This window comes from Streptosporangium fragile (assembly GCF_039534445.1).
Classification (GTDB): domain Bacteria; phylum Actinomycetota; class Actinomycetes; order Streptosporangiales; family Streptosporangiaceae; genus Streptosporangium; species Streptosporangium fragile.
The window spans coordinates 1-54632 of the sequence record NZ_BAAAVI010000028.1 but is presented as its reverse complement, the minus strand read 5'-3'; the positions used below and the strand labels follow the sequence as shown (position 1 = coordinate 54632).

Genomic DNA, 54632 nt, shown 5'->3' with positions numbered 1-54632 from the left:
TCGGGACCGTGACGCTGTCGTCGGCGCCGGGCCGGCGGATCGAGGGCGCGGGCGGCGACGACGTGCGGCGGGCCCTGCTCGCCGGTGCGGGGCTGCTCGCCTCCGAGCAGCTCGGCGTCGCCGAGTGGTGCTTCGACACGACGCTCGCCTACATCAGGGAGCGCCACCAGTTCGCCCGGCCGGTCGGATCCTTCCAGGCGATCAAGCACCGGATGGCCGACCTCTGGCTGGACGTGGTGCGCGCCCGTGCCGCCGCGAGGAACGCCGCGAACCTGCTGGCCGAGGCCGCGGACCCGGCCGCCGCCGGTGAGCGGGACGACCGGGGCGACGAACTGGCCGTGGCGGTGGCCAAGTCCTGGTGCTCGGAGGTGGCGCTGCACGTCGCCGAGGAGAGCGTCCAGCTCCACGGCGGCATCGGGATGACCTGGGAGCACCCGGTGCACCTGTATCTCAAGCGGGCCAAGGCCGGCCAGATCGCGCTCGGCACCCCCGGGGCCCATCGGGACGCCGTGGCGGTCCTGGCCGACCTGCCCGGGCCGGTCGCCTGACCGGTCCGGGCGTCTGCCCGGTGGCCGGGCGCGCTTCGCCGGGCGGGTGGGCCTGTCCGGTGCGGGCGCCCGGTCTGTCCGGCTGCCGGGCGCGCGGGGCGCGGGGTCCGGGGCGCCCGCACCGGGCGGCGTGGGCCCCTCTTCCGGCCGCGCGGGCGCCTACTCCGGGCGGAGGGAGGCGAGGAGCAGGTCGGCGAAGTGCGTGCCGAGTTCGGCACCGGAGAGCGCGCCCTCCGAGTTGTACCAGGTGCCCAGATGGTGGACCGAGCCGAAGAAGAAGTCGACGACGATGTCGGCGGGGACGTCGGTTCTGAAGGTGCCGTCGCGTTGCCCCTCGGCGACCAGGTCGCGGAAGCGCTCGTGGTAGCGGCGCCGCTCGGCGCGGACGCTCTTGCGGGTGTCGGGTGCGAGCAGGTGCATCGAGCGGAAGAAGATCTTGGAGTCGTCCAGGTTGTCCACCGTGGTCGTCACGACGTCGGCGGCGGCGGAGTGCAGGCGCTCGGACACCGTTCCCGGGCCGTCGGCGAAGCGGTTGAGGCGCTCCATCTGCATGCGCAGCACGCGCCCGTAGATCTCGTGAAGCAGGTCGTCCTTCGAGTCGAAGTAGTGGTACATGGCGCCCTTGGTGACGCCGGCGGCCGAGACCACCTCCTGCACCGACGTGCTCTCGAAGCCCCGCTCGGCGAACAGGCGCGTGGCCTCGCTGAGCAGACGCTGGCGTACCGGCTCCCGGTCCTGAGTCATCCGTCCCCCATGGTGTCGTGGGGAAAGCATACCGACTGGTCGGTTAAATCATTGACACGCCTGGGTTAAACGCTCGGCGGCTGACGGATGTGTGTTACTTGCGTCACCTTCACCCGGAGGGGATACCTGGAGTCCCCAATTGGGTATTTCATAGTCTAAGGATCTTCAGCGTGGCAGGTCCCGCTCCTTCTTCGACCGTCCGAGCCTCTGGGGGTGCGCTGTGCCAGGCGGATCCATCTACGTGACGCCGGAAGACCAGGTCCACGGCCTGTCGCCGCAGGTCATGTACGAGCAGTTCTGGCGCAAGGAAGCCGGCGAGCGCAGGAAGATGCGTGCCGTCAAGGCCGTGGGCGGCCTGGCCGTGGGCGTCGCGCTGGCCTACCGCTTCGGACTGTCCGTGCCGATCACGGGGATCGTCTGTGCCGCGCTCGTCGCCGCCGGGGACGCGTTCTGGGCCTGGTGGTCGTACGAGGCCACCGCGGTCTGGCGCGGCCGGCGCCGCGGCGAGACCATCACCGGCAGGCTGCTCCGCCGCAGGCTCGGCAGACGCGGCTACCGGATCCTCGACGGCCGGGCCGTCCCGGGCAAGGCCTCGGTGGACCACCTCGTCATCGGCCCCGGCGGCGTGTGGGTGGTCGACAACGAGGCGTGGGACCCGGAGACCGAGATCGCCCGGTACGGCGACCGGCTGTTCCTGGGGGAGAAGTACGGCTCGAAGGTGGCCAAGGCGCTCGTCGACGTCTCCGAGTCGCTGGCCGAGGTGCTCTCCCGGGAGTCGGGCATCCCCGTCACCATCGAGCCGTTGCTGGCCGTGCACGGCGGCGAGCTCAGGCGGTCGGTCACCGCCGAGGGGATCACCCTCCTCAAGCCCCGCCTGGTGGCGCGCTGGATCCTGAACGGACCGCGGGCCGAGTACGACGACTCCCAGGTGGAGGTGCTGGCCAGGACCGCCGCCCGGGTGCTGCGCCGGATGAGCTGACCTCACCCGTTCCCGCCGGTCGGGAACGGGGCCGGGTCAGGCGAGCTTCTCGATGAAGGCGGCCAGCTGGGTGACGTTGCGGCACTCGTGCATCGGGACGACCCCGCCGTACGCCGTCGCCAGCGAGTCGCCGGTGTCCCACTGGGCGACCGGCTCCGGGTTGAGCCAGTACGCGTGCCGGGCGGCCCCGCTCAGGCGTTTCAGCGTCTCCAGCGCGGGCGGCTGGTAGTTGGACCGCGCGTCGCCCAGAATCAGCAGGGACGTCTTCGGACCGACCGCCTCGCCGTACCGCTCGGCGAACCGCTCCAGCGCGTAACCGTAGTTGGTCCGCCCGAACCGGACCATGTCGGCCTCCTTCGTGAGCCGTGTCATGGCCTCCACCACGTCGGCGCCCGGGACGAAGAACCGGGTGATCTCGTCCACGGTGTCCACGAACCCGAACGCGCGGACCTTGGTGAACTGCTCGCGCAGCGCGTAGGTCAGCAGCAGGGTGAAGTGGGCGAAGGAGGCGACCGAGTCGCTGACGTCGCAGAGCACCACGAGTTCGGGCTTGTGCGGCCGGCGCGGCCGGTTGAAGGTGGTCAGCGGCACCCCGCCGCTGGACAGCGAGGCCCGTACGGTCCGGCGGAAGTCCAGGCGGCCGCGGTGGCCGAGGCGGTGCTTGACGGTCAGCCGGGCGGCCAGGCGGCGGGCGAGCGGGTGCACCTCCCTGCGCAGCCTCGCCAGGTCGGCCTTGGTGACCCGCAGGAAGTCGAGCTGCTCCAGCGGCGGCCGTACGGAGGAGCGGGCGATCCGCTCGATCCCCGCGTCCTCGGCGATCCGGCGGCGCACGTCGGTGGCGACCGCGTCCTCGAACCGCCTGGTGTTCTCGCCGATCCGCTGCCGGGCGACCTTCTCGGCGAGCCCGCCGCGCTCCCGGCCGCCCAGGACCTCCGCGAGCAGCCGCGCCATGAGCGTCTCCGGGGAGAGCGCCCGCATCACCGGGTAGGAGAACCAGTTCTGCCGGCCGGGGCCCGCGGGCAGGCGCCCGAAGCGCTCCACCATCGCCCGCGCGAACTCGTTCATCCCCTCGGCGCCCAGCAGCAGCTCCGCCAGCCGGTCGCGCAGTTCGGGGAGCTCGGCGGTCGCCGGGTCCGTCTCGTCCGCCCGCGCGGCCTCGCGGGTGGCCTCCAGGCCGGTCGTCGTGGCCGGGAACCACAGGTCGAAGAGCGTGTCGAAGCCCGGCCGGTGCGAGGGCCGCTTGACCAGCGTGGCGGCGTACGCGGCCCGCAGCGACTCCCGCTCGGTCAGGTCGATCACCCGCAGCGCCCTGGCCGCGTCCAGCCCCTCGGCCAGCGACACCGGCAGTCCCGCCTCGCGCAGCGCGTGGACGAACCCCACGTGCCGGTCGATCAGGCTCACCGTCCGCCTCCCGTCCTCCGGGCCGCGGTGCCCGCGGCCCGGATCGCGCTTTCCGCGGCCCGTGGTGCGCCGTGGGGCCTCCCGCATGCGGCCCGCCGGGTGGTGTCCCCGGCGGCCGGGCCGGTCACAGCCCCAGCTCCTTGCGGGCCCGGGTCTGGTCGGAGGCGTGCTTGAGCACGACCCCGAGGGTGGACCCGATCGCCGCCTCGTCGAGTTCGGTCCGGCCCAGTGCGATCAGCGTGTTGGCCCAGTCGATCGTCTCCGCGATGGAGGGCGCCTTCTTCAGCTCCAGGGAGCGCATCGTGGCGACCGCCCGGGCGAGCTGCTCGGCCAGGCCCGCCTCGATCCCGGGCACCTGGGCCAGCACGATGTCGCGCTCGCGCTCCGGCGCCGGATACTCCAGGTGCAGGTAGAGGCAGCGCCGTTTCAGCGCCTCGGACAGCTCGCGGGTCGCGTTGGAGGTCAGTACCACGTACGGCCTGCGGACGGCGGTGATCGTGCCGAGCTCGGGGATCGTCACCTGGTAGTCCGACAGGATCTCCAGCAGCAGTCCTTCCACCTCGACGTCGGCCTTGTCGGTCTCGTCGATGAGCAGGACCACCGGCGTCTCCGACCGGATGGCCGCCAGCAACGGCCGTTCCAGCAGGAACTCCTCGGTGAAGATGTCGTCGTGGGTGGCGTCCCAGTTCTCACCCTGCCCGGCCTGGATGCGCAGGAGCTGCTTCTTGTAGTTCCACTCGTACAGCGCCCTGGCCTCGTCCAGCCCCTCGTAGCACTGCAGCCTGACCAGCCGCGCCCCGGTCGCCGCCGCCACGGCCTTGGCCAGCTGGGTCTTGCCCACCCCCGCGGGCCCCTCGGCCAGCAGCGGCTTGCCGAGCGCCCCCGCGAGGAAGACCGAGGTCGCGATGGAGTCGTCGGAGAGGTAGTCGACGGCGCTGAGGCGCTCGCGGACGTCAGCGGGCGAGGCGAACCACATGTGTGCTCCCAGTCGTGACCGAATGTTGTTCTAGCTTAGCGGCTGATCGTCCGGCGATTCGAAGTAGCACCCGATGTGCGCTATTCTTCAAGGGCTTCAGGCGCCGCTAGCTCAGTTGGTTAGAGCAGCTGACTCTTAATCAGCGGGTCCGGGGTTCGAGTCCCTGGCGGCGCACCTCACTGATTCTGGGCATCCTCCGCACTGCGGAGGATGCCCAGAGTCGTTTCTCGCCCGAGTGCGCTCGCACGTGGCCATTGACACCGTGATCACCGGAGATCGGTCGTCCTGACGGCCGGCCTCGCCCCCGCCCTCTGTTCTCCGCCTCCGTTCGACGGTGGCGGCACCGCGGCGGCGCATCTCCGTGCCTCACACCTGCACGCCCTGCACCTCCGGCCTCGTGCCCCGCACCTCCATGACGACGCGTGGTGGCCGCGGCCCCGCCGGTCTCCGGGAGCGCGGTGAACCCGGTGAATGCGACAGGCAACGGGAAGTTTTGTAGTGGCGCTAGCCAGTTTGTTTCGAGGATGCTAACGTCCCAGCAGAAAATCGTTTCAAGACGACTCCTTCGATCAAATTCGTGTAGTGAAGCTACGAAACTTGCCCTGTCAGGCGGCACCTGCCGGTGAACCGTCAAGGGGCGACGAGGAGCGCAGGATGGGGAACACACTCAGGCGCACGGCGTCCGTACTGCTGGCATCGCTGCCGCTGCTGCTGGCCGGATGCACCGCCGGCACCGCCGGCGGTGGCGCCGCGGACGCGAAGCAGACACTCAGCTTCGTGATGTGGGGTGACGGCGCGGACTCCGCGAAGGCCTACCAGGATCTGATCAACGACTTCCAGCAGCGCAACCCCGGGGTCAAGGTCAACCTGGAGACCTTCAGCACCACCAACTACGACACGGTGCTCAAGAGCCGCCTCGCCGGCGGGGCGGGCCCGGACGTCTACGGCTTCGACCAGAAGAACCTGACCGAATTCATCAAGGCCGGTTACACCACCGACCTGGTCAGGGAGAAATGGTTCAGCGAGCTGACCCCGGACGCGCAGCGCGAGGCCGGCCGTTTCGCGCCCGCCGGCCAGGCGCACTACGTGCCGATCTCCCAGTCCGGCAACGGCATCGTCTACAACAAGGCGCTGTTCGCGCGGGCCGGCGTCACCGACGAGCCCCGGACCTACGACGAGCTGCTCGACGTGGCCGCCACGCTGAAGAAGGCGAAGATCACGCCGTTCGCCATGTCCGCGCAGGAGAGCTGGTGGCCCCAGTTCATCATCTACTACCCCGTCGCCCAGCACGTCTACGGTGAGAACCCGGACTTCAACGAGGACGTGATGGCCGGGAAGGACAGCATCGCCACCAACGCCGGGTGGAAGAGAAGCCTGGAGATCTACCGCGAGCTCGTCCCCTACTTCATGGACAACCCGCTGGGCACCAACCAGACGGCCGCCCAGTCCGCCTTCCTCCGCGGCAAGGCGGCCATGTTCCCCGCGCCGTGGATCCTGTCCGAGGCACGGCAGGCCAAGCTCGACGTCGGCTACTTCAACTTCCCCACCACCGCGTCCGCCGACACCAAGGCGATGTGGGGCAGCTACCTGGTGTCGCTGGGGATCAACCCGAAGAACGGCAAGAAGGACCTGGCCAGCCGGTTCATCGACTTCCTGTTCTCCGCCGACGAGTACAAGAAGTTCCTGGGCACCGCGAAGGCCTTCCCGGTCAAGGACGGGATCGACCTCGGCTCCCTCGACCCGCTCTTCCCGGACATGCAGCGGGCCTGGCAGGGGCGCACCTTCATGACCCTGCTCCTGCCTCCCGTCCCGGGGCTCCAGGACGTCCTGCTCACCGAGTTGCAGAACCTCACCGGCGGTCGCGCCGATGTCGCGACGGTGCTCGGAAAACTCGACGACGCCGTCCAGGAGGAACGCGCGCAGGGCGACTGACGGCGATCGGCGGCGACCGGCCGCCACCGCGGCCGGGCCGGGCCACGCGCCCGCCCGGCCGTAGCCGGGCGGCTCGGCCCGCCCGCGGACGTTCAGCCCGGTGCCACCCGGACGACTGCGAAATGAGGACATCCCCGTGAAGAAGCAACTGGTGATCAGGGACGACCGCGCCGAAGTCACGTTCGACGCCGTCTCCGGGGGGATCACGGGCGTCCGTGACATCGAACTCGGCGCCTGGATCGGCGGTGACTCCCGGCCGTCGCTCTTCGTGTTCGAGATTCCCCGGCACGGGGACCGCACCGTGGTCGCGACCACCGACGCCCAGACCCTCGCCTCCGCCTCGGCGCACGAAGACGGGCGATCGATCTCCCTTGCGTGGGACGGGCTCGTGACGAGCACCGGCGAGTACCTGGAGGGGCGCGTCGAGGTCGGGGCCGCGTTGGACGGCGCCGGGCACCTCGAACTCACCCTCGACGCCGTGCCGGGCGAGGTGACGGTCGAGGCGGTACGCTTCCCCTCTCTCCGGGGGATCAGACCGGCGGCCGGCGACTCCCTCGACCTGGTGAAATCGGACTACACCCAGGGGAGCAGGGTGGAGCTGCTCCCGTCGTTCGACAGCAACGCCCCCTACTGGGGCACGATGGTCCCCGACCACGCCAGCGGTAACCTCCGCCCGGAGGTGGTGTGCAACCCCACGGCGCCGTTTGTCGTCCTGGCGGGCGAGACCGGAGGGATCACGGTCATGCCGTCGTCGCCGACCCTGGAGTTCGTCGGGTGGCGTTTCTCCCTCGAACCCGGCTACCTGGACAGTCTCACGAAGCTCACGGAAGGGCCCGACGGCGGTTCCTCGATCACGCTGGACGCGATCCAGATGCCGGTGAGGACGGGGGAGAGGCTGCGGACCCTGCCGATCACGGTGGCGCTCTACCGGGGTGCCTGGGAGCAGGGCCTGGTCCCGTACCGGGCGACCCAGCGGGAGAGCCGGATCCCGGCCGCCGGGTGGCTGCGGGAGCCGCGAACGTGGCTGCAGGTCCAGCTCATGTCGACCGAGAACGAGCCCCGTTACGACTTCGACGAGCTGGTCTCGATCATCGAGGAGTGCGCGGCGAGAGGCATCGGAGCCATCCAGATCGTGGGCTGGAACGAAGGGGGACAGGACGGTCTCGTGCCGGTGCACCGACCGGCCGGGAAACTGGGGGGCGAGCCCGGGCTCCGGCGGGCGCTTGAGCGCGCCCGCGAACTCGACGTCAAGGCGGTGCTGTACGTCAAGTACCAGTGGGTCGAGCGCCCCGGCCGATACTGGGACGACTTCGCCGCCGACGTCTGCCTCGACGAGAACGGTCAGCCGTACGCCCAGCCCGGACCGGTGTACCACACCGCGCGGAAGAGATACGGCATGAGCACGCCGTGGTACGTCCCCCTGTGCTTCGCCTCCGAGGCCCTGCGCGGCACGTTCGCCCGGGAGGTGGCGGAGATGGCGGGCTGGGGCGCGGCGGGAGTGCTCGCGGACGAGTCCCTGTACCACGGCCGCGCGCTGCTGTGCTTCGCGCCCGGCCACGGCCACCCGCCGGGGGCGTCGGCCTATCTCTGGGACGGCGCGTTCGTCGAGGACCTCCGCGGAGCGGCCGGAGCCGTGGCGGAGGATTTCGTCATCGCCGGGGAGGGCTGCTATGACGGGCAGTTCGAGCACTACGACCTCTCGTACTTCCGCAGTTCCTCCGAACGGCACATCCCGCTCGGCCGCCGCCTGCGCTCGGACGTCCGGATGGTGACCGCGCTGGTCGGTTTCGACGACCGCAACATGGCGAACCAGTGCCTGCTGTACGGCTACGCCATGAGCCTCGAACCGTTCAATTTCAAGGGGCGCCCGTCCGACATGCCGAAGACGGTCGCGTACGCCAACGCCGTCGACGACCTCCGGCGCCGGCTCGCCCCCTGGCTGTGGAACGGCACCTTCCTCGGCTCGGAAGGGGTCACGGTCGCGGGCGAGGATCCCGGGGCACGCCCGCCCCAGGTCGCCGTCTGGGAGAGCGGAACGCGTCCCGGCAGCAGATGCGTGGTCGTGGCCAACTACGACGACGACGCCCGGACCTTCCGCGTCACGTTCGACGCCCCGTGGCGTCCCGTGGTCCTCGGCGTCGGCGCCGAATCACCGAGCCCGCTCGCGGAAGGCCGCCTTGAGCTCGCACCACGGAGCGCCGCGGTCCTGATCGACGCGGACGATCTCTGAGGGCGGAGCCGTCCTTCGAAGGTGGAGGGAGCGGTCGCAGCCGGTGTCGGTACGATCACCGGTGTGATGAGAAAAATGATCGCTTTGGGCGTTATGGCGGGAACCGTCGTGCTGGCGGCTCAGGTGCCCGCCTCCGCCTCCTCGGGGTCCGCGACGGTCTCGGGGCCCGCTGCGTCGCAGGGGTCCTCCGCCGGGTCCGCCACCACGCTGCTGCGCCTGCGTCACGGGCTGACCCTGGAGATCCCGAGCTCGTGGCGGGTGTACGGGACCGCGGACCAGGTCCGGGTGGTGACCGGTTCCTGCGCGCGGCCGAAGGGTCCCTACGCCGAGCCCAGGTGCGACAGCTTCTGGGTGATGGGGCCGAAGGCCCTCAAGACCGGGGGTGAGGGCTTCACGCCCTACAACCCGAACCGAGGTCCGTTCTACCCGGCGGTCGACGTGATGCCGTGCGCGACGAATCCCAAGTACGGTCAGGTGATCGGCAAGGCGATCGCGGTGGGCCGCCGCGACATCGGCGTGGCGCACCGGGCGCACTACCGGGTGTGGCCCGGCCGGTGCGTCACGTACGACGACGCCACGCAGAAGTCGACGTTCAAGCAGCGCGAGTGGTACCTGCCGCAGCAGAGGATCCTCATCGTCGACCAGTGGGCCACGCCGGGACTGGACCGGATCCTGAAGAACGCCGTCTGGGACAACTGACCGCGGATCCGCCCGAGGCCGGCGTGGCCGGCGAGGCCGGCGTCGGCGGCCTCGGGGGGGCGCCGGGGGCGGCGGGCTCCGCGGGGTCCGACGCCGCGCTGCTCTCCGGTGCCGCGCCGCTTCCCGGCGCCCGCAGCCCGGCCGGTGCCGCGCCGCTTCCCGGCGCCCGCAGCCCGGCCGGTGCCGCCGGGCCGCTGTGACGCGTCGGCCGAGGTGCCCGGGTGACGGCCGGCGTCGCCGACGGCTGACGTCACCCGTCCGCGGCGTCCTCGGCCTCCCAGCGCAGCAGGTCTCCGGGCTGGCACTCGAGCGCCTCGCAGAGCGCGGCGAGCGTCGTGAAGCGCACCGCCTTGGCGCGGCCGTTCTTGAGCACCGCCAGGTTGGCGGGCGTGATCCCGACGCGGTCCGCGAGCTCGCCCACGGACATCTTCCGCTTGGCCATCATCACGTCGATGTCGACGACGATCGGCATCAGATCACCTCGTCCAGCTCGGCCTGCATCTGCGCCGCCTCGACGTCGCGCGCGACGGCCTGGGCGAGCAGCATCCGCAGCACGAGCACGACGAGCGCGACTCCCAGGACCGCCAGGGAGGCCCCGCATATCAGCAGGACGATGCCCGGGGCGACGGGGTCGCCCGGCGCCAGGACGACCGCGAGCGCGAACACCAGGAGGGCGGCCGTGACGAGCGCGCCGATCACGATGTGCACGTACCGGAAGGCGGCGTGGGAGAACACGGTTCCGCGTCGCACCATCGTCACCAGTCGCCACACACAGCCCAGGATGACCTGGACCGTCACGACGCCCAGAAAAATGATCACGAGGAGCGGGGTGCGCAGGTACGCGTAGTCCGTGTTGAGTCCCTCCAGGTCGGCGGCCAGCAGCGGCACCATCACTGCCTGTACGAACACCGAGCCGGCGAGCAGCGCCACGAGCACGGCGCGCAGCGCGAGCACTGTCAGCTTTCCCATCGTCTCTCCCTCGATCGAACTACGATAGAAATCTATCGAAATTCGATATGCGCGGCAAGGGGTGAGGATGGCCGGGCGCAGGCCGGACAGATGGAGGAGACGGTGTGCTCCGGGCAGGTGAGCAGGTCGCGGCGCGGCGGATCTGCTCGGCCGTCATCGCCGGGGCCGGTCGAGGCGTCGGCCGCGCATCCGGGCGGCGTCCAGGCTCTCGCGGGTGCCTTCGACGATGAGCTCGCGGATGAATCCGGCCAACGCGGCGGCTCGCCGTAGCGGCTGAAACCTGAGGGCTCCCCGCGCCCCCGCGGGCTCCGCCGTCAGGCAAGGAGGTATTTGGCCTGCGGGTTTGGGCAGGTGAAGCTGGGAGGGGCAGCAGCCGGTGGTGGCTCGGCTCGCGAGCGGACACCGATGACCACCGGGCAGACGGGGGGCGAGCGATGTCCTGCTCATGTGGGGTCCGGCGGATGCTGGCCGGACTGATAGAAGCCAGCCATCTGGCCACATTGGAGGAACTGCCGGCCCTGGTCGATGAGCACGCCACCCGCGCGGGCCTGCACGAGGCGCTGATCTATGTGGTCGACCTGCAGCAGAACGTGCTGCGTCTGCTCACCGGCCACGGTGAAAGCGCAGGCGAGAACACCGGGGAGCATCCCGCGCGGCTGCGCGTCGATGCCACGCTGGCCGGGCGAGCCTTCCAGGAGGTGCGCCTGCTGCCCACGACCGGTACCGACGGGCAGGCCGATCACTGGTGGGTGCCCCTGCTGAACGGCACCGAACGGCTGGGGGTGTTGCGCGTGCGCGCCGCCGAGGACGACGACCATGCGGCCGAGGACAAGATGTGGACCTTGGCCTCGGTGGTGGCGTCGCTGATGGTCAGCATGCGCTTCTACAGCGACTCCTACGCCCGGCTGACCCGCGCCCGGCCGATGAACGTGGCCGCGGAGATGCAGTGGAACCTGATGCCGCCGCTGAGTTTCGCCAACCAGAAGGTGACGGTCAGCGCGGCCATGGAGCCGGCCTACGAGGTCGGTGGGGACGCCTTCGACTACGCCATCGCCGGTGATGTCCTGCACCTGGCCGTCTTCGACGCGATGGGGGCTTCCCCCTCGAACGAGGACACCGATTTCAGGCGGCAGGCTTCAGGTTATCCGCCGTCTTCTCATAGTCGATCGGGCTGAGCTGGCCGAGCCGGGAGTGCCGTCGGACCGTGTTGTAGCGGGTGATCCAGCGGAAGACGGCCAGGCGGGCGGTGGCCGCCTGCCGCAACCACCGCCGCCAGGGCATGCCCCTGGCCGACAACAGCGAGGCGATCGAGCGCGTGCTGATCGGCGAGTTCGGCCGGGCGACCCGCTTCGTCACCGCGATCATGGCTGACCTGGACATGACCAGTGGTCTGTTCAGCTGGGTCAACCGCGGCCACCACGCGCCGGTGGTGATCCGCGGCGGCCGCTGGAGCACCACGTTGGACTGCCCGCCGGCCCATCCGATGGGTCTGAACGTGGGCCTGCCGGTCACCGTGTGCCAGGAGCGGTTCGAGCCCGGTGACCGGCTGCTGCTGTACACCGACGGCATCACCGAGGCCCGCGGCCGGGGCACGCAGGAGTTCGGGCTGGCACGGTTCATCGACTTCATCATCCGCCACCAGGCCTCCGACCTGCCGGTCCCCGAGACCTTGCGCCGCCTGATCCGCGCCGTGCCGGACTACCACCACGGCCGGCTCCAGGACGACGCCACCGTCTTGATGGTCGAATGGCGCGGCCCCGCTCACCACATCCCGGGCGTGCGAGCCGCGCTGATCGGCGACACCGCGGACGTGAAGAGCCGATCATGACAGCACCCGGGCACTCTCTGCCGTTCTTCACCGTCTCCTCCGCCGGCACGGCGCGGTGACGGTCGTCTCCGTCGCCGGCGACCTCGACCTGGCCACCGCGCCGGGGTTGCGTGAGCACCTGCGCGCAGCCGCCCGGCCACCCGCCGCGAGCGTGCTGATCGTGGACGTGGCGCAGGTCGCCTTCTGCACCTCATCTAACAAATTGTAATCATCTGGTTGCTAAATGCTACTTTCTACACTTTCGTCAACATGTGCCATCTCCTGGCCGGGAAGCGCCTAGGTGGGCGGGCAAGCCGTCCGGGGCTCCTGTAGGGGGTGGCGATGTTTCTGCGTGTCGTGTTCGTCGGCGCCGCCGCGGTCGCCGCGGTGGTCCTGATGGGCGGGCCGCCGGTGTCGGCGAAGGTCGAAGTCGAGGTCTCGGAGCAGGATAGGCAGTTCCTGAGGCAAGCCCACCGGGGCAACCTCACCGAGATCGCCGCCGGCAAGGTCGCTCAGGCCAAGGGAGAGGCCGAAGTCGTCCGCTCGATCGGAGCCATTCTCGTCACCGACCACACCAGGCTCGACGCCGCGCTGAAACAGACCGCGCGCCGCCTGCGGGTGTCACTGCCCTCTCAGCCCGCCCCGCAGGAGAAGGCCGTGCTGGAGCGCGTGGCCGCGCTGTCCGGCTCCGCCTTCGACCAGGCCTGGATCGCCGCGATGATCGAAGGCCACCGCATGGCCCTGAAGCTGGGCGAGCAGGAACTTCAGGCGGGGACCTCGCCGGAGGTCAAGGAGCTTGCCACGTCCAGCGCGCCGGTCATCCAGGGCCACCTGGACCAGCTGCTCAAAGCGCAGGAAACCATCGGAACGCCACGCGCCGTTCCCGCCGGAGACGGCGGGCGGGCCTGGAGCCAGGCCGCGAAGCAGTGGCACGGTCTCGGCTCCTGGGCACTCGCCGCCGGTCTTGTCCTCCTCCTGGCCGGTGCCCTGATGTGGGCGCGGCCCGGACCGTGGCGGCGCTGAAGACCGCGGGCGTAGTCAGTACGCTGCTCGGCGCCGCGCTGACCTGCTGGGGCGGGGTCGTCCTGACCGGGCGCGCCCTGCCCCCTCCAGCCGCTCCGGTGAACGTCGGCGCCGTCCCGCCCGCAGTCCCCCCGGCGATGCCGCACACCGCCGACGGCGGAGTCCAGCCCACAGGCCTGGGCATTCCGGCGCTGCGCATCAGTGCCCGGATACGCTCGGTGGGCGTGGACGCACGCGGCGCGCTGCGCGTGCCGTCCGCCCCGCATGAACTCGGCTGGTGGAGCGGCGGCGCGCGCCCCGGATCCGCAGCGGGAAGGGTGGTGGTCGCCGGGCACGTGGACACCGCCCGGCACGGGCCGGGGGCTCTCTTCCGGCTGGCCGACGCGCTGCCGGGAGACGAGGTGCACGTGCGCACCGCCGACGGCGGCTTGCACACCTACCGGGTCGTGGCCCGCCGTCTCTACCCCAAGAACCGGCTCCCCGCGCAGGTGTTCGCGCGCACCGGCCCTCCATGCCTGGTGCTCATCACCTGCGCCGGGCCATTCGACCCGCGAACCCGTCACTACCGGGATAACCTCGTGGTCTACGCGCTGCCGGCTTGAGCGTGACCCTCCTGACCGTGTTCGACGCAGAGCTCAACGGCTTCCGGAGCGCGGCAGGGAGCGCGAGCGCAGGCCTCTGCCTGGTGGGTTTTTGCCGTAAGCGCGATGGCACGGAACCGTGCGTGCCGCTCCTCCGCCGAAGATGCTCCTCTCATCCGGAAGATGACGGGGAGGGTGGCCAGGTCTTCCCGGTCGTCGCACGGCCACAGGGCGTAGAACGAGCCGGAGTCGGAGGCCCGCGTGAAGGGGACCGACCGCTTCTTCACCATCCTCGGCGGGCCAAGCTCGGTCGCGCCCGCCGCGGCGTTGACGGCGGGTGGCCTCGCGCCGCCCGCCGTCCGGCCCTGACGGGTCTGCCGCTCCCGGCCCGCCGTGTGTTCTTCAGGACGGACGCGGCCCTGCCAAGAGCTCGCCGACCTGGACGACCGCGAACTCGACCTGGCCCTGCCCCTCCTCCCAGTTGGCGATCAGCGTGCAGCCCTCGTCGGCGAGCAGGGCGCCGCCCGACCGCTCGGTCCGCAGGTACATCAGCCCCTCCTCGCCTCCGGTGCAGAAGAAACTCAGGTGGGCGAACAGCTCGGGCGGCGTGAGGCCGGCCAGCGCCTCCCGCCACTCCTCGGCCGCCTCCGCCTCGAGGGGAAGGAGGCTTTCGGGGCCCGTGCCGAGCGCGGTGGCGACCCGCATCGCGTCGAAGAGCGTGCCGTCCGAGACCAGCCGCGGGTGGCAGACGGTCCAGGTGTCGCGCAGATCGGACGCGGCGAGGTCGTACCGCGCCAGCAGGGGAGCCAGATCGCCGCCCAGGACGCACCGGCCCGCGAAGCACGCCGCCGCGAGATCCGCCTCGAACTCCGGTGGCAGCCCGGCCTTGTCGAACTCGAAGACCGACCGGCTCGCGTCGAACTCCAGCAGCGGCTCGTCCAGGTCGAAGATCGGGCAGTCCCAGACGACCGGCTCGGCGCCGCGGAGGGCGGCCGGGTTCACCCATGCGGTGTCCCGCGCGAAGCCGAGCTCGTTGATGAGGTTGCCGCCGAAGAACGTCGCATAGACGGCGTCGGTGTCGAAACTCGCCAGCGGACGGCCGAGCAGGATCTCAAAGGCGCCGGTCAGCTGTTCTAGCCACGGGCCCGGAATGTTGGCAGAAGCGGGGTTCATGCCGGGACCATATAGGTCGGGCCCGTCATTCCGGACCGGGTTCGTCGGAGGCGGATCAGCGCGTCGGCCCCTGAGACGGGGCCTACGCCGTCGCACCGATGATTTCGGGAGTTTCGGGGGACCTCACCCAGCACGCCGAGCGTGATGTGCAGGTCCGGCTGGACACGGACCATTTCCGCCGTATTCGTGCATCCTGAAGGTAAAGGAGAATTCGACGTAGGCGAATGATCTGGAGCGATGCTGCTCGGACGACGAAGGTGTTGGCCCTTCGGAGCCGCCCTGCGGAGGGGGCTTCAAACCGCCTCATGCCGCGTTGGCTGAAGACCGTCGTGGTGAGCGATGAGGAAAAGACGCCCGTGAGGCGTCAGGTGGGGACCGAGAAGGCGAACGCAAGTGAACCGCTGACTTTCGGGCCATGTGACCGAGTCGGCGCTCCGCTTCACCGGGAAAAGGGTGACGGTCCAGGAGCGGCCGGTGGTGCCGGCGCCTCGCTTCGCGGGGAAAACGGTCGCGGCCGGGGACCCGCACCCGCCCGCGCGGCTCCGGGGCACGGCTCCCGGCGTCCGATCAGGCGGCCGGTCCGGTGTCATCGCGGATTTCGGAGCCGTGCCGTGCCTCGGTCGGGGAAAGTTGCGTTGAGGACATGTGACGCCCCCGTCGCCTTCGAAGGAGCCCGCCCGATGAGCACGAACCCGACCGTCGAGGAGGCCGGCCGCGCGGTGGCCGACCCGGCCGCCTACGCCGACGAGGCACGGTTACACGAGGCCCTGACGCTGTTACGCCGCGAGGATCCGGTGCACTGGGTCGAGGCGCCCGGCTACAACCCCTTCTGGGCGATCACCCGGCACGCCGACGTCATGGAGGTCGAACGGAACAACACGCTGTTCGTCAACGCGCCCCGCCCCCTGCTCTCGACCGCGGAGCTCGACGCGCTACGGGCGGCGCAGCGGGCGCGCGGGCCGGAACTGCGCACCCTCATCCACATGGACGACCCGCAGCACCGGGTGGTGCGGGCGATCGGCGCGGACTGGTTCCGGCCCAGGGCGATGCGCGCTCTGGAGCCACGGGTGCGGGAGCTGGCCAAACGGTACGTCGACCGGATGGTCGAGTACGGTGGCGCGTGCGACTTCGTCACCCAGGTCGCGGTGCACTACCCGCTGTACGTGATCCTGTCGCTGCTCGGGCTGCCCGAGTCCGACTTCCCCCGCATGCTGAAGCTCACCCAGGAGCTGTTCGGCAGCTCCGACGAGGAGATGCGCCGGGGTGAGAGCGCGAGTGAGCAGATGGCCGCGCTCCTGGACTTCTTCGCCTACTTCCGCGCGCTGACCGAGTCGCGCCGGGCCGCCCCGACCGACGACCTGGCCTCGGCCATCGCCAACGCCCGCGTCGACGGCGAGCCGCTCTCGGACGTCGACACCGCCTCCTACTACGTGATCATCGCCACCGCCGGGCACGACACCACCAGCGCCACCATCGCGGGCGGGCTGCACGCCCTGATCGGCCACCCCGGCCAGCTCGACCGGCTGCGGGACGACCCCGGCCTGCTGCCGACCGCGGTGGAGGAGATGATCCGCTGGGTCACCCCGGTCAAGGAGTTCATGCGCACCGCCACCGCCGACACCCGGATCGGCGGCGTGCCCATCGCGGAGGGCGAGGCCGTGCTGCTGTCGTACCCGTCGGCCAACCGCGACGAGGACGTCTTCGACGACCCGTTCCGCTTCGACGTCGGCCGCGACCCCAACCGGCACCTCGCCTTCGGGTTCGGCGTCCACTTCTGCCTCGGCGCCGCGCTGGCCCGGATGGAGACCCGCGCCTTCTTCGCCGAACTCCTGCCCCGGCTGGGCTCGATCGAGCTCGCCGGGGCTCCCGAGCTGACCGCCACGACCTTCGTCGGCGGCCTCAAGCACCTGCCGATCCGCTACACGCTCACCTGAGCGAGCGGCCCCGTCACGCGCTCACCTGAGCGAGCGGCCCCGTCACGCGCTCACCTGAGCGAGCGGCCCCGTCACGCGCTCACCTGAGCGAGCGGCGCACGGCCCTTGTCCGTGGCCGTGGCGATGTAGTGCTGCCCGTCCCGGATCCACTTGGCGCCGGTGTGGGCGTCATACGCGGCCTGCGTGACCTGGGTGACCCCCTTGAGCTGCACGCCGTTGTGGACGTTGACGAATCCGGCTCGGGCATCGGGGCGCACGGCCGGTGATCAGCGCCGGTACACGCCGGTGCTGAGATACTTCAGTCCCGAGTCCACCAGCAGGGTGGCGATCCTGGCGGCCGGGCCGAGACGTTGCCCGACCCGGATCGCGGCGAGGACGTTCGCGCCGGACGACGTCCCGGCGAACAATCCCTCTTCCCGGGCCAGGCGCCGGGCCATCTCCTCGGCGTCCGCGGTGGCGACCGGAACGATCTCGTCCACGAGAGTGGGGTCCCACATCGGCGGCGGGTAGCCGATGCCGATGCCCTCGATGCGGTGGGCACCCGGCCGGCCGCCCGACAGCACCGCGGACTCGGCCGGTTCGACCGCGACGACCCGGAGCCCCGGACGGTGGCGTCTGAGAGCGGCCGTCGCCCCGCGCAGCGAGGCCGCCGTGCCGATCGACTGGACGAACGCGTCGATCCGCCCGCCCGTCTGTTCCCAGATCTCCTCGCCCATCGGGTGGTAGCCCGCGACGCTGTCGGCGTTGTTGAGCTGGTCGGTCCAGTAGGCGCCCGGCTCCCGGCCGAACTCCTCGGCCGCCTCGATCATGCTCAGGATGAGCGCCCTCGTGATCACCCGTCCCTCGCTCGGGATGAGGGTGAGCTCCGCGCCGAACGCCGCCATCTGGAGCAGCTTGTCCTGGCTGAACGCGTCCGAGCTGACGATCCGGAGCCGGTATCCCCGGGCTGCGCAGACCAGGGCGAGGGAGGCGCCGGTGCTGCCGCCCGTGTACTCGACGACGGTGCCGCCGGGTCTCAGCCGCCCGTCGCTCTCGGCCCCGGCGATCATCGCCTGTGCCATGCGGTCCTTCATGCTGCCGGTCGGGTTCCGGCCCTCGACCTTGACGAGGATCTCCGCGCACCCGGATGGCACGACTCTGCGTAGCCTCACCAGCGGCGTGTTTCCCACCGCCGTCAGTACGCCGTCGCTGATGTCCATGATCTGACCGGTCCTCTCGACGCCTTCTTCCGGGCTTCGATCGTCGACCGGTCGTACCGCCGTCACCAGTTCAATTTTTGAACCAGCACGGCCGTGAGGACCCGCGTACCATGCACCGGTGAGCGGATACGGGCAGTTCTGCGCGGTGGCGCGGGCTCTGGACGTCCTGGGCGAGCGGTGGACGCTGCTGATCGTGCGGGAGCTGCTGCTCGGCGCGTCGACCTTCACCGACCTCTGCCGCGGCCTGCCCCGCATCCCGCGGGCGACCCTGTCCGCGCGGCTGCGCACGCTGCGCGCCGCCGGCATCGTCGACGACGGCTACCGGCTCACCGAGGCGGGCACCGCGCTGGTTCCGGTGGTGCGGGAACTGGCCCGCTGGGCGGTCGTCACCGAGAGCGCGGCCCTGACCGAGGACGACCTCGACACCACCGCGCTGACCTGGGACATACGACGCCGTGTCGACATCGAGGCGCTGCCCGAGCGCACGGTCGTGCTCGCGATCGAGTTCACCGACCGGGCGGCGTCCGACGGCACCTACTGGCTGCACCTGTCCCGGGCGGGCGTCAACCTGTGCCGGCAGGACACCGGGGCGCCCGTCGACGTCTGGCTCGCCGCGCCGACCGAGGCGGTGACCAGGTGGTGGCTCGGTGAGCTGACCTGGGGGCACCTGCTGCGGCAGCCGGGAGTGCGGGTGCACGGGGACCGGGCCCTGCGGCACCGGATGCACCGCTGGTTCAAACGCTACGTGTTCACCCCGGAAGCCCTCGGCGTGACGGACCCGGGCCGCTGAGCACGCGCCGGAGTCCACCGGCCGGACCGTTCACCGGCGGGGGACGGCTTCCCGGGTCTCCCGCCGGGCCGGCGAAGTGCGCCGCCGGGCCGGTGAGGTGCGGGCCGGAAGCGCCGCGTGCCCGCCCGCCGCGACGACGCCGACGCCCGCCCCGGCGAGGTCGGAACGGAGCCGGGACGCGTCACCGAACAGCACGGCCTCGATGCCGAGGGCCCGGGCCGCGAGGACGTTCTCCCGCCTGCCGCCGACGAACAGCAGGTCGTCCGGGTGCGCGCCGAGGCGCTCGCACGCCTGCCGGAACACCTGCGGGTCGGGACCGGCCCGGCGCAGGTCGGCGCTGAAGAACCGGTGCCGGAACAGCCGCGCCCAGGGCCGGCCGTCGATCAGCCGGGCCAGTTCCACCGGGGCGTCCGCCAGCAGCGCCAGGGCGACGCCGGAACCGGCCACCTCCCGCAGGACCGCCAGGGTCTCCTCGTCGAGGTGCGTCCAGGCCCGCAGGTCCAGGGTGACCAGGACCTCCAGGAGATCGGGGTCGACGGTCACGCCCACCCGCTCGCCCACGGCGCCCCAGAAACGGGACGCCTCCACCTCGCCGAGGTCGTAGGCCCGCCGTTCCCGCCGGTAGGCCGCCCAGAACTCGTGCGGCGCGACGCCGAGAGTGCGCGGCAGCAGGGCACCCGCCCGCTCGGGCGGCGCCAGGCTGACGACTCCGGCGTAGTCGACGACGACCCACTTCACAGCTGCCCCCGGTTGGTCGGCGATGAGTCCTTTCAGCGCCGGCCAATAGGGATGGTCCCGATCGGTCGACTTTCTAACAACTAGCACGTTTGAATAAACATGTCGAAAGTTCGGAACGATGTTCTGTCGGCTACTCCGTCACCCGGAACCAGACCGACCCGCCCGCCTCGTCATCGTGGTGAGACCCCCACGCGGTCGCGACCAGGTCCACCAGCCACAGTCCTCGCCCGCCCTCGTCGTCGGGCTCCGGCGCGTGCGCGGCCGACCCGTCGTCGGTCACCTCCACGTGGACCGCTCCGGGGAGACGGGCCACGTACACCGTCATCCGCCCGTCCGCTGACCGCCCGGAGTCCGAATGGGTCACCGCATTGGTGACCGGCTCGCTCGGCAGGAGCAGGACGTCGTCGAGCGCCGGGGCGGCGACCCGTCCGGCGAGTCGTTCGCGGGCCCACCACGGCCGCCGGATGAAAGCCCACCCGCGGCAGCGCCGGACGACCGTGATCCGGGCCAGTGTCCCGGCCCTTGACCGGATCTCCAGAATCGGCTGCCCGGTCGCGGAGAGGACCGGCGAGGTGCGCACGCCGGGCCCGTGCAGATCCCAGCCCAGCCGGGTCGGGTGGATGAATCGCTCGTGCCGCTCGCCTGCGGTCACGGCCGTCGCCCGGCTCTCCGGAAGCTTCCGGAGAATATGAGGGGTTCGGGAAAGAGTGCTTTCCCGATCATTGGTTATTCGTCTATTTCCGCTTCCGGGATGAACGCACCGGGTTGCTTTCTTTTTCGTCCTGCCGAAGAGATGGGGCTTGTGCTTAGATTGCCCCCGTGGCAGGTGAGGGCATAACCGGATCGGCACCCCATAAGATGGCCGGTGATGACGACCGCTGGTTTCCCGGCGGTATGGGCCCGGCATCGCCGCTCTGGTGAGAAGCCTGTTTTTCTCTGTTTCAGGAGGAACGCGATGGGTGTCGAGCCCTTTCCCGACCCCGGATCCCCCCCGCGTGCGCTTCGGCGCCGAGATGCGCCGCCTGCGGGAGACCGCGCAACTGTCCCAGGCCGCCGTGGCCGCGCGCCTGGGCTGCACGCAGACGCAGGTGAGCCGCCTGGAGTCCGCCACCCGGACGCCGTCGAAGTCCGACGCCGAGCGGCTGGACCGGCTCTTCGGCTCGGGCGAGAGCGAATACTTCGTCCGGCTCCACCGGCGCATCACCGCCCGCTCCGGCGGGCCGACCTGGTTCCGGGGCTGGGCTGAGGAAATAGAACCCGCCGCCCTTGTCCTCCGCTCCTGGGACCCCCTCCTCATCCCGGGCCTCCTCCGGACGGAGTCTTACGCTCGGCACCTTTTCGGCAATGGTCTCTGGAACGCTTCCGGCGAGGTGGAGAAGCGCGTCGAGGCTTGCATGCGGCGCCGCCGGATCCTTGACAGGGACGATCCCCCGCTACTCCTGGTGCTCATTGACGCTGGCGTGCTGCGCCGCCGAGTCGGCAACCCCGGGGTGATGCGGGAGCAACTTGGCTACCTGCTGGAAATGGCAGAGAAGGCGACTGTCTCCGTTCAGATCGTCGATCCGGATTGCACGGCGGGTCTGGCAGGCGCTTTCATGATCGCTGAGCTTCCGCATGAGCAGCCGGACGTCGTCCATGCGGATTCACCGGTACAGGGACAGATCACGGCCGACGGCGATTTCGTAGCCTCGATATGGAACCGATATGAAGCGATACGAAAGTGGACATATCCTGAAAATATGTCCCTCAAGATGATCGAGGAGGCGAGGCGGGAATGGACCTGAGCACTGCCGTGTGGCGGAAGTCGTCGCTCTCTTCGGACAACGGTGGGCAGTGTGTCGAGGTGGCCACCAACCTGCCCGGCGTGGTCGCGGTCCGAGACAGCAAGGACCCCGACGGTCCCGCGCTCCTCTTCACCCCCGCCGAGTGGCGATCCCTCATCGGTGGCATCAAGGCCGGAGAACTCGACCGGTTGACCTGATCGGGGCCGAAGGCCTGATCGCGTGTGGCCGCGCCGCCGACGCCACCCGGGGCGGCTGCCGGTCGATGACCGTGGCCCTGGGTGGCACGGTCTTCGTACCTCACACGCTTATCAGCCGGACCGGGCGTACGGCCAAGCCCGCCGGCAGGACAGAGGTTCCTCCGCACCGGTTCATCGGGCGTCTCCTCCGGCGTGTGGTGACAGGCTGCAGGACGAGGTGGCGCCGGGTAGGCGGTGCCGCCAGCGGGCCACCGCCCGGTAGATCAGGGCCGCGGCCCAGGAGACCGGCGGGGTCGACAGCAGCGTGCCCAGGAAGCGCCACCGGCGTGCGGGTTGCCATCTGAGCAGGGCGGCGAAGGCCCGCGCGCCTCCCGCGGGCACGCCGTCGGAGTCGATCCACCACGCGGCCTCGCTCGCCTGCCGGGGGGTGAGGCCGACCGATGCCAGGTCCACGGACTGCCAGGCGCGGGTGTGCGGCCACCGGGGCAGCACCCGGCTGATTCGGTCGAGCGAGTGCCGGCAGAATCCGCAGTCGCCGTCGTAGATGAACAAGGGCGTGGGCATCGGACCCGTGTCTCCTTTCGTCGCGGGACGTCACCGGGCGTGTGTCACGGGGACGTGGTCGCCTTCGCCGGGCGGGCGAGGGCCGCGCGCACCGGGTCGAGGGCGCGGCGCAGGGCGGCGTGCAGCCGCAGTGGGATGCGGATGGGCTGGTCGACGGGGCGCAGGTGCAGGATCAGGCAACCGAACATGGCGAACATGAAGCTGCCCAGGCCCATGAGCAGCCCGATCATGAGGTGGAACAGCAGGCCCGAGGCCAGCAGGTAGGGCCGGACCGGGCGGCGGGCGATCATGCCGAGTGCGATTCCGAACTCGATGATCAGCGGTCCCCAGGTCATCGCGGTGACCCCGACCGGGTTGAGCAGGATCGGTTGCAGCACGGGCCGGGCCCAGTCGGGCATGCCGAAGAAGGAGTCGTTGAGCCAGTACCACAGGCCGGTGCCGTCGGCCCATTCGGCGTGGCTCAGCTTGGCCACCGATGCCTGGAAGTACAGGCCGGTGACCTGCAGGCGGATGACGAACAGGGTGGTCCAGGCCACCAGTGACGCGGCCAGGCGGTTGCTCACCTCGGCCGGGGGTCCCCAGTGCCAGCGGCGGCCGTCCAGCAGGGCGACGGGCAGCAGCAGCAGGGTGATGACCGCGCTGATCTGGTCGCCGCCGTCCGGGATGGAGGCGGAGGCCTGGAAGCTCACCGTGATCCACCAGTGGGGCAGCGCGGTGAAACGTGGGCGCCATCCGCTGACCACGGCCAGCAGCACGCCGATGGCCACGAAGCGGGCCACTTCCAACTGATCAGGAGGCACGAGGCAGAACAGGCTGTACTGGCTGATCCCCTGGCAGAAGGGGAAGGTGGGGATGCCCTGGACCGGACGGAACAGGGAACTGGCCTGGCTGAAGAGGAGGGTGCCCAGCGTGCACAGCGCGACGCAGGTGCGGGCCAGGCCGTAGACGTTCGTCCAGGGTGACACCTGGGCCAGGCGGGTGGCGAAGCGGTCGAGTCTGGTCAGCATGTGATCTCCACCCGGGTGACTTTGGCGGGCATCCTGGTCGAGCCGTCGGCGGCCCAGGCCCAGGGCACCGGTTCCTGCAGGGACATGCCAACGGTGCCGCACAGGATGGGGTCCGGTGAGGGGTTGCGCAGGGTGAGCGCGGTGGGGGTGGTGCGCAGGCAGGCCGGGATGTCGCCGCGGTCGCACCGGGTCCAGGTGTTCCGGGCGGCGGTCTGCATGATGCCCAGCTCCACGCCCTGGGCCCGGGAGCGCCGGTTGAAGCCGAGGACGTTGGCGGGCTTCGAGTGCGGTCCGAGCCGGGCGTCGTGCCAGGCACCGGAGGCGTCCACCCGCCATACGCCGATCTGCGGGTCACGCGGGGACTTGGTGAAGAACGCCCACCCCTGAGGCACCACCGAGAGGATGGACTGCCTCAGCTGCTCCTGGCCGGGAAGGCGCAACGCGTTGCTCGGCAGGGCGGTGTGCACCACGTAGAAGACCACCACGGCCCAGAACGCGGTCATGGCGACGAGCACTCGCCCGAGTCGCCCGGCCGGGCCCGCCGTTTCGTTGTCAGACACGTCTACTCCGTCGTTCGTCACGGGGCCCGCCCGGCCCGCGCACGTGTGTGCACCGGGCCGGGCGGGTGTGGGGAAATCAGCTCGCCAGACGCTCGGCGATCAGGCTGACCAGGCGTTCCCGGTCAAGCCGGGCCGTGTCTCCGGCCATCTGGGGCAGGGACCAGACTTTGTCCTGCCAGAAGTGGGTGTTCTGGTAAGCGTTCTCGGTCATTACGACGTTGTAGGCCCGGTAGGCGTTGACGTACTCGTAGGCGTTGGCGACCTCCACCGCGACGACGGCGAGGGCAAGCACCCTGACGAGTCCCATGCCCTCCGGCTGCGTTCCCGGGCCGTAGTCCTTCTCCAGCAGCTTGGCGAAGCGCTCGTTCGCGCTGGTCATGGCCGCGAGGACGCGGACGCGGTCCCCGCTGGTCATGTCGGTGCCGAAGGTGTCGAAGAAGGCGGGGTCGTCGGCCCGGATCGCCGCGATGTACTTCTCGGCCGCCTGTTCCTGCTGCTTCAGGAGGTCGACGGGCGGCTTGGGGAACTCGGGGAACTTCTCGGCGACCGGGCCGATGCCGAGGAACAGGCCCCGGAAGACGGTCTCGCCGTCGTAGGACTGCTGGGCCAGGACGTTGTGCGGCGCGGTCGCCGGGGCGTTGCCGACGGCCTGGGCCGGGGTCGCCTGTGTGGTGAGGACGGCCGCCGCCGTGATCGCCACGGCCAGTAGCTTGGGTACCCGCATGGGTTTCCTTTCCGCGATCGGACATGCTCCTGCGGCCCCTTCGTGGTCGCAGGCACTGCGCGGGTATCGTTCCAACCGTCATTAGGAGGTCGTCAGAATCCGCATTGGCGGCGGTTAGGTCCGGCTTTGTAGATCGCTGAGGGCCGAACCCGGGCCGGTGCCCTCCGGCCGCCCCGCGGGCGGTCCGGACGCGCCGATCCGGGAGAAGGGCAGCGGGGCGTGGCAGTGATCCCCGCCCTCTCGCCGGGGCGGTGTCCGCGCGTGGGTGCCCGCGGGGCGCGTAGGATCCGACAGCCGGGCCGCCGGGGCGAATGCGAGGGTGTGACGTGAGTTTCGATCTCGGAGTGTGGCTCGGGCCCGAACCGGTCACCGCGAGCGAAGCCTTTCTCAGGTATGCCGCCTGGAGCGATGGCCGCACCGAGCCCGGCGAGCCGCGTCCGGAGGTGGTGGCCTTCTACGAGGAGCTGACCTCGGTCTTCCCGGATCTGACCGCCGAGAACTACGGGGTCTCGCCGTGGTCCGTGCCGCTGACCGTGGGGGAGGACTTCGTGTTGATGAACGCCGTCTTCCCCCGGGCCGACGAGGTGTGCCGCGCGGTGCTGGAGCTGGCGCAGCGGCATCGCCTGGTGCTCTTCGAACCGTAAGCCGGCGCGGGGCCCGGCCGCGGACGGTCGCCGGGCTCGGGGAGCGGATCACGGGAACCACGGCCCACCGGTCCGGCACCGGGTTCGCGGCGGTTTCCAGGCGCCGGTGGCTTCCCGTCCATCCCATCCCGGCGCGTCATCGCAGATAGGAACGCGTTTTTCATCCCATCGTCCCGGAAACGCGCCGGCCCATTGCCCGGGGGTGCGGGGGCCGTGATCCTTGCTGAAGCCGAGGAAAGGCCGCGGAGAGGACGTGCGGGTCCGGCTCCTTCCGGATGAACACCGGACCGCCCGCCGTGCCGTGGCCGCCCCTGTTCCATCGTCCAAACGCAGGCGCAGACAGAAGGACAGCCCATGAACTTACGGAATTCCCGCGTAATCCGTCACCTGGCGATCGCATTCGCCATGGCCGCGTCGGTGTTCGGCCTTCAGGCTCCGGCCACGGCGAACGCCGACGTCAAGCCCGACATTCCGCCGCTGGTCGCGCCCGCCGACGTCACGTCGGTCCCGGCTCCCCACTCGGCCCCGGACGCGGCCGGCGTCGCCGCCGCCGAATGCTGCGGGCTGGTCATCCGATACGACAGCATCCAGAACCTGGTCGTCGCCAAGGACATCCGTAACTACAACGCCGGATACGGCAGCAACTGCGATATCTGGAATTGGAACGGCGGCAACACGGTCAGCTGGGTGACGGCTGATTCCAACTGCCGTACCGCAAGCATGAACGGTCACACCTACAGCTACGCCATCGGCGGCTACAGCGACACCGACGCGTTCACCCTCCAGTACGAGGACTACTGGCTGAACATGCACGGGACATGGCACAGGATAGGCGCCAACGTCTACACCAAGATAAGCAGCATCGAGACGGCCAAGTGCTACCGCGAATCCGACGGTGTGAACTGCTACGTCGTTTACTAGGACCGGTGGGACCCGCCGCCGGCGGGGCACGGCGGTGCGCTCCCGGATCTCCCGGGAGCGCACCGGGAGGCCGGCGGTCAGCGGCTGACCGCGTCGGCCGGGTGGAGGAGTTCCAGGTCGGAGCGGCGGGGCAGGCTTTCCCAGTCGCCGTCGGCGGTGACCGCGAAGGCCCCCGCGGCGCAGGCCGTGGCCAGGCGCCGCTCGGGGTCGGCGCCCGCGAGGGTCTCGGCGAGCCAGCCGGCGGCGAAGGCGTCGCCGGCGCCCACCGGGTCGAGCTCGGTGACCGGGTACGGCTCCGCGCGCCGTACGGCGCCGTCGGACAGTTCGACGGCGCCGAGGGCGCCTTGCTTGATGAGGACGTGGCGCGGTCCCAGCTCCGACAGGGCGCGGGCCAGCGTGGCCGGGTCGTCGCCGTCGACGACCAGCCGGGCCTCCGCTTCGGTCGCGAACAGCACGTCCACCGCGGCGACGGTCTCGCGCAGGGCGGCGGACGCCGCCGCGGGCGTCCACAGGGCGCGGCGGTAGTTGACGTCCATCGACACGGTCGCGCCCGCGGCGCGGGCCTCGGCGACGGCGGCGCGCACCGCCTCCGCGGCGGACGCCGACAGCGCCAGGGTGATCCCCGTGATGTGCAGCACGCGCGCCGAGCGGATCAGCGAGACGTCCAGGTCGGCGGGGCAGAGGCGGGATCCGGCGCTCGCGGCGCGGTAGTAGCGCACGTCGACGACCTCGGCCGTGCGCCTGCTCTTGATCATCAGTCCGGTGGGCGCCTCCGGGTCGACCCGCATCCCCCGCACGTCGACGCCCTCGCCGGACAGCGTCGAGCGCAGCAGCTCCCCGAACTCGTCGGCACCCACCCTGCCGATCCAGGCGGAGCTCCCGCCGAGGCGGGCGACGCCGATCGCCACGTTCGACTCCGCGCCGCCCACGCTGAGACCGAAGTCACGGGCGTGCCTGAGCAGACCGGTGCGCCGCGCGGTGAACAGCGCCATGCTCTCGCCCAGCGTTACCAGATCAATCATTGAAAACGGGTCCTTATCAGACTCAAGCCATCGGTCGTCGGGATCGGACTCAAGCGATCGGTCAGCCGAACCGGGTGCGCGTCATCGGCCGCCGGGATCGGGCTCGCGCGGTCGGTCATCGGGTCGAGCCGAGCTTCCTGGAGATGCGCAGCGCCGTCTCCGCCACCAGCGGTCCCAGGTCGCGCACCCGCGCGGCGGTGATCCGCGAGGTGAGACCCGAGACGGAGATCGCCGAGAACGCGGCGTCGTTGTGGTTGAAGATCGGTGCGGCGACGCAGCGTACCTCGGGCTCGTTCTCCCGGTCGTCGACCGCGTACCCGCGCTGCCGGATGCGGCTCAGCTCGGCACGCAGGCGGGCGGCGTCGGTGATGGTGTGCCGGGTGATGGGCGGCATCCCCGCGGCCACGGCTTTCTCGACGTCCTCGTCCGGCTGCCAGGCGAGGATGGCTTTGCCCACCGCCGTGCAGTAGAGGGGCGCGCGGCTGCCGATCCGCGAGGCCATGCGGACGTTGGTCTCGTTCTCGACCTTGTCGATGTAGACCACGTCCGGCGGATCGTAGACGACGAGGTGGACGGTCTCCCGCACCTCCGACATCAGCCGGTGCGACTCCTCGGCGGACACCGTCCGCAGGTCGAGTGTGGCCAGGTAGGCCTGGCCCAGGTGCAGGGCGCCGTTGCCGAGGCGGTAGGCGCCGGTCCTGCGGTCGCGTTCCAGGAGCCTGGACTCGACGAGGGGAGCGGTCAGCCGGAGCACCGTGCTCTTCGACAGGCCGAGCGCCTCGGCCAGCCGGGTGAGCGAGAGCCCGTGGCCCGCGCCCGCGTGGTCGCGTACGTACTCCAGCACCGCGAGGGCGCGCCGGAGCGAGGCCGACTGGTTGCGTTCCGGGGCAGGTTCGTTCATCGCGGCGTTCCACGGTGATCCGGTTGGTCGAACACACAGGTCAAGTTAGGGGAGTGTGAGAGCTTTAGGGGAGTTTGCGGAATAACGTTGTGCATTGCACAACAAAATCGCCTTCCTCTTCCCGCCGCGAGCGGACCCTTCCTAGGGTCTGCCGCCAACAGGAGGAGAAAGCTGTGAAGATCCTGAACTGGGCCGCGGCGGGAGTGGCCCTGCTGGCCCTCGCCGCGTGCGCCCCGTCCACCGCTCCGGCCGCGAGCGGCGGCGACGAGAAGTCCGGGACCCTGCGGGTCTGGCTCTTCGACGAGCCGAACCGCGCCCCCAAGGAGAAGGTCGTGGGGGAGGCGATCAAGGAGTTCACCGCTGCCAACGCGGGTGTGCAGGTCGAGGTCACCTACATCCCGACGACGCCCGCCCGGCACGAGAAGTTCAAGGGCGCGTTCAACGACCCGGCGAGCGCTCCCGACGTCGCGGAGTACGGCAACACCGACCTCGCCGAGTACGCCGCCGCCGGCGGCTTCGCCGACCTCGGCGCCGACCTCGCGAGCTGGCCCGAGGGCAAGGACGTCAGCGCCGACCTGCTCACGTCCGCGACCGTCGACGGCAAGGTCTACGGCCTCCCGTGGTACATCGGCATCCGCGCGCTCTACTACCGCACCGACGTCTTCGAAGAACTCGGCCTCAAGCCTCCCACGACGATCGAGAGCCTGACCGAGGCCGCCCGGGAGATCCGCAAGAAGAAGCCCGACCTGTACGGCATCGCCGGCGGCGGCGAGTACACCTTCGGCGCGCTGCCCTTCGTCTGGGACGCCGGCGGCGACATCGAGAGCCTCGACAGCGCCGAGTCCCGCAAGGGCGTCAAGGCCTACACCGACCTGCTCAGCGACGACGTCTGCCCGCCGCAGGCGTGCGCGAGCCTCACCGGTGGCAAGACCGTCGAGCTGTTCGCCAGCGGCAAGGCCGCCATGGGCATCCTGGGCAACTTCAGCAGGTCCGCGGTGGACGCGGGCGCCGCGGCCGGCAAGTACGCGGTGGTGCCGCTGCCGGGCGCCAAGGAGGGCTCGATCGCCCCCGCCTTCTCCGGCGGCAACAACCTCGGCGTCATGAAGAACAGCAAGCACCGCTCGCTGGCGGTGAAGTTCCTCCAACTCCTGGGCGGCAAGGCCTACCAGGTCAAGATGTACGAGGCGATGGGCAACCTGCCCACCCTGACCTCCGCCCGGGACGAGCTCGCGGCCAAGGACTCCTTCCTCAAGCCGTTCCTCGACACCGTCGCGGCGGGCACCAAGTTCGTGCCGATCGACCCGGCCTGGGTGAAGATCGACAACCAGAAGGTCATCCCGACCATGCTGCAGAAGATCGCCACGAAGCAGGCCACCGTGGACGAGGCCACCACCGAGGCCGCCGCGGCGGTGAAGGCCGCCTTCGGCCGGTCATGACCACCGCCACCACCACGACGGCGGCGGGCCCGGAGACCACCCGGGCCCGCCCGGCGGCGCCGCGTGCCCGCGGCAGGCTGCGGCCGTGGCTCTACCTGCTGCCCGCCGCGGCCGTGCTGCTGCCGCTCTTCGGCTACCCGATCTACATGCTCGGCCTGCTCTCGGTCTTCGACTACCGGCAGGCCCAGGTCAGCGGGGGAGAGCCGACGAGGTTCATCGGCTTCGAGAACTACGCCACGCTCCTGGGCGACCAGCGTTTCTGGTCGGTGCTGGCGCAGACCGTGGTGTTCGCGGCGGCCCTGGTCGTCGCGACCCTGGCCGTCGGCGCGGCGCTCGCCGTGGTGCTGACCAAGGCGGGGCGGGTGCCGCGGCTGCTGCTCTCGCTGGCGGCCATGGCGGCCTGGGCCGCGCCCGCGATGACCGGCTCGACGGTCTGGATGTTCCTTTTCGACGCCGACCTGGGCCTGGTCAACCAGGTTCTCGGCATCGAGGGCTACAACTGGTTCTACGACAAGTGGGTCACCTTCGGGATCGTCGGCGCCACGGTCGTCTGGCACTCCTTCCCCTTCGTCATGGTGACGCTCTACGCGGGCATCCAGGCCATCCCCGGCTCCGTGCTGGAGGCGGCCGCGCTCGACGGCGCCTCGGCGTGGAGCTCGTTCTGGCGGATCATCGTGCCGATGCTGCGACCACTGATCACCATCGTGGTCATCCAGTCGATCATCTGGGACTTCAAGATCTTCACCCAGATCTATGTGATGACCAACGGCGGCGGCATCGCGGGCCAGAACTCCGTGCTTAACGTCTACGCGTACCAGACGGCCTTCGGCTCCTCGGAGTACGGGCTCGGCTCGGCGATCGGCGTCATCATGACGCTGATCCTGCTCGCGGTCACCCTGCTGTACATCCGTGCCCTCTACCGCAGCGGAGAGAAGCTGTGAGCAGATCCCGCCTGATCGCCAACACCGTGGCACTGGTCACGGCCTTCGTCACGTTCTTCCCGATCTACTGGATGGTGCTGTCCGCGCTCAAGCCCGCGGGCGAGATCCAGTCGCTCCAGGTGCGCCCGTGGACGCTGGCGCCGACCTTCGAGCACTTCCAGCGGGTGCTGGGCGGGGAGAACTTCGGCCGCTACTTTCTCAACAGCCTCGGCGTCGCCCTCAGCGTCGTCGTGCTCTCGGCGGTGGTCGCCTTCCTCGCCGCGGTGGCGGTGACCCGGTTCCGCTTCCGGTTCCGCACGACGGTGCTGATCATGTTCCTGGTGGCGCAGATGGTGCCGGTGGAGGCGCTCACCATCCCGCTGTTCTTCCTCGTCCGCGACATCGGCGCGGTGGTGCCCGGCGTGGGCCTCAACACCCTGGGCTCGCTCGTCCTGGTCCACCTGGCGTTCTCGCTGCCGTTCGCCGTCTGGATGATGCGCGGGTTCGTGGCGGCGGTGCCGGAGGCGCTGGAGGAAGCCGCGATGATCGACGGTGCGAGCCGGCAGGTCATCCTGTGGCGGATCCTGTTCCCCCTGGTCGCGCCCGGCCTGATCGCGACGAGCGTCTTCTCCTTCATCACCGCCTGGAACGACTTCATCTTCGCCAGGACCTTCATCATCTCGGCCAAGGACAACCAGACCCTGCCCGCGGCCCTGCTGGTCTTCTTCAAGCCCGACGAGAACGACTGGGGCGGCATCATGGCGGCCTCGACGCTGATGACCATCCCCGTACTGATCTTCTTCGTGGCCGTCCAGCGCAAGCTGGTGGCCGGGCTGGGCGGGGCGGTCAAGGACTGAGAACGAAGAGCGGCCGGAGCCGTCGCCGGGGAGGCGAGGCGGGGGTGCCCGGGAGGCGGCCGGAGGCCGTCGCCGGGGAGGCGAGGCGGGTGCCCCCGGGGGATGCCGGAGGCCGTCACCGGGAGGGCCGAAGCCAGGCGCCCGGGAGGCGGTTGAAGACGGGCGCCCAGGGGTTTCGTTCGTTTCTGTACCGATAAGTTTTGCCTGTACCAGGGCGGAACTGTCCCTCGGGACGCTTGACGGGACAAAATTGGTCCGTGGTCAGGATCGGATCGGTAGAGATGGACGATTGCGAGCGGGGGCACCTTCCGCCATTTCTGAGCCAGCTGTTCGCCGACGGGGGCGAGGGCCGACGGCTCTCCGTGGAGCTGCCGCCCGGTGACGTGGTCTGGCCCGATCCTGGTTACTCGCAGCTGTCGATCCGTGCCCGACCCGCCTTCTGGCTCAGCGACGTGGCGGTGTCCGGAGAGTACTGGGCCCTGCTGCGCGCCCAGCACGAGCACTCGGGCCTCTGGCCGGTGCTGCTGGAGGACTCCGTCCAGCCCTGGGCGGCCGGCCAGATCGCCCCGGACGCCGCCGCCGAGATCGACAACTACCACGCGGCGGCGTTCATGGCCGAGGTGTGGACCGACTGGGTCGCCAAGGCCCACGCCGACCAGGTCGACATCCTCGACCCCTTCGGCCCCCGCTGTCCGGGCCCGGCGCCGCCGGGCAAGCTTGTCGCCGACCCCGGCGTGGTCGCCGACTGGTACGCCCGGCTGGTGGCCGAGCGCCGGACCCCGCTGGGCCTGGTCGCCGTCGAGCGGAGCGCCGACGCGCTCGCCGTCATGGGCTGGCAGGGCGCCCTGAACCACAACGAGTGGATGGTTCCGCTGGCCGCCGTGGTGCGCAGCTGGGAGGAGAGGTTCGGGGCCCGGGTGGTCGGCATGGGGTTCAACACCCTCGACCTGAGCGTCGCCGCGCCGCCGACGACCTCGGAGCACGCCCTGCACGTCGCGGCCGAGCACTGGACGTTCTGCCCCGACAGCATCATCCAGGGCGCCGGCACCCTCATCGACTACGCCGAGCAGATCAAGGGCAGGAACGCCTGGTCGTTCTGGTGGGACTGATCACTGAGGCCGATCACCCGGCCGGGCCTTCCGCGGCGGGGTGTGCCGGGCCTCCCGCGGTAGAGGCGTATCGGGTCTCCCGTGGCGGGGTGTGCCGGGTCTCCCGCGGCGGGGCGTGCCGGGCCTCCCGCGGTACGGGTGTACCGGGGCTGCTCGCGGTGCCGAGGCGGCCGGCAGGGGCGACGCCGGCCACCCCCGGGGTGGGTGTTTCTTGGGGGTTGTAGGTAGATCTTCTGGGCTTTTCATGGGATTTGTTTTGCTTTGTCCCATTGTGCTGGGTAGTGTCCTGGTTGTTATCGGTTGGTGACCTGCCCTTCAACAGAAGGAGCGGCCGGCCGACGTCGAGTCCCGAGGGCCGCCAAGCCCGCGGGAGCCGGGGACCCACCTTCCCGGGGTGAATCCGCCGCGAGCGCGCGGCGGTAGGGCAACTCCACCGCCCGAACCCGTCAGCTAACCCGGTAGACGAGATGGAGAGGAGATCCCCCCATGGATCACCGCGTCACCATGTCGGCGCGTTCCGTGGCCGTGCCGGTCCCGTAGGCCGCACGCGCCGGTCCCCGGACCCGCATGTCCCGGTTCCCCGGATCTTGACGTGCAGGCTCCCGGACCTTCGCCCTCAGCTCGCCAGAACTTCACCCGAACCCTTCCGTCGCGCCTGATCGCGGTGCCTTCCCGCCCGTGCTTCGCGTAGCGCCTGGTTGATCCCGCTGCGCCTTTTCTCGTCGAGCGCGTCCTCGCCCGTGCCTCCGCCGTGTGCCGCACGTGGCCGCCCCGTTCCCTCGTGAAAGAGCTCGTTTTCCCCATGCGCTTCTTCTTCGCCCTGCACAAGAACCGTCTCGCCGCCGCGCTCCTCGTCGGCGCGAGCGTGCTGACCGCCACCGGTGTCGCCTCCGCGCTGCCCGCCTCCGCCACCCCCGCGGCCCGTACCGCCCCGGGAGCCGACAAGCCCGACGCCGCCTCCCAGACCGTCCTGCTCACCGGGTCGACCACGGCTTCCTACTTCTGGGACGACTCCTCCGGCCGCGCCGGTGACACCGGCCTGCCCGCGAGCGGCAAGCCGATGCAGAAGGGCATGGCCGCGAGCCCGAGCTGGCCCCTGTTCACCGAGGGCTACGTCATCTACAAGGGCAAGAAGGCCAAGTTCTTCGTCGGCGACCGCGGTCCCGGCGAGCCCTCCAGCCGGGGCGTCATGCTGGACCTCGACGCCAAGACCTTCGCGGATCTGACCGGCGGCACGTTCAACCCCAACACGCTCATGGTCAACGGCAACGGCGGCATGGGTCACATCAAGGTCCAGTACGTGATCACCAAGTGGGGCGACGGCGTGGGCAAGAAGAACCACCCGGTGGCCTTCTCCACCGGCGCCTGGGGCCGCAAGGACCGCAACCCGGCCGTCCCGCCGAAGCCCCTCGTCGCCAAGCCGGCCGAGCCGAAGAAGGCCGCGGAGCCGAAGAAGACCGAGGTCGTCGCGGAGCCGAAGAAGGCCGAGGAGGCCACGAAGGCCGAGGCCGTCGCCGGGCCGGCGGCGGGCTCGTCCAAGAACGTCGTGCTCACGGCGGACGTCAAGCGCGAGAAGGAAGCGCGTGACCTGGACGGCGCCGCCAACGCCGCCGCGAGCTCCTCCTCGGGCTCGAAGGGCACCGCCGCGGCGGTCCTGCTCATCGCCGTGGGCGGAGGCGCCCTCCTGCTCACCGGCCGTCGCCGCCGCCCCGGCCGCCGCCGCGCCTGACCGTCCCGCGGCGTCCCCGCGCGACTCCTCCGGGACGTTTCCCCCTGGCGTCCCCGCGCGGTCCCTCCGGGCGTTCCCCGCGACGTCCTCGGGGGACACCCTCGCACGACCCGGCCCCGGCGCTCCCGCGCCGGGGCCTTCGGCTGCCGGAACGTCGTCCGCCGGTGCTCGCCCCCGCCGCGCGGCGGATGGGGGCGCCGCCTCCGGCGCCGGGCGGTCGTCAGCGTTCGACGGCGGCGCGGAACCCCGGAAGCATCTCCTTGAACTCGGCGGCGCTGAAGTTCGGGCCGAGTATCACCCCGACCGTGCCGTCGTCGGCCCAGGCGCACATGCCGGTCTCGGAGCCGACGAGCTCCAGGCCGACGCAGCGGGCGTGGCCGCCGAACGGCCCCGCCGGGAGGTCGAAGGCGTGGTCGGGGGTGTCGCCCGCCAGGAACGTCTGGAGGGCGTGTTCAACGGTCGGCGCCTCCTGATCCCGGCTGATCCGCACGTCGTAGCCGGTGAAGATGAACCCCCTGGTCAAGGAGTGGCCCTTGGCCCGTTTGACCTCCTCGTACCGCACCTGCACCGCGTCCTCGACGGTGGCGCCCCGGACGTGGGGATGCCGGTCCAGTAGTTCCTCGCGGGTGAGGAACGGCCACATGCCGGTGAGTTTCACGGGCCCGGCCTTCTCGGGCGGCGGGAGCACCAGGCTGCGGCTGCCCTCCCGGGCGGGCGACGGGTCCGTGGTGCCCGACGCGCCGGTCCCGCATGCCGGCAGCGCGCCGATGAGCAGCGCCGCCACCACGGAGCCCCAGCGGCGCCCCGGCGACCCGCCGCGGGATCGCGACACCCGGCGGGAAGCCCCCGGTGCTGAGCCCGCGCTTCGCCTCCCGGGTGCGCGCGGAACGGAGAACGTGACCATGGGACCTTTCTTTGTGCCCGGGGTGTGCGGCAGGGGCATGACCCGAAGGGTAGCCGTGCCCCTGCCGTGTGCCGTCCCCCGCGCGGTTGACCGGCGCTCCTCCGGCCAGGTGACCCCACCCTTGCCCCGCCTCTGTACAGAATGAGATTCTGTTCCGCAGGACCGGCACGGTAGGAGGACCATGACTCTGCGAGCCTCGGCGAACGGCATCGAGATCGCCTACGACACCTTCGGCTCACCCGGAGGGCGTCCGCTTCTGCTGATCATGGGGCTGGGCTCCCAGATGATCCACTGGGACGAGGAGTTCTGCGGCCTCCTCGCCGATCGGGGGCACCACGTGGTGCGTTTCGACAACCGCGACATCGGCGAGAGCACGCATCTGCACGAGGCCGGGGTGCCCGCCCCGGGAGGCGACGGGCAGGTGCCGTACCTGCTCGACGACATGGCCGACGACAGCGCCGGGCTGCTCGACGCGCTCGGCTGGGACGCGGCCCATGTGGTCGGCGTCTCGATGGGCGGCATGATCGCCCAGTCGCTGGCGATCCGCCATCCGGGCCGTGTGCGCAGCCTCACCTCGATCATGTCCACCCCGAGCCCGCAGGCCGCCCCGCCGACCGACGCCGCGATGGCGGCGCTGATGTCGCCTCCCTCGCCCGACCGTGAGACCGCGATCCGGCGGACCCTGGCGACCTGGGAGGTCATCGGCTCGCCCGGCTACCCGCTCGACCGCGAGCGGCTCGTCAGGATCGCCGGGCTGAGCTACGACCGTTCCTACGACCCGGCGGGAACCGCCAGGCAGCTGGCCGCCATCATCTCCTCCGGAGACCGTGCCCCCGCGCTCAAGGGGCTCAGGGTGCCCGCCCTCGTGATGCACGGCGAGGACGACCAGCTCGTCCCGCTCTCCGGGGGGATCGCCACCGCGGAGGCGATCCCCGGGGCCAGGTTGGTCACCTTCCCCGGCATGGGGCACGATCTGCCCCGCGCCCTCTGGCCGCGGTTCGTCGACGAGATCGACGCGCTCACCGCCTCCGCCGGGCGGTGAGCCCCGGTACGGCTTGCGCCTCCCGGGGCGCAAGCCGTACCGGAGGATCAGATTTCGAGCCGCTCCTCGATGGTGCGCAGGGTGTGGCGCGCCAGTGCGAGGTTGGCCCGGTTCCGGTCGAGCGCGAGGTAGAGGAAGAGACCCTTGCCGCCCCGGCCGGAGATGGGGCGGATGATGTGGTACTGCGTGCCGAGCGTGATGAGGATGTCCTCGATGCCGTCCTTGAGGCCCAGCGACTCCATGGTCCGCATCTTGGCCTTGACGACCTCGGTGTTACCGGCGGCGGCCACCTGGAGATCGAGGTCCTTGGAACCGCCGAGCGCGCCCAGCGCCATCCCGCTGTTGTAGTCGACGACCACCGCGCCGATGGCGCCGTCGATCGCCAGCATCTCCTTGAGAGAGATGTCCATGTTGCCCATTTCTGCCTCCGGTCACTGTGTCATCGAGATGCGGGACGTGATGGCGGCCAGCCTGGCCGCCGTCTTGCGGCCCTCCAGCCGGAGCAGCCCCAGGTTGGTCCCGGGGCGTGCGAGGACTGTGAGGACGATCTTGGGCCCGGCGGCGTAGCAGGCCGCGTAGCCGTTGGTTCCGGAGATCAGCGTCTCCTCGAAGGCGCCCTTGCCGGCCATGCCCGTCATCCGGCGGCTGAGGGCCAGCAGCGCCGAGGAGAGCGCGCCGATCTGCTCGCTGTCGTCTTTCAGGTCGTCGGCTATCGTCAGGCCGTCGACGCTGCACACGACGCTGCCGTCCACATCGGGTATGCGCTCCCGGAGCAGCGCCAGCTCGCGGCGCACCTCCTCACGCAGCTCCACCGGCATCCTCCTTCCGATCAGCTTCAGCGTCCGCAGCCTTATCGGCATCGGACCAGGCTCACGTGAGTGCCTCCAATGCGTTCCTGAGCCGGATGAGCAGGTTCACGTCGGTCGGATCCCCGGTCGCCCGGGGGAACCGGTCCGTCCGTACCGGAGAGCCCGTCCCGGCGTCCGGGAACTCCGTGGCGCCCCTCGTCCGCCTGGGCAGCGGATCCGCCACGGCGGACGCGGCCGGGGCGGGACCGGCGGGCGTGGCGGGGGGGACGGTCGTCGCCCGCGCGGCGCCCCGGCCGTCCGGACGGTCCGGCGCGGGCTCCGCCCGGCCGTCGGAGGTGCCCGGGTCGTCCGGCGCGGGGTTCGCTCGGCCGTCGGGGGCGCCCAAGTCGTCCGGGTCGTCCGGCGCGGGCTCCGCGCCGCTCTCCGGGGCGGGGCGCGGAACGCGGAGCAGGCCGCAGGACGCGAGCTGGCGCACGGCGAGCAGCACCGAGTAGGCCGGGCGGCCCAGCCTGCGCGCCAGGTCCACGGGGGTGGCGGAGGAGTCGGCACAGACCAGCACCTCCCACTGGAGCGAGGTCAGCACCACCCGCTGGGCGGTGATCCGCCGCAGCGGGACGACGGGGGACGTGTCCAGTTCCGCGGACGGCCAGGCCTGTTCCAACCGGGTCTCCCTTCGCCTGCACTCCCGGAGCAGCCCGGTCACCTCGAAGTACCACTGGGGTCCGAGCCAGTGCCGCTCTCCGGGCCGGAACCGGGGCCGGTGCCCGGCCGAGCCGAACAGGAAGAACGCGGCGTCCAGCACCGCGCTCAGCACGCAGAACTCCAGCTCGCCCCTGGTGAGCGCGCCCTGGCGGACCAGCAGCTCGCCCCCCGGCGTCTCCTCGGTGGTGGCCTGCCTGGCCTGCCGCACCGTGTGGGCGGGGATGCCGCGGCCGGCGGTCAGCAGGTCCTCCACCCGGGGCGCCGTCGCGCTCTCGGCGTACGTCACACGACCGCCGGTGAGGTAGAGGATCCCGGCCTTGCCGAGACTCAGCGAGCCGGTGGCGTGGTCGGCGGCGAGCCCGTTGAGGATGATCTCGACGCTCGGCATGGTTCACGTCGTTATCGGACGGTCGGAAAGGGCCTGCAGGCGGTGGCGTGCCAGGGCCAGATTCGAGCGTTCCAGATCAAGCCGGACATAAATCACTAATGGGCCGTCAAACACGGTGTCCATCGGCTTCAGCAAATGGTAGCCGCCGTCCGTTGTAATGATCATGTCGTTGATCCGGACTGTTCCGCCGGGGGAGGCGACGGCGAGCCCGTCCAGGGTCGCGCGCAGGGTCTCGCTCAGACCCGCGGCCGACTTCTCCGCGTCCAGAAGGCGGCCCCCGCCGCCCGTCGCCACGGCGGTCCCGCTGGTCTGATCGATGAGGATCGCGTCCAGCGCGCCGGGGATGGCCATCACCTCAGTGAGGCAGTCTTCGATTCCGAGCACGGGTTCTCCCTCGCCGCCGGCTTTCAGCGTGTCGCTGGGCCAGCGTAGGGAAAACCCTCAGGAATCCTTCCTCTTCGCCATGGCTCGGGCGGAAACCGGGAGAAGTTTCATCAACCAGATAGAAGAATGTACACCCCGGATGGGAATCGGCTCATTAGTCCTCGGCGATGAGCGCCTTTTCGTCCGGCTTGAAAACAAGGACGTTCTTCACGTAGGACTCCACCGCGGCGGGCAGGCCGACGTCGTTCCCGGCCTTCTCCGACATGAACCATCGGTGGTCGAGCACCTCGTGGAAGAACTGCGCCGGTTCCAGCTTGCCGCGCAGCTCCTCGGGGACGGCGTCCACCGTCGGATGGAAGACCTCGGCCAGCCACCGGTGCGCGACGATGGCCTCGTCCTCGTGGCGCAGGCCGCGCGAGACCCGGAAGGAGTCGAGGTCGTTGAGCAACCGCCTGGCCTGGTTCTCCTCCACGTCCAGGCCGGTGAGCCGGAGCAGCCTGCGCTGGTGGTGGCCGGCGTCCACGACCTTGGGACGGACGATCAGCCGCCCGGTGCCCGCCTTGCGGCGGACCATCATCTCGGCGACGTCGAAGCCGAGCGAGTTCAGCCGGCGGATCCGCTGGTCGATGATGTGCCAGTCGACCTCCTCGATGATGTCGTCGGAGGTGAGCTCGGTCCAGAGCCGGTGGTAACGCGCGCAGACGGAGTCGGCGATCTGCTCGGGGTCGATGGAGGGGTGCAGCAGCCCACCGGCCTCCAGGTCGAGCATCTCGCCGAAGATGTTGGTGTGCGCCACCTCGATGTCGTACAGGCGCTGGCCCTCGCTGATCATGGGATGCAGCTCGCCGGTCTCGGCGTCCACCAGGTAGGCGGCGAAGGAGCCCGCGTCCCGGCGGAACAGGACGTTCGACAGCGAGCAGTCGCCCCAGTAGAAGCCGTTCAGGTGCAGCCGGACCAGCAGCACGGCCAGCGCGTCGAGCAGCCGGTTGAGCGTGTCGGGCCGGACCGTCCCCGACATGACCGCCCGGTAGGGCAGGGAGAACTGCAGGTGCTGGGTGATGAGCGCGGAGTCGAGCGGCTCGCCGGCCGCGTCGGTCCGGCCGGTGACCACGGCCACCGGCTCGACGGAGGGGGTGTCCAGCCGGCTCAGGTCCCACAGCAGGCGGTACTCCCGTTTGGCGTAGTACTCGCTGATCTCCTTGATCGCGTAGACCTTGCCGGAGAGCCGGGCGAAGCGCACCACGTGCCGGGAGATGCCGCGGGGCAGGGAGACCAGGCGGTGCTCCGGCCACTGCTCCAGCGGGACGTCCCACGGCAGGCGGAGCAGGTCCGGGTCGCTCGGGGTGCCGGTGAGCTGAAGGGGCATCGGATCAATCCTCCCGACGGGGGAACACCGGCGGGTGGAGGGCCCGCTGGACGACTGCGGCGAGCTGCTCCTCGGTGAGCACCCGGGGTTCGCCGACCCCCTTGGCGCGTACGTAGACCTCGCAGAGCCACTCCAGCAGCCTGGTGGCCTCGAACGCGCTGTCCAGGTCGTGGCCGATCGTGACCCCGCCGTGGTTGGCGAGCAGCGCGGCGCGCCGGTCCTTCAACGCGGCCCGTACGGCGGCGGCGAGTTCGGGCGTGCCGTAGGTGGCGTACTCGGCCACCCTGACCGTCCCGCCCAGCAGCAGCGCGGTGTAGTGGACGGGCGGCAGCTCGGCCATGGTGGTGGCGACCACGGTGCCGAACGTGGAGTGGGTGTGCACCACGGCACTCGCGCCGGTGGCCGTGTAGACCGCAAGGTGCATGGGGGTCTCGGAGGAGGGCTGCAGGTCGCCCTCGACGAGACGGCCGTCGACGTCGACGACCGGGCAGGACTCGGGCTCCAGCCGTTCCAGGGAGACGCCGCTGGGCGTGACCGCGACCAGGTCGCCGGAGCGCACGCTCAGATTCCCCGCGGTCCCGACGACCAGACCGAGCGCGGCGGCCCGACGGCCGTAATCACACAGCAGCCGACGCTGCTCCGCCAGCAACATGTCCATAAAAGTAGGGGCTTGCGGTATCCGGCGGCAAACTTCATTATCTGGTCTAGACCGGCTCTCGCCCTCCGAGGGCAAGGAGGTGCGCGTTCCATACTCCGGCGAGGGTGAGACGTCAATCCCCCTTGGGGGAGACGAGGTTATTCATGCCGATATATCACAGGATTGTGGTTCTTGGTGTTTGGTTGCTACCGGATGTGTCGCGGGGACATCACGGCTCGGTCTAGACCGGCCGCGGCCTCTTGACGGTGGGCTCCGGGGATACGTACCTTCGGGCAAACCTTTAGGAAACTTTCCTATTTATCCCCGCCCAGGAGGGTTGCATGTCCAACTCGGCCGGTACGCCCGGAGACATCACTCGGCGGCAGATGCTCCGCCGGATCGGCATGACCGCCCTGGTCGCCGGCCCCGGAGCCGGGCTGCTCAGCGCCTGCGCCGTCGGGGGCTCCCCCGCTCCCGCGGCCTCCTCCCCGGCCACCCCTTCGGGCGGCGCGATCTCCGCGGCGAACCCGTTCGGCGTCGCCGCCGACGCGCCGCTGGAGGTCGTCATCTTCAAGGGCGGCCTCGGCGACAGCTACGCCCTCGAGGTGCACGAGCCGCTGTACAACAAGAAGTTCCCGCAGGCGAAGATCAAGCACGTCGCCACCCAGCAGATCGCGCAGACCCTGCAGCCGCGCTTCGCCGGCGGCGACGTCCCCGACATGATCGCCAACTCCGGCACCAACCTCATGGACAACGGCGCGCTCCAGCAGGAGGGCCAGCTCCTGGACCTCACCGAGCTGTGGGACGCCCCCTCCATCGACGACCCGAGCAAGAAGGTACGCGACACGGTCGCGCCGGGCACCGTCGAGTCGGGCTACATCGACGGCAAGCCGTACCTGATGAACTACGTCTTCTCCGCGTACGGCCTCTGGTACGACTCCGCGCTCTTCCAGGAGAAGGGCTGGACCCCGCCGAAGACCTTCGAGGAGTTCAAGACCTTCGCCGAGACGGCCAAGTCCGCCGGCATCACCCCGTTCGCGTACGCGGGCAAGAACGCCGCCTACTACGCGTACTGGATGATCCTCATCTCCGCCGCGAAGATCGAGGGCAACCAGTTCCTGATCGACGTCGACAACCTGGTCGACGGCGTCTGGCAGCGCGACTCGATGAAGCAGTCCGCCGCCGCCTGGGCCGAGATCGGCAAGTACATGGACAAGTCCTTCGAGGGGCTGATCCACACCGAGGTGCAGATCCGGCAGAACCAGGGCAAGATCGCCCTCTACCCGTCGGGTTCCTGGCTGGAGAACGAGCAGAAGAGCCAGACCCCCAAGGAGTTCAAGTACGCCCTGGCGCCCACCCCCAGCGTCACCGCCGCCGACAAGATGCCCTACGAGGCCATCCGCGCCGTCGCCGGGGAGGCGTACATCGTCCCGTCCAAGGCCAAGAACCCCAAGGGCGGCCTGGAGTACCTGCGCATCATGCTCTCCAAGGAGGGCGCCCGCGGCTTCACCGAGAAGTCCGGCAACATCACCGTGGTGACCGGCGCCGCCGACGGCCTGGAGCTGTCACCCGGCAACGCGAGCGTCAACGCCGCGCAGAACGCGGCCGGGGAGAACATCGTCACCTACAGCAGCTTCGAGAACTGGTACAAGGAGTTCGAGACCGAGCTGCGCAAGCAGACCAACGCGTTGATGTTCGGCCGCATCTCCGCCGACGAGTTCTGCGCCAAGATGCAGGCCGCCGCGGACAAGACCAAGGCCGACTCCTCCATCACCAAGCAGAACCGGACGGTGTAGCCGACCATGCGGCACGGCAGGTATCCGTTCGTCGTCGGCTTTCTCGCCGCGCCGGTGCTCCTCTACGTGGTCTTCGTGATCAGCCCGTACCTCCAGGCGTTCTACATCGCGCTGACCGACTGGAAGGGTCTCTCGGCGACCCCCCGGTTCGTCGGCCTGGAGAACTTCACCAGGCTCCTCGACAACGAGGCATTCTGGGCCGCGGTGCGCCACCACGGTGTCCTGCTGCTTGCCATGCCGCTGGCGACCATCGTGATCGCGCTGCTCTTCGCCTTCCTCCTCAACGTGGGCGGCGGGCAGCGGGGCGGCCGGATGACCGGGGTCCGGGGTTCGAAGGTCTACCGCGTGATCTTCTTCATGCCCCAGGTCCTGGCCGTGGCCGTGGTCGGCGCGCTCTTCCAGGCGATCTACCGCCCGGACGAGACCGGCGTCGTCAACGGCCTGCTGGCCAAGGTCGGGATCGAACCGGTCGGCTGGCTGATCGATCCGGACCTCGCCCTCTGGTCGATCATCGGCGTGATGGTCTGGCAGGGCGTCGGCTTCTACGTCGTGCTCTTCTCCGCGGGCATGTCGTCCATCCCCAAGGACGTCTTCGAAGCCGCCGCGCTCGACGGCGCGGGCCGGTTCACCCTGTTCTTCCGGATCACCCTGCCGCTGCTGTGGGACACCCTGCAGGTCGCCTGGGTCTACCTGGGCATCGCCGCCTTCGACGGCTTCGCCCTGGTCCAGGTGCTCTCCGTCAACCTCGGCGGCCCCGACAACGCCACCACGGTGCTCCCACTGGAGATCTGGCGCACCGCGTTCGGCCCCTTCAGGTTCGGCTACGCGTCGGCGATGGGCGTGGCGCTGTTCTTCATGACCATCACGTTCGCGGCGCTCACCCTGCGCGTGACCCGGCGCGAGAGGATCGAGTTCTGATGGCCACGGACACGGAACCCAAGGCCGCCGTCCGCGCCCCGGCCGCCGCGCGCGGACCGCGCAGGAGACCGGGGGACACGCCGGGGGTCTTCGGCACCCTGTCCCACCTCGCGCTGCTGGTCTGGGCGATCCTGATCATCGGCCCGATCCTGTGGACGTTCCTCGCCTCCTTCAAGACCAACACCGAGATCTTCGGCGACCCCATCACGCTGCCCGCCTCCTTCGGCTGGGACGCCTGGGGGTGGGCCTGGGAGAAGGCACGCATCGGGCGGTACATGCTGAACACCATCTTCGTGGTGGCGTGCAGCACGGCCGGGACCATGCTGCTGGGGTCGATGGCCGCCTACGTGCTGGCCCGCTACAGCTTCCCCGGCAACCGGGCGATCTACCTCCTGTTCGTCTCGGGCATGACCTTCCCCGTCTTCCTCGCGCTGGTCCCGCTGTTCCTCGTGGTGCGCAACCTCGGCCTGATCGACACCCACCTCGGCGTGATCCTGGTCTACATCGCGTACTCGCTGCCGTTCACCGTCTTCTTCCTCACGGCGTTCTTCAGGACGCTGCCCACCTCGGTGGCCGAGGCGGCGATGATAGACGGCTGCTCACACACCCGGACGTTCTTCCAGGTCATGATGCCGATGGCCAAGCCCGGCCTGGTCAGCATCACGATCTTCAACGTGCTGGGCCAGTGGAACCAGTACCTGCTGCCGCTCGTGCTGCTCACCGGCAACGTCGAGGACAGGTGGCTGATCACCCAGGGCGTCGCCAACATCTCCGTCAGCGCCGGGCACGAGGCCAACTGGCCGGGCCTGTTCGCCGCGCTGAGCATGACCATCATCCCGGTCATGATCGTCTACATCGTCTTCCAGCGCCAGATCCAGTCGGGCCTCACCTCCGGCGCCGTCAAGTGACCGGATCCGGCCAAACGACCGGATCCGGCGAGTAATCCCGGGAGGGGCGTCGGGAGTCGTTCATATTCGGAAAACGACTCCTGCCCCCCTCCCACGGAGAAACCGATCCATGGCCCACCCCGACCAGGCTTTCCCCTTCCCGTTCTTCGGCGCGGGGGAGGCCAGTTACTACATGTGGGCCGAGGTGCACGTGCGCTTCGGCCGGCAGCCCACGACCTCCCAGCGCGCGGTCATCGTGAACACCGTTCCCGCCCCGCTGCGCGGGTCGGTCGACTGGTGCGAGGGGCGCCAGCTCATGGTGACCAGCGGTCTGTTCCTGCACGGCGCGCTGGTGCGCGCCTACCCCCTCGCCGAGGGGGAGCGCGACCGGATCGGTGACGACGGCTGGCTGTACGCCGCCCCCTCCCGGGTCGCCGCCCTCAACGCCGACATCGAGGCCTGGCTGCTGGGGATCCACCGGGAGTGCCCGGTCCTGGCCGCCTACCGGGCCGAAGACCCCGACAGCGGGGGCACCCGCCTGTCGGCCTGGCACGAGTGGAGCCTCGGCCGCCTGCCGGACCTGCTGCCGGAGCTGGAGCCGCTCCTGGAGGCGGGCGGCCACGCCACGTCGATGGCCCAGGGCATCCTGGCCATGGCCCGACGCGCCGGAAGCCTGTCCGGGCTTGGCGCCTTCGCCGGGAACATGCTCTCCTGGACCGATGGACCTGCTTGACGACTCCGCGGTGGAGCAGAGGCTCGCCACCGTTCCCGCATGGCGGCGCGAGGGCGACGAGATCCGCCGCACGATCACCGCGGCCGACTTCCCGACCGCGATCCGCATCGTGGACGAGATCGCGGTCGAGGCCGAGAAACTCAACCACCATCCCGACATCGACATCCGCTGGAGGACCCTGCACCTGGCGCTGACCACGCACGACGCCGGCGGCCTGACCGAGATGGACTTCAGGCTGGCCGCCCGCATCGAAGAGATCGCCGCGCGGGCGCCTCTCGCCCCGTGACAGGGATCGCCGCCCGCCCCGGAGGCCGGGGCGGGCGGCCTGACCGTGCGCCGCCCGGGGCGGCCGGCACGACCTCCCCGCCCTCGGCCGACTGCCGCATCCGGCCGAGAACGGTGAACACCATGCGTGATCAGTCGATTACTCGCTAAGGTGGGCGCTGCTCTTGTCCGGCCCGGTCGAGGAGATCGCCGATGCGCAGCACCCTGGGAGTTCTCGCCGTCGCCGTCGTCGCCCTGCTCGGCACGGGCTGCGGCGGGCGGGCCGTCGCCTCGCACCCGGCCGGGCACACCCCCGGCCCTTCGGTCACCGCCGGCGTCCGCCTCGCCGGGGGCGGCACACTCGCCCCGCCCGCACCGCGCGCCGCCGCGATCGTCTACGACACCGCGCTGGTGCCCGCCGGTGCCGCGGTCCGGGTCACGGCCGAGTCGGGGGCGGTGCTCGCCGCCTCCACGGTCACCGTCAGCGGCATGCTCCCCCACCGCACGTACGGGGTGCACCTGCACGTCAACCCGTGCGGCCGCACGCCGGACGACGCCGGGCCGCACTATCGGCAGTCCCACTCCCACACCCACGCGAGCGCCGAGACCGAGGTCTGGCTCGACGTCACCACCGACGCCGGTGGCGGCGGCACCGCCACCGCCACCCAGGACTGGGCGTTCCAGCCCGGCCGGCCGCCCCGCTCCCTGGTGATCCACGCCGAGCCCACCCGCACCTCCGGCGCGGAGGCCGGCAGCGCGGGCCCCCGTGTCGCCTGCGTCACCCTGACCGAGCGCTGACCGCCGGCCGCGGGCGCCGGGTCAGGCGTGCCCGGCGGGGATGGTGCCGAGGCGGCCCGCCTGGTAGTCCTCGAACGCCTTGACGAGTTCCTCGTGGGTGTTCATCACGAACGGCCCGTAGTGCGCGACCGGCTCGCCGATCGGACGGCCGCCGAGCACGATGACCTCCATGTTGGGGCTCCGGCTCTCCTGCGTCCCGGCCGCGGCCAGGGTGATGGCCTCGCCGTCGGTGCCCAGGCCGGGCAGGGTGCCGAAGCCGTCGAAGACGGCCAGCTGACCCGACTCGATCGGCTGCCGGTCGGTGCCGACGCTGCCGCGCCCGGACAGGACGTACGCGAGCGCGTTGAAGTCCTTGCGCCAGGGGAGCGTGAGCTGGGAGCCGGGGCTCAGGGAGGCGTGCAGCAGGGTGATCGGCGTCCTGGTGGCGCCGGGGCCGGCGAACTCGCCGACCTGGCCCGCGATCAGCCGGACCAGCGCCCCGCCGTCGTCGCTGCTGAGCAGGACGACGTTGCTCCTGCCGATGTCCTGATACTTCGGCGCGACCATCTTCTCGCTGCTCGGCAGGTTGACCCAGAGCTGGATCCCGTGGAACAGGCCGCCCTTCTGCACCAGCCACTCCGGAGGGGCCTCCTTGTGGAGGATGCCACCGCCGGCCGTCATCCACTGGGTGTCACCGTCGGAGATCGTGCCGCCGCCGCCGTGGGAGTCGGCGTGGTCGATCACGCCGTCGATCATGTAGGTGACGGTCTCGAAGCCCCGGTGCGGGTGCCAGGGGGTGCCCTTGGGCTCACCCGGCGCGTACTCCACCTCGCCCATCTGGTCCATCATGATGAACGGGTCGAGGTACTGAGGCTTGATCGTCGCCAGTGCCTTGCGGACCGGGAAGCCTTCTCCCTCGAATCCGCTGGGGGCGGTGGTGACGGCCAGCACCTGGCGTTCCCGGGTCGCGTTCAGCGGCCGGGGGAGCCGGGGCAGGGTCAGCGGGTTTTCCACGGTCACGGCTGGCATCTTCGGTTCCTTCCTGCGATGTTCGCCGGGGACAACTCAGTTTATATTTCAACTATTCCATGACGGACGAGGCCGCGGCAACGGATGTGCCACGGCCTCGTCGGCGGGGTCCGGCCCGGAGACCGCGAGTGGGTACGCTCGCGGTCGCCGCCGTCTCTGTTTCGCGGTGGTCCCGGTGAACCGGCCTGCGGTCGTCCCGTCTGCCCCGGCGTCACCGGGACGGGTTCGCGGTCGCCCTGTCTGTTCCGCGGCTTCGGGACGGCCCCGGGGGCGTCCCGTCTGCCCCGGGGGGAGGGCACCGGGACGGACCCGCGGTCGTCACACCTACTTCCCGGTGGCCAGGGCAAACCCGCCCCGGCTCAGCGAGATCAGCTCGGGGGCGGCCTTCGACTCGTCGATCGCCTTGGCGGGGTCGTTCGTCAGCACGGTGACGACGTAGGTCTTCCCCTTCGAGGAGCGGGCGAAGTACGACATGTCCAGCACCCCGAGCTCGGAGCCGCCCTTGGCCCACACCTTCGGCCACTTCTTGCGGTCGAGGCCGATGCTCAGGTCGTTGACCGACATGGCCCCGTGGACCCCCTTGTCGTCCAGCTTCGCCAGCCCGGCGTAGGCGCGGCAGACGTCGCGCGGCGAGCCGAACCACTCCAGGGTGCCGATCTCGCGGGGCTTCTCCCAGGGCTTGATGTCCTCCAGGGCCTGCTTGGCGACGGTCTCCTCCAGGTACGCGCGCTTGCCGGCGGTGTCGAGGCCCAGGTAGGTCCTGGCCTGCTCGGGGTGGTTCACGCCCTTGAGCAGGAACAGCTCGCGGGTGGTGAGGAAGGGGATGTTGAGCTTGTCGTGTCCCGACCAGCGGCGCATCGTGGTCTCCACGGCCTCGCGGCCGACCGTGCGGATGAGGAGGTCGGTGGCGGTGTTGTCGCTGATCGAGATCATCAGCCGGGCGGCCTCGCGGACCGTGGTGGTGCTGTTGTCGGGCCGGCTGTTCAGCCCGCCCTCGCCCGCGCTCCGCCACTCGGGCTTGATCTCGAGCTTGGTGTCCCAGCTCAGCTCGCCGGCGCGGACCTTCTCGGCCACGGCGCCCAGCACGTAGAGCTTGAAGATCGAGCCCAGCGGCTGGACCTTGTCCCGCCCCACGGCGTGCACCACCTTGCACTGACCGCCGGCGCCGATCTCGGCGACCAGGAAGCCCACGTTGGGAGCCGTCTTGCGCAGGCGGGCGTCGAGCTCCTTCCAGCTCTTCGGCGGGGCGGGCACCTCGATCTCCGGGGGCATCACGCCGAGCAGGTTGATCTTCCCTGCGCCGTCCACGCCGAGCTGGATCAGGAACTCCTCCCCGCTGATCGTCCCGGTGCCCGCCAGCGCGGTGGGCGTCACCTTGGTGAGCTTCTCCAGCCGGAGCCCGGCCACCTGCTGCAGGAAGTCGTTGAGGCCCTGGGCCGTCAGATCCTTCAGGTAGTCGGCGTTGAAGTGCTCCCGCAGCTCACTCTCCGCGAGCGGGGCCCGCTCCGGGGCCGCCAGGAACCAGCGCAGCTGCCGGCCGGCGGGGCTGTCCGGGATCTCCGGCGCGGCCGAGACCGTCGGTGCCGCCACGGCCGCGGCGGGGACGGCCGCCGCGGGCAGCGCGACCGCCGGGACGGCCGCCGCCGCGAGGGCGAGGGCGAGCAGACGCTTCGATCGGAACGGCAACCGCATGGAAGTCTCCTTGGTAGAGGGGGTTCGAGGGATCGGCCGCCTTCCCGGCGTCCTTGATCCGAAACTAGGCGCGGCCCCCGTGACGGACCACCCGGCCGTCCTCCGTTCTGCGGGGTGCGGCAAACTGCACCCGGTGTGCGGACAACCTCATGGACGACGGGTACCGGAGCGGGTCACCCTGCCCTTCATGTCCTCCCTCACGGTGTCCACGGCCCGGGCCCACGCGCTGGCCGCCTCGATCGCCGGCGTGACCGCGGCCGGGATCGTCACGGGCTCCCTGCTGGAGACCGGCCTGCCCGCGCCGTTCAGCCAGTGGCTGTTCATCGTGGTGTGCCTGGCCCTGCCGGCGCTCGGCTGGCTCATCGCCGCCAAGCGACCGGACAACCTCTACGGCTGGCTGCTGCTGGCCACCGGTCTCTGCCTGGGCCTCGGCGGCCTCGGCACAGGCCTGTTGCTCTCGGGCGTCGCCCAGGGCCCGCCGGCCGTCCTCGCCACCCTCATGGCCTCCCTGTTCACCGTGTTCTACGGGCTGACCTGGGTCTTCGTCCCCCTGCTCTTTCCCGACGGCCGGTTGCCCTCGCGGCGCTGGCGGGTCGGCGTCTGGATCGCCGTCGTGGCGATCACCGTTCACTGGCTGGGCGTCCTGCTGGGGCCCGACGCGGTCTACCTGCCGGTCTTCCGCCGCGGCAACCCGCTGGGGCTCGACGGTGCGGCCGGCCTGCTGATCTCGGCCCTCGGCGGGCTCGGTCAGGTGACGACCTTCCTGGTGGCGGTGGCGGTGCTGGTCTCCCTCGTCCTGCGCTGGCGGCGCGGCGCCCCCGCCGAGCGCCGCCTGCTCCGCTGGATGATCGTCGGGTCGGCGGGCACGGTGGGCGGGTTCATGGCGCTGACGTTCGTCGGGCACTCGACCGCGGGGGCGCTGGTCGCCCTGGTCACCGGGATCGCCTCGCTGCCCGGGGGGATCGCGGCGGCGGTGTTCCGGCACAACCTCCTCGACGTCCGGGTGGGCATCCGGGGCTCCCGGCTCTTCCTCGTCTTCGACCTGCGCCCGACCGTGGACGAGCTGCTGACGGAGCTCGGCCCGGCCCTGGAGGAGGCGGAGCCGGTGGAGCAGCTCGGCCGGCTGGCCGGCGCGGTGCGGGCCGGCCTGGAGACCCGGTGGGCGGCCGTCGAGCTCGCGGACGGCACCCGGGTGGTGGCCGGGAAGGAGGAGGGTGAGGCCGCCCTCACCGTCCCGGCCGGGCTGGGGCGCATCGCGTGCGGCCCCCGGACCGCCGGGCGTTTCACCGCCGAGGACCGCAGGCTGCTCGGCGCGCTCGCGGTGCCGATCGGGCTGGCGATCCAGAGCGCGGCGCTGGCGGGCCGGCTGGTCAACGCGCAGGAGGTCGAGCGGCGCCGGATCGAGCGCAACATCCACGACGGCGTCCAGCAGCAGCTCGTCGCGCTGATCGCGGGGCTGGAACTGGCCCGCGCCACCGGCGGCGGGGCCGACAGCCTGGCGCTGCTGCGCGAGCAGGCCCGGCAGACCCTCACCGACCTGCGGGAGCTCGCGGCGGGCATCCACCCGTCCGTGCTCGCCCAGGGCGGGCTGGCCGAGGCGGTCGAGGAGCGCTGCTCGCGGCTGCCGGTGGCCACGACCGTGATCGTCGACCCGGGGCTCCGTTCGCGGCGCTTCCGCGACGAGATCGAGGGGGCGCTGTACTTCACGGTCAGCGAGGCCGTCGCCAACGCGCTCAAGCACGCCGCGGCGTCCCGGATCGAGGTACGGCTGACCGAGGCCGACGGGCGGCTGCGGGTCGCGGTCTCGGACGACGGCAGGGGCTTCGCCCCGGCCGCGACCGTCCGCGGCGGCCTGGGCCCGCTGGCCGACCGGCTGGCCGCTCTCGGCGGCGGCCTCGACGTCGCCTCCGCGCCCGGCGCGGGCACGCGGGTCCGCGCCTGGGTGCCGGCCGCGCCGTGACCGGTGGCGCACCGGCCTGGGCCGGCACGCCGGCGAGACGGCGGTCGCCGACGGCACCCGGCACCCGGAGGCCGGCCGTCGCCCGCGGCGGCGTCGTGTCTCAGCCGAAGACCGCGGGGGGTGGGACGGGGATGACCACGGCGTCCCCGTCGTTCAGCGGGCGGGCACCGGCGATGAAGCGGACGAGGTCCTCGCCGTACAGGCAGCGGGCCTGGGTGAGACCGCCCGCCGCTCTGCGGGTCAGGCCGGTCAGCGGCAGCGGCGCCCGGGAGGCGACGACGATGAGGTTGCCGAAGCGGCGTCCCCGCAGCACGCCGGGCTCGGCGAGCAGGGCCGCCTGGGGGAAGGTCCCGCGGACGGTGGCGAGCACCCTGCGGGTGAAGGCCAGGCCCTTGCCGTCGGCGACGTTGATCAGCAGGGTCCCTGCCGGGCGCAGCACGCGGGCGACGTCCCCCATGTACTCGGAGGTGGCCAGTTCGACCGGCATCGTGGCGCCGCTGAAGGCGTCCAGCACCAGCAGGTCGGCCGAGGCGTCGGCGAGCCCGGCGGTGGCGGTACGGCCGTCGAGGATCCTGACCTTGAGCCGCGGCACCGACTTCAGCCGGAGCTGGTCCCTGACGAGCTGGACCAGGCCGCCGTCGGGCTCGGCGACGAGCTGCCGGGACCCGGGCCGGGTCGCCGCCACGTACCGGGGCAGGGTGCAGGCGCAGCCGCCCACGTGCACGGCGTCCAGCGGCCCCTCGTCGAGGAGGTCGATGACGTCGGCCATCAGCTGCACGTACTCGAAATCGAGGTAGGTGGGGTCGTCGAGGTCCACGTACGACTGGGGCACGCCGTCCTTGGAGACCACCCAGCCGGAGGACCGGTCGAGGTCCTGCAGGAGGTCGACCTCGCCGAAGGTCACCGGGTAGCGGCCCGGCATCGGTTCCTGCGGTTCCCGCCTGACCATCGCCCTGATCCTCTTCTTTCCGACGCGCGCACCGGGGAAGTCCCCTCAGGGAAACCGTACGCGCAGCGGGACGGTCCCCGTTCCCGCCACCACCGGAAGGAGCATGGGGACGGACCGCAACCTACGAACCAGTAGGTTACGGTACCGTAGGTTTATGACCACGTCCGTCACCAACAGGCTCGCGGAGACCGTCAAACCCCGCCTCCGCGGCTGGCTGCACGCCGGAACGCTGCCCGTGGCGCTCGTCGCGGGGTTCGTCCTCGTCGCGCTCGGCCCGACCCTGCAGGCGCGGCTCGCCGCCGCGGTCTACGCGATCACCTCCGGCCTGCTCTTCGGCATCTCGGCCACCTATCACCGGGGCATGCTCTCGCCACGGCTGGAGCGGCTCCTCCGCCGCCTCGACCACGCCAACATCTACCTGATCATCGCGGGCACCTACACCCCGTTCGCGCTGCTGGCCCTGGACGGTCCGGCCGGCACGGTGGTGCTCGGTGTGATCTGGACCGGGGCGATCGCCGGGGTGCTGTTCCGGGTGGTGTGGACCGGCGCGCCCCGGTGGCTGTCGACCGCGCTCTACATCATCCTGGGCTGGACGGCCGTCTTCGTGCTGCCCCAGCTGATGGAGGGCGCGGGGGTGGCCGCGGTAGTCCTGGTCTTCGTCGGCGGCCTTCTCTACACGGCCGGCGGGGTCGTGTACGCCATGCGTCGCCCCGACCCCGCTCCCCGCTGGTTCGGCTTCCACGAGGTCTTCCACGCCTTCACCGTCGCCGCCTACGTGGTCCAGTACGTGGCGGTGTCCCTGGTCGTCTACGCGGCGGCGTGAGGAGCGGTGCCCCCGGCGCCGTGTACGGTCATCCCGAATCTCGCCGGGGGCGGACTTACGAAGGAGAAACGCCCTCTTTCTGGCAATTTTTCTGCTTTTTAGTAGAGGGTTCGATTTGACCTTTTCGTGGTCTCGGGCTGGCGATCCTCCGGAAATGAATCGGTCACGCAAGGAGGAAAGGGGGGCAGAACATGAGAGAGCTGACCCAAACCTGGTGGGTGTATCTGGTCCGGGGCGCGTGCGCGATCCTGTTCGGCCTGCTGGCCATCGTCTGGCCGGACATCACGCTCTACGCCCTGGTCGTCGTCTTCGGCGCCTTCGCCATCGTCAACGGTGTCTTCTCGCTGTTCAACGCGGGCCGGGGAGGGTCACGGGGCTGGATGATCGTCTCCGGCATCGTGGGCATCCTGACCGGCCTCGTGGTCTTCCTCTGGCCGGGGATCACCGCGCTGGTCCTGCTGTTCTTCATCGCGGGCTGGGCCATCGCCACCGGCCTCCTGGAAATCGTGGCGGCGATCCGGCTGCGCAAGGTGATGGAGGGCGAGTGGACGTTCATCGTCAGCGGTGTGCTGTCGGTGCTGTTCGGCATCCTGCTGCTGGCCTGGCCGGGGGCCGGTGCGCTCGCCGTCGTCTGGCTCATCGGCACGATGGCCATCGTGTACGGCATCGCCCTGCTGGCACTGGCGTTCCGCCTGCGGGGTCTCGGGCTGCCCAGAACCGGCGCGGGTCCCACGCCTCACGCCGCTTGATCGCCAGGCGGCCAGGCGGCCAGGCGGCCAGGCGCCGAAAAATATTCACAATAACCGGGCTGTAAGCGTAATATATTCGTGTAGAAGCAGCTGTTGCGGGGGATCATTTCCCCTACTCGCTGTGGAGGGGACATGGACGTGCACGGCCGCCTCGCTCGTCATCTGCTCGTCGACGGTTACCGGCTGGTGCTGGACCTGGAGCGGAGCAGGGGCTCCCGGCTCGTCGACGCGCGTACCGGCCGCGACTACCTCGACTTCTACACCTTCTTCGCCTCCGCGCCGCTCGGCGTGAACCCGTTCGACGACGACCCGGAGTTCCTGGCGCTGCTCGGCAGGGTCGCCGCCAACAAGCCCGCCAACTCCGACCTCTACACCGGGCACCTCGCCGACTTCGTCGAGACGTTCGTCCGGGTGCTCGGCGATCCCGAGCTGCCGCACCTGTTCTTCGTGGAGGGCGGCGCCCTCGCCGTGGAGAACGCGCTGAAGTGCGCCTTCGACTGGAAGAGCCGCCGCAACGCCGCGGCCGGCCGGTCCCCGCAGCTCGGCACCAAGGTGCTCCACCTCACCCGCGCCTTCCACGGGCGCAGCGGCTACACCCTCTCGCTGACCAACACCGATCCGATCAAGACCGACCGCTTCCCCAAGTTCGACTGGCCCAGGATCGAGGTCCCGGCGATCCACTTCGGCGATGTCGAGGCCGCCGAGGAACGGTCCCTGGCCGCCGCGCGCGCGGCGTTCGAGCGCCACCCGCACGACATCGCCTGCTTCATCGCCGAACCCATCCAGGGGGAGGGCGGGGACAACCACATGCGGGCGGAGTTCCTGCTCGCGATGGAGCGGCTCTGCCACGAGTACGACGCGCTCCTCATCATGGACGAGGTGCAGACCGGCGCCGGGACCACGGGCACCCCGTGGGCGTACCAGCAGCTGGGCGTGCGTCCCGATGTCGTGGCCTTCGCCAAGAAGGTCCAGGTGGGCGGTGTGATGGCCGGGCGCAGGGTCGACGAAGTGCCCGGCAACGTCTTCCAAGCCAGTGGCAGGATCAACTCCACCTGGGGCGGCGGGCTGGTCGACATGGTCCGCTCGCGCCGGATGCTGGAGATCGTGGAGCGCGACGGTCTGATCCCGCGGGCGGGCAGGCTGGGCGCCGAGCTTCTCGACGGCCTGGTGGAGATCCAGCGGCGCTTCCCCGGCCTGGTCGAGAACGCCCGGGGGCGCGGCCTGATGTGTGCCTTCGACCTGCCGGACGCCGTGGAGCGCGACCTGCTGGTGGCCCGGCTCAGAGAGGACGAGGGCGTGCTGGTCCTGCCGTGCGGCGAGCGGTCGGTACGGCTGCGCCCGGCGCTGTCGGTCACCTCCGACGAGCTGACGGAGGGTCTCTCCGCCATCGCCCGCGCCCTGGAGACGTTCCGTGACCTGCGCCTGTCGGCCTAGTACCGCTCTGTCAGGCGATCAGGGCGGTCGTCGGGAGCAGGCCGGGCAGCGGCCGTTCCAGGTGGCCGGGAGTATCCGGAGCTCCTCGGCGGACGACTCCGGCCACCGCCGGACATGGGCGAGCTGCCCGGGGGGCGCACCCACATCGCATCACCACGTCCCGAAACCGCCCGGCCATCACCGGCTGACCTGACAGAGCACTACCGGCCACCTGGCGGAGCACCGGTAGAGGCCGACTTTGGAGAGTGGCTGTAGACCGCTAGGACAGGTCCGGCCCCATGATCGGCCATG

General features: G+C 70.7%; 57 protein-coding genes, 1 tRNA gene, 1 pseudogene and 1 riboswitch (1 of these 60 running past the window's edge). Of the genes and pseudogenes, 33 read left to right on the top strand and 26 right to left on the bottom strand.

What is annotated here, in order from left to right; translation table 11 throughout:
- On the top strand, positions 1 to 548 hold the 3' portion of the coding sequence (locus ABD841_RS20100) for an acyl-CoA dehydrogenase family protein (RefSeq protein ID WP_344973801.1). It extends 559 nt beyond the left edge of the window; the window shows 548 of its 1107 coding nt (coding positions 560–1107); the start codon falls outside the window, past its left edge; the stop codon is at positions 546 to 548.
- 159 nt (positions 549 to 707) lie between these two features.
- Here the strand turns inward: ABD841_RS20100 and ABD841_RS20095 are convergent, their stop codons facing one another.
- Positions 708 to 1292, bottom strand: a complete 585-nt coding sequence (locus tag ABD841_RS20095) for a TetR/AcrR family transcriptional regulator (protein ID WP_344973798.1) — start codon at positions 1290 to 1292, stop codon at positions 708 to 710.
- A 241-nt stretch (positions 1293 to 1533) separates the two neighbouring features.
- On the opposite strand from ABD841_RS20095, the gene ABD841_RS20090 reads away from it, so the two are divergent.
- Complete coding sequence (locus ABD841_RS20090; RefSeq protein ID WP_344973795.1) at positions 1534 to 2271, top strand: NERD domain-containing protein; 738 nt, start codon at positions 1534 to 1536, stop codon at positions 2269 to 2271.
- A gap of 36 nt (positions 2272 to 2307) precedes the next feature.
- On the opposite strand, the gene ABD841_RS20085 is transcribed toward ABD841_RS20090, so the two are convergent.
- On the bottom strand, positions 2308 to 3672 hold the full coding sequence (locus ABD841_RS20085; protein WP_344973792.1) for a vWA domain-containing protein: 1365 nt from the start codon (positions 3670 to 3672) through the stop codon (positions 2308 to 2310).
- Positions 3673 to 3796: 124 nt separating this feature from the next.
- Entirely contained in the window at positions 3797 to 4648 is an 852-nt protein-coding gene (locus ABD841_RS20080; RefSeq protein ID WP_344973789.1) for an AAA family ATPase, read from the bottom strand.
- Positions 4649 to 4748: 100 nt separating this feature from the next.
- Between ABD841_RS20080 and ABD841_RS20075 the strand changes: the two genes are divergently transcribed.
- The 4 genes from ABD841_RS20075 (at position 4749) to ABD841_RS20060 (ending at position 9509) form a co-directional block, all read left to right on the top strand.
- Positions 4749 to 4822 (top strand) — tRNA-Lys (locus ABD841_RS20075).
- A 480-nt stretch (positions 4823 to 5302) separates the two neighbouring features.
- On the top strand, positions 5303 to 6580 hold the full coding sequence (locus ABD841_RS20070; protein WP_344973786.1) for an ABC transporter substrate-binding protein: 1278 nt from the start codon (positions 5303 to 5305) through the stop codon (positions 6578 to 6580).
- Positions 6581 to 6716: 136 nt separating this feature from the next.
- On the top strand, positions 6717 to 8810 hold the full coding sequence (locus ABD841_RS20065) for a DUF6259 domain-containing protein (RefSeq protein ID WP_344973783.1): 2094 nt from the start codon (positions 6717 to 6719) through the stop codon (positions 8808 to 8810).
- Positions 8811 to 8885: 75 nt separating this feature from the next.
- Positions 8886 to 9509: a hypothetical protein gene (locus ABD841_RS20060; protein WP_344973780.1), complete on the top strand. Its 624-nt coding sequence runs from the start codon at positions 8886 to 8888 to the stop codon at positions 9507 to 9509.
- A 250-nt stretch (positions 9510 to 9759) separates the two neighbouring features.
- Here ABD841_RS20060 and ABD841_RS20055 read toward each other — a convergent pair whose 3' ends face one another.
- Positions 9760 to 9981, bottom strand: a complete 222-nt coding sequence (locus tag ABD841_RS20055) for a helix-turn-helix domain-containing protein (protein WP_344973777.1) — start codon at positions 9979 to 9981, stop codon at positions 9760 to 9762.
- Positions 9981 to 10478 carry a DUF2975 domain-containing protein gene (locus ABD841_RS20050; RefSeq protein WP_344973774.1) on the bottom strand — a complete coding sequence of 166 codons (498 nt, stop codon included), beginning with the start codon at positions 10476 to 10478 and terminating at the stop codon, positions 9981 to 9983. The genes ABD841_RS20055 and ABD841_RS20050 overlap by 1 nt, the downstream gene beginning before the upstream one ends.
- Positions 10479 to 10939: 461 nt before the next feature.
- Between ABD841_RS20050 and ABD841_RS20045 the strand changes: the two genes are divergently transcribed.
- From ABD841_RS20045 to ABD841_RS20020, 5 genes and pseudogenes are all read left to right on the top strand, one after another.
- Positions 10940 to 11653 carry a hypothetical protein gene (locus tag ABD841_RS20045; protein ID WP_344973771.1) on the top strand — a complete coding sequence of 238 codons (714 nt, stop codon included), beginning with the start codon at positions 10940 to 10942 and terminating at the stop codon, positions 11651 to 11653.
- A 41-nt stretch (positions 11654 to 11694) separates the two neighbouring features.
- Positions 11695 to 12306 carry a PP2C family protein-serine/threonine phosphatase gene (locus ABD841_RS20035; protein ID WP_425582009.1) on the top strand — a complete coding sequence of 204 codons (612 nt, stop codon included), beginning with the start codon at positions 11695 to 11697 and terminating at the stop codon, positions 12304 to 12306.
- Positions 12307 to 12355: 49 nt separating this feature from the next.
- A pseudogene (locus ABD841_RS20030) lies at positions 12356 to 12514 on the top strand (STAS domain-containing protein); the annotation flags it as partial.
- A gap of 113 nt (positions 12515 to 12627) precedes the next feature.
- Positions 12628 to 13308, top strand: a complete 681-nt coding sequence (locus ABD841_RS20025; protein ID WP_344973765.1) for a DUF4142 domain-containing protein — start codon at positions 12628 to 12630, stop codon at positions 13306 to 13308.
- Positions 13278 to 13910, top strand: a complete 633-nt coding sequence (locus ABD841_RS20020) for a class F sortase (RefSeq protein WP_344973762.1) — start codon at positions 13278 to 13280, stop codon at positions 13908 to 13910. Before ABD841_RS20025 ends, ABD841_RS20020 begins: the two co-directional genes overlap by 31 nt.
- Before the next feature lie 381 nt (positions 13911 to 14291).
- Here the strand turns inward: ABD841_RS20020 and ABD841_RS20015 are convergent, their stop codons facing one another.
- Positions 14292 to 15062 carry a hypothetical protein gene (locus ABD841_RS20015; protein ID WP_344973759.1) on the bottom strand — a complete coding sequence of 257 codons (771 nt, stop codon included), beginning with the start codon at positions 15060 to 15062 and terminating at the stop codon, positions 14292 to 14294.
- Between the two features lie 680 nt (positions 15063 to 15742).
- Here ABD841_RS20015 and ABD841_RS20010 point away from each other — a divergent pair.
- Positions 15743 to 16996 carry a cytochrome P450 gene (locus ABD841_RS20010; RefSeq protein WP_344973756.1) on the top strand — a complete coding sequence of 418 codons (1254 nt, stop codon included), beginning with the start codon at positions 15743 to 15745 and terminating at the stop codon, positions 16994 to 16996.
- A gap of 71 nt (positions 16997 to 17067) precedes the next feature.
- Here the strand turns inward: ABD841_RS20010 and ABD841_RS20005 are convergent, their stop codons facing one another.
- Together ABD841_RS20005 and ABD841_RS20000 are read right to left on the bottom strand one after the other, a co-directional pair.
- Positions 17068 to 17253, bottom strand: a complete 186-nt coding sequence (locus ABD841_RS20005; protein ID WP_344973754.1) for a hypothetical protein — start codon at positions 17251 to 17253, stop codon at positions 17068 to 17070.
- 9 nt (positions 17254 to 17262) lie between these two features.
- Complete coding sequence (locus ABD841_RS20000) at positions 17263 to 18261, bottom strand: PLP-dependent cysteine synthase family protein (RefSeq protein WP_344973751.1); 999 nt, start codon at positions 18259 to 18261, stop codon at positions 17263 to 17265.
- Between the two features lie 52 nt (positions 18262 to 18313).
- Here ABD841_RS20000 and ABD841_RS19995 point away from each other — a divergent pair, with 52 nt between their 5' ends.
- Positions 18314 to 18985, top strand: a complete 672-nt coding sequence (locus ABD841_RS19995; protein ID WP_344973748.1) for a winged helix-turn-helix transcriptional regulator — start codon at positions 18314 to 18316, stop codon at positions 18983 to 18985.
- 30 nt (positions 18986 to 19015) lie between these two features.
- On the opposite strand, the gene ABD841_RS19990 is transcribed toward ABD841_RS19995, so the two are convergent.
- Together ABD841_RS19990 and ABD841_RS19985 are read right to left on the bottom strand one after the other, a co-directional pair.
- Entirely contained in the window at positions 19016 to 19723 is a 708-nt protein-coding gene (locus tag ABD841_RS19990; protein WP_344973745.1) for an HAD family hydrolase, read from the bottom strand.
- A 130-nt stretch (positions 19724 to 19853) separates the two neighbouring features.
- Positions 19854 to 20375, bottom strand: a complete 522-nt coding sequence (locus ABD841_RS19985; RefSeq protein WP_344973743.1) for an ATP-binding protein — start codon at positions 20373 to 20375, stop codon at positions 19854 to 19856.
- A 343-nt stretch (positions 20376 to 20718) separates the two neighbouring features.
- Between ABD841_RS19985 and ABD841_RS19980 the strand changes: the two genes are divergently transcribed.
- Both ABD841_RS19980 and ABD841_RS19975 read left to right on the top strand, forming a co-directional pair.
- On the top strand, positions 20719 to 21507 hold the full coding sequence (locus ABD841_RS19980; protein WP_344973740.1) for a helix-turn-helix domain-containing protein: 789 nt from the start codon (positions 20719 to 20721) through the stop codon (positions 21505 to 21507).
- Positions 21498 to 21704 (top strand): DUF397 domain-containing protein, encoded by a 207-nt coding sequence (locus ABD841_RS19975; RefSeq protein WP_344973737.1) that lies wholly within the window; start codon positions 21498 to 21500, stop codon positions 21702 to 21704. The genes ABD841_RS19980 and ABD841_RS19975 overlap by 10 nt, the downstream gene beginning before the upstream one ends.
- Before the next feature lie 171 nt (positions 21705 to 21875).
- Here the strand turns inward: ABD841_RS19975 and ABD841_RS19970 are convergent, their stop codons facing one another.
- The 4 genes from ABD841_RS19970 to ABD841_RS19955 all read right to left on the bottom strand — a co-directional run bounded on the left by ABD841_RS19970 (position 21876) and on the right by ABD841_RS19955 (position 24559).
- Positions 21876 to 22268: a thiol-disulfide oxidoreductase DCC family protein gene (locus tag ABD841_RS19970; protein ID WP_344973735.1), complete on the bottom strand. Its 393-nt coding sequence runs from the start codon at positions 22266 to 22268 to the stop codon at positions 21876 to 21878.
- A gap of 44 nt (positions 22269 to 22312) precedes the next feature.
- Complete coding sequence (locus ABD841_RS19965; protein WP_344973732.1) at positions 22313 to 23275, bottom strand: sporulation-delaying protein SdpB family protein; 963 nt, start codon at positions 23273 to 23275, stop codon at positions 22313 to 22315.
- Positions 23269 to 23835: an SdpA family antimicrobial peptide system protein gene (locus ABD841_RS19960; protein WP_344973730.1), complete on the bottom strand. Its 567-nt coding sequence runs from the start codon at positions 23833 to 23835 to the stop codon at positions 23269 to 23271. The genes ABD841_RS19965 and ABD841_RS19960 overlap by 7 nt, the downstream gene beginning before the upstream one ends.
- 76 nt (positions 23836 to 23911) lie before the next feature.
- Positions 23912 to 24559: a sporulation delaying protein family toxin gene (locus ABD841_RS19955; RefSeq protein ID WP_344973727.1), complete on the bottom strand. Its 648-nt coding sequence runs from the start codon at positions 24557 to 24559 to the stop codon at positions 23912 to 23914.
- A gap of 326 nt (positions 24560 to 24885) precedes the next feature.
- Here ABD841_RS19955 and ABD841_RS19950 point away from each other — a divergent pair, with 326 nt between their 5' ends.
- Positions 24886 to 25203, top strand: coding sequence for a hypothetical protein (locus ABD841_RS19950; protein WP_344973724.1), 318 nt, complete (start codon positions 24886 to 24888; stop codon positions 25201 to 25203).
- Between the two features lie 354 nt (positions 25204 to 25557).
- Positions 25558 to 26124: a hypothetical protein gene (locus ABD841_RS19945; protein WP_344973721.1), complete on the top strand. Its 567-nt coding sequence runs from the start codon at positions 25558 to 25560 to the stop codon at positions 26122 to 26124.
- Between the two features lie 77 nt (positions 26125 to 26201).
- Here the strand turns inward: ABD841_RS19945 and ABD841_RS19940 are convergent, their stop codons facing one another.
- Positions 26202 to 27146, bottom strand: a complete 945-nt coding sequence (locus ABD841_RS19940; RefSeq protein ID WP_344973718.1) for a sugar kinase — start codon at positions 27144 to 27146, stop codon at positions 26202 to 26204.
- Positions 27147 to 27261: 115 nt separating this feature from the next.
- Positions 27262 to 28047, bottom strand: coding sequence for an IclR family transcriptional regulator (locus tag ABD841_RS19935; RefSeq protein ID WP_344973716.1), 786 nt, complete (start codon positions 28045 to 28047; stop codon positions 27262 to 27264).
- 173 nt (positions 28048 to 28220) lie between these two features.
- On the opposite strand from ABD841_RS19935, the gene ABD841_RS19930 reads away from it, so the two are divergent.
- From ABD841_RS19930 to ABD841_RS19910, 5 genes are all read left to right on the top strand, one after another.
- Entirely contained in the window at positions 28221 to 29483 is a 1263-nt protein-coding gene (locus ABD841_RS19930; protein WP_344973713.1) for an extracellular solute-binding protein, read from the top strand.
- Entirely contained in the window at positions 29480 to 30424 is a 945-nt protein-coding gene (locus tag ABD841_RS19925; RefSeq protein ID WP_344973710.1) for a carbohydrate ABC transporter permease, read from the top strand. Before ABD841_RS19930 ends, ABD841_RS19925 begins: the two co-directional genes overlap by 4 nt.
- Complete coding sequence (locus tag ABD841_RS19920; RefSeq protein ID WP_344973708.1) at positions 30421 to 31260, top strand: carbohydrate ABC transporter permease; 840 nt, start codon at positions 30421 to 30423, stop codon at positions 31258 to 31260. The genes ABD841_RS19925 and ABD841_RS19920 overlap by 4 nt, the downstream gene beginning before the upstream one ends.
- Positions 31261 to 31517: 257 nt before the next feature.
- Positions 31518 to 32369, top strand: a complete 852-nt coding sequence (locus ABD841_RS19915) for a DUF4253 domain-containing protein (RefSeq protein ID WP_344973705.1) — start codon at positions 31518 to 31520, stop codon at positions 32367 to 32369.
- A gap of 346 nt (positions 32370 to 32715) precedes the next feature.
- Positions 32716 to 32849: riboswitch (cyclic di-AMP (ydaO/yuaA leader) on the top strand.
- Positions 32850 to 33150: 301 nt separating this feature from the next.
- On the top strand, positions 33151 to 34098 hold the full coding sequence (locus tag ABD841_RS19910; RefSeq protein WP_344973703.1) for a hypothetical protein: 948 nt from the start codon (positions 33151 to 33153) through the stop codon (positions 34096 to 34098).
- A gap of 220 nt (positions 34099 to 34318) precedes the next feature.
- Here ABD841_RS19910 and ABD841_RS19905 read toward each other — a convergent pair whose 3' ends face one another.
- The gene (locus tag ABD841_RS19905; protein WP_344973700.1) at positions 34319 to 34930 is read right to left on the bottom strand and encodes a hypothetical protein; all 612 of its coding nucleotides are present in this window, start codon (positions 34928 to 34930) and stop codon (positions 34319 to 34321) included.
- Positions 34931 to 35183: 253 nt separating this feature from the next.
- Here ABD841_RS19905 and ABD841_RS19900 point away from each other — a divergent pair, with 253 nt between their 5' ends.
- Entirely contained in the window at positions 35184 to 36044 is an 861-nt protein-coding gene (locus tag ABD841_RS19900) for an alpha/beta fold hydrolase (RefSeq protein ID WP_344973697.1), read from the top strand.
- A gap of 47 nt (positions 36045 to 36091) precedes the next feature.
- On the opposite strand, the gene ABD841_RS19895 is transcribed toward ABD841_RS19900, so the two are convergent.
- From ABD841_RS19895 to ABD841_RS19870, 6 genes are all read right to left on the bottom strand, one after another.
- Entirely contained in the window at positions 36092 to 36463 is a 372-nt protein-coding gene (locus tag ABD841_RS19895) for a hypothetical protein (RefSeq protein WP_344973694.1), read from the bottom strand.
- A gap of 12 nt (positions 36464 to 36475) precedes the next feature.
- Complete coding sequence (locus tag ABD841_RS19890; RefSeq protein ID WP_344973691.1) at positions 36476 to 36904, bottom strand: roadblock/LC7 domain-containing protein; 429 nt, start codon at positions 36902 to 36904, stop codon at positions 36476 to 36478.
- Between the two features lie 10 nt (positions 36905 to 36914).
- A complete protein-coding gene (locus ABD841_RS19885; RefSeq protein WP_344973689.1) occupies positions 36915 to 37943 on the bottom strand; it encodes a hypothetical protein in 1029 nt (342 codons plus the stop codon).
- A 3-nt stretch (positions 37944 to 37946) separates the two neighbouring features.
- A complete protein-coding gene (locus ABD841_RS19880; protein ID WP_344973687.1) occupies positions 37947 to 38327 on the bottom strand; it encodes a roadblock/LC7 domain-containing protein in 381 nt (126 codons plus the stop codon).
- 154 nt (positions 38328 to 38481) lie between these two features.
- Positions 38482 to 39693 carry a DUF4032 domain-containing protein gene (locus ABD841_RS19875; protein ID WP_344973684.1) on the bottom strand — a complete coding sequence of 404 codons (1212 nt, stop codon included), beginning with the start codon at positions 39691 to 39693 and terminating at the stop codon, positions 38482 to 38484.
- Between the two features lie 4 nt (positions 39694 to 39697).
- Positions 39698 to 40345 (bottom strand): class II aldolase/adducin family protein, encoded by a 648-nt coding sequence (locus ABD841_RS19870; protein ID WP_344973681.1) that lies wholly within the window; start codon positions 40343 to 40345, stop codon positions 39698 to 39700.
- Between the two features lie 326 nt (positions 40346 to 40671).
- Here ABD841_RS19870 and ngcE point away from each other — a divergent pair, with 326 nt between their 5' ends.
- The 6 genes from ngcE (at position 40672) to ABD841_RS19840 (ending at position 45726) form a co-directional block, all read left to right on the top strand.
- A complete protein-coding gene (ngcE, locus tag ABD841_RS19865) occupies positions 40672 to 42126 on the top strand; it encodes an N-acetylglucosamine/diacetylchitobiose ABC transporter substrate-binding protein (protein WP_344973679.1) in 1455 nt (484 codons plus the stop codon).
- Positions 42127 to 42132: 6 nt separating this feature from the next.
- Positions 42133 to 43044 carry a carbohydrate ABC transporter permease gene (locus tag ABD841_RS19860; RefSeq protein ID WP_344973676.1) on the top strand — a complete coding sequence of 304 codons (912 nt, stop codon included), beginning with the start codon at positions 42133 to 42135 and terminating at the stop codon, positions 43042 to 43044.
- On the top strand, positions 43044 to 43952 hold the full coding sequence (locus ABD841_RS19855) for a carbohydrate ABC transporter permease (RefSeq protein ID WP_344973674.1): 909 nt from the start codon (positions 43044 to 43046) through the stop codon (positions 43950 to 43952). The genes ABD841_RS19860 and ABD841_RS19855 overlap by 1 nt, the downstream gene beginning before the upstream one ends.
- Positions 43953 to 44061: 109 nt before the next feature.
- On the top strand, positions 44062 to 44664 hold the full coding sequence (locus tag ABD841_RS19850) for a hypothetical protein (RefSeq protein ID WP_344973672.1): 603 nt from the start codon (positions 44062 to 44064) through the stop codon (positions 44662 to 44664).
- Entirely contained in the window at positions 44651 to 44950 is a 300-nt protein-coding gene (locus ABD841_RS19845) for a 4a-hydroxytetrahydrobiopterin dehydratase (RefSeq protein ID WP_344973670.1), read from the top strand. Before ABD841_RS19850 ends, ABD841_RS19845 begins: the two co-directional genes overlap by 14 nt.
- A 191-nt stretch (positions 44951 to 45141) precedes the next feature.
- Entirely contained in the window at positions 45142 to 45726 is a 585-nt protein-coding gene (locus tag ABD841_RS19840; RefSeq protein ID WP_344973668.1) for a superoxide dismutase family protein, read from the top strand.
- A gap of 21 nt (positions 45727 to 45747) precedes the next feature.
- On the opposite strand, the gene ABD841_RS19835 is transcribed toward ABD841_RS19840, so the two are convergent.
- The gene (locus ABD841_RS19835; RefSeq protein WP_344973666.1) at positions 45748 to 46734 is read right to left on the bottom strand and encodes a pirin family protein; all 987 of its coding nucleotides are present in this window, start codon (positions 46732 to 46734) and stop codon (positions 45748 to 45750) included.
- Positions 46735 to 47058: 324 nt separating this feature from the next.
- Positions 47059 to 48426 carry a serine hydrolase gene (locus tag ABD841_RS19830; RefSeq protein ID WP_344973664.1) on the bottom strand — a complete coding sequence of 456 codons (1368 nt, stop codon included), beginning with the start codon at positions 48424 to 48426 and terminating at the stop codon, positions 47059 to 47061.
- Positions 48427 to 48613: 187 nt separating this feature from the next.
- Between ABD841_RS19830 and ABD841_RS19825 the strand changes: the two genes are divergently transcribed.
- On the top strand, positions 48614 to 50386 hold the full coding sequence (locus ABD841_RS19825; protein WP_344973662.1) for a sensor histidine kinase: 1773 nt from the start codon (positions 48614 to 48616) through the stop codon (positions 50384 to 50386).
- A 100-nt stretch (positions 50387 to 50486) separates the two neighbouring features.
- Here the strand turns inward: ABD841_RS19825 and ABD841_RS19820 are convergent, their stop codons facing one another.
- Positions 50487 to 51335 carry a spermidine synthase gene (locus ABD841_RS19820; protein ID WP_344973661.1) on the bottom strand — a complete coding sequence of 283 codons (849 nt, stop codon included), beginning with the start codon at positions 51333 to 51335 and terminating at the stop codon, positions 50487 to 50489.
- 154 nt (positions 51336 to 51489) lie between these two features.
- On the opposite strand from ABD841_RS19820, the gene trhA reads away from it, so the two are divergent.
- The 3 genes from trhA to lat all read left to right on the top strand — a co-directional run bounded on the left by trhA (position 51490) and on the right by lat (position 54341).
- Entirely contained in the window at positions 51490 to 52158 is a 669-nt protein-coding gene (trhA, locus tag ABD841_RS19815; RefSeq protein WP_344973658.1) for a PAQR family membrane homeostasis protein TrhA, read from the top strand.
- Positions 52159 to 52349: 191 nt separating this feature from the next.
- Positions 52350 to 52907: an HdeD family acid-resistance protein gene (locus tag ABD841_RS19810; protein ID WP_344973655.1), complete on the top strand. Its 558-nt coding sequence runs from the start codon at positions 52350 to 52352 to the stop codon at positions 52905 to 52907.
- A gap of 132 nt (positions 52908 to 53039) precedes the next feature.
- Positions 53040 to 54341 (top strand): L-lysine 6-transaminase, encoded by a 1302-nt coding sequence (lat, locus tag ABD841_RS19805; RefSeq protein ID WP_344973652.1) that lies wholly within the window; start codon positions 53040 to 53042, stop codon positions 54339 to 54341.
- Positions 54342 to 54632 lie beyond the last annotated feature (291 nt).

Coding starts and splice junctions, on each gene's coding strand:
- ABD841_RS19955 (WP_344973727.1), bottom strand. CDS start 24,559: ATGCGGGTACCCAAGCTACTGGCCGTGGCGATCACGGCGGCGGCCGTC.
- ABD841_RS20015 (WP_344973759.1), bottom strand. CDS start 15,062: ATGAACCCCGCTTCTGCCAACATTCCGGGCCCGTGGCTAGAACAGCTG.
- ABD841_RS19965 (WP_344973732.1), bottom strand. CDS start 23,275: ATGCTGACCAGACTCGACCGCTTCGCCACCCGCCTGGCCCAGGTGTCA.
- ABD841_RS20025 (WP_344973765.1), top strand. CDS start 12,628: ATGTTTCTGCGTGTCGTGTTCGTCGGCGCCGCCGCGGTCGCCGCGGTG.
- ABD841_RS20045 (WP_344973771.1), top strand. CDS start 10,940: ATGCTGGCCGGACTGATAGAAGCCAGCCATCTGGCCACATTGGAGGAA.
- ABD841_RS19875 (WP_344973684.1), bottom strand. CDS start 39,693: ATGCCCCTTCAGCTCACCGGCACCCCGAGCGACCCGGACCTGCTCCGC.
- ABD841_RS19835 (WP_344973666.1), bottom strand. CDS start 46,734: ATGCCAGCCGTGACCGTGGAAAACCCGCTGACCCTGCCCCGGCTCCCC.
- ABD841_RS19855 (WP_344973674.1), top strand. CDS start 43,044: ATGGCCACGGACACGGAACCCAAGGCCGCCGTCCGCGCCCCGGCCGCC.
- ABD841_RS19925 (WP_344973710.1), top strand. CDS start 29,480: ATGACCACCGCCACCACCACGACGGCGGCGGGCCCGGAGACCACCCGG.
- ABD841_RS19845 (WP_344973670.1), top strand. CDS start 44,651: ATGGACCTGCTTGACGACTCCGCGGTGGAGCAGAGGCTCGCCACCGTT.
- ABD841_RS19935 (WP_344973716.1), bottom strand. CDS start 28,047: ATGAACGAACCTGCCCCGGAACGCAACCAGTCGGCCTCGCTCCGGCGC.
- ngcE (WP_344973679.1), top strand. CDS start 40,672: ATGTCCAACTCGGCCGGTACGCCCGGAGACATCACTCGGCGGCAGATG.
- ABD841_RS20050 (WP_344973774.1), bottom strand. CDS start 10,478: ATGGGAAAGCTGACAGTGCTCGCGCTGCGCGCCGTGCTCGTGGCGCTG.
- ABD841_RS19890 (WP_344973691.1), bottom strand. CDS start 36,904: ATGCCGATAAGGCTGCGGACGCTGAAGCTGATCGGAAGGAGGATGCCG.
- ABD841_RS19885 (WP_344973689.1), bottom strand. CDS start 37,943: ATGCCGAGCGTCGAGATCATCCTCAACGGGCTCGCCGCCGACCACGCC.
- ABD841_RS19830 (WP_344973664.1), bottom strand. CDS start 48,426: ATGCGGTTGCCGTTCCGATCGAAGCGTCTGCTCGCCCTCGCCCTCGCG.
- ABD841_RS19825 (WP_344973662.1), top strand. CDS start 48,614: ATGTCCTCCCTCACGGTGTCCACGGCCCGGGCCCACGCGCTGGCCGCC.
- ABD841_RS20060 (WP_344973780.1), top strand. CDS start 8,886: ATGATCGCTTTGGGCGTTATGGCGGGAACCGTCGTGCTGGCGGCTCAG.
- ABD841_RS19900 (WP_344973697.1), top strand. CDS start 35,184: ATGACTCTGCGAGCCTCGGCGAACGGCATCGAGATCGCCTACGACACC.
- ABD841_RS19975 (WP_344973737.1), top strand. CDS start 21,498: ATGGACCTGAGCACTGCCGTGTGGCGGAAGTCGTCGCTCTCTTCGGAC.
- ABD841_RS19860 (WP_344973676.1), top strand. CDS start 42,133: ATGCGGCACGGCAGGTATCCGTTCGTCGTCGGCTTTCTCGCCGCGCCG.
- ABD841_RS19870 (WP_344973681.1), bottom strand. CDS start 40,345: ATGTTGCTGGCGGAGCAGCGTCGGCTGCTGTGTGATTACGGCCGTCGG.
- ABD841_RS20080 (WP_344973789.1), bottom strand. CDS start 4,648: ATGTGGTTCGCCTCGCCCGCTGACGTCCGCGAGCGCCTCAGCGCCGTC.
- ABD841_RS20010 (WP_344973756.1), top strand. CDS start 15,743: ATGAGCACGAACCCGACCGTCGAGGAGGCCGGCCGCGCGGTGGCCGAC.
- ABD841_RS19810 (WP_344973655.1), top strand. CDS start 52,350: ATGAGAGAGCTGACCCAAACCTGGTGGGTGTATCTGGTCCGGGGCGCG.
- trhA (WP_344973658.1), top strand. CDS start 51,490: ATGACCACGTCCGTCACCAACAGGCTCGCGGAGACCGTCAAACCCCGC.
- lat (WP_344973652.1), top strand. CDS start 53,040: ATGGACGTGCACGGCCGCCTCGCTCGTCATCTGCTCGTCGACGGTTAC.
- ABD841_RS20070 (WP_344973786.1), top strand. CDS start 5,303: ATGGGGAACACACTCAGGCGCACGGCGTCCGTACTGCTGGCATCGCTG.
- ABD841_RS19970 (WP_344973735.1), bottom strand. CDS start 22,268: ATGCCCACGCCCTTGTTCATCTACGACGGCGACTGCGGATTCTGCCGG.
- ABD841_RS19850 (WP_344973672.1), top strand. CDS start 44,062: ATGGCCCACCCCGACCAGGCTTTCCCCTTCCCGTTCTTCGGCGCGGGG.
- ABD841_RS20055 (WP_344973777.1), bottom strand. CDS start 9,981: ATGCCGATCGTCGTCGACATCGACGTGATGATGGCCAAGCGGAAGATG.
- ABD841_RS19940 (WP_344973718.1), bottom strand. CDS start 27,146: ATGATTGATCTGGTAACGCTGGGCGAGAGCATGGCGCTGTTCACCGCG.
- ABD841_RS19820 (WP_344973661.1), bottom strand. CDS start 51,335: ATGGTCAGGCGGGAACCGCAGGAACCGATGCCGGGCCGCTACCCGGTG.
- ABD841_RS19840 (WP_344973668.1), top strand. CDS start 45,142: ATGCGCAGCACCCTGGGAGTTCTCGCCGTCGCCGTCGTCGCCCTGCTC.
- ABD841_RS19945 (WP_344973721.1), top strand. CDS start 25,558: ATGAACTTACGGAATTCCCGCGTAATCCGTCACCTGGCGATCGCATTC.
- ABD841_RS20095 (WP_344973798.1), bottom strand. CDS start 1,292: ATGACTCAGGACCGGGAGCCGGTACGCCAGCGTCTGCTCAGCGAGGCC.
- ABD841_RS19895 (WP_344973694.1), bottom strand. CDS start 36,463: ATGGGCAACATGGACATCTCTCTCAAGGAGATGCTGGCGATCGACGGC.